Consider the following 45,105-nt stretch of genomic DNA (forward strand, 5'->3'; position numbering starts at 1 on the left):
CACCGCACGTTCACGAAGCTCGGCAGGGTAGGGGGACGGACGTGCCATGACTCGATCCTCTCAGGGAATCGAGCCTCCATCAGACCCGGAGCGGTTCACGTTGACCAGCTTGTCCGATCAAACGGGGCCCCGAGGGCGACGCTGTCACCGCTGTCCTCTAAGATTGCCTCCGGTAACGCACCGGAACGTCGGTTCGAAACCAAGATCCGGGGGCCGTGCGGACTCGCACGGGTACCCGACAGAGCGCAGCACCGGCCTTGCGGGATTTCCCGAGGTCAGCGTGGTGGAATCCTTGCCTCCACCAGCGCGTCTGTGATCTCCTGGTGCTCGTCGTACTCGGTACTTGCTGGTGTGGAGGTGCGTGCTGTGCAGGAGTCGCACTACGGCGTACCCCTGGAGCGGAGCGACTATCTGAAGCTCCCACGGCACAGGCACAGCTGCAGGCCCGAGCGGTTCGCAAAGTGGCTCGAAGGGTACGGCAAGGGGCGCCGCTTGGCCGTGGACCTCTTTTCCGGGGCAGGCGGTCTGAGCCTTGGGCTTCAGCGAGCTGGCTGGACCACGGCAGCCGCTGTCGACTTCGACGAACGTGCCCTTGAGACCCATGCGGCCAACTTCCCTGGCATGAGCCTACACATGGACCTGGGGAACCCTGCCGAGCGTGACAGGCTTGAGGAGCTGCTGGAGCCGGCGAAGGGCAAGATCGATCTGGTGGCGGGGGGTCCGCCGTGCCAGCCGTTCAGCAGGGCTGGGCGGAGCAAGATTCGCCACCTTGTCGAGCATCACGGCCGCGACCCTCACGACCTCCGCAAAGAGCTGTGGAGTGCGTACCTCGACGTTGTGAAGAGGATCAAGCCGCGCGCCGTCCTCATGGAGAACGTTCCGGACATGGGCCTCGGTGACGACTTCTTCGTGATCCGTGTGATCGAGCAGCAACTTGAGGAGCTCGGCTACGCAACCCAGGTACGCCTCGTCGATGCCTGGCGCTATGGAGTACCTCAGCACCGGAAGCGGCTCATCCTGCTGGCCAGGAACGACATTGAGAAGTTCGAGTGGCAGCAGGAGGTCGCCGAAGATAAGCGCACCACCCTGCGTCACGCCATTGGTGACCTCCCTCCCCTCACCGTGGTACCCACGGAGCGCGTGGGCGAGCGCAAGATGCCGTACGACACTCCCTCCGAGGATCAGTCCGACTTTGCCAGGGAGATGCGCAAGCGAGCGAAGCGCGAGGTCGTCTTCGACCACATGACCCGGAGGGTCAGACCGGACGACTGGGTGATCTTCAACAGCATGGACTCCAACACCCTGTACTCGGACATCGACCCGGAGCTCCAGCGGTACAGCGCCAAGCACTTCACCGACAAGTACAAGAAGCTCGACTGGGACGACCTCAGCAGGTCAATCACCGCCCACATCGCCAAGGACGGCTACTGGTATATCCATCCGGACCAGAACCGCACCCTGACCGTTCGGGAGGCGGCACGAGTGCAGACCTTCCCGGACCGGTTCAGGTTCGCTGGGACGCGTAGTGACGCCTTCCGGCAGATCGGCAACGCGGTGCCGCCGCTCCTCGGCAAGGCCGCCGCGGAAGTGCTGTTGCCTGTCGAGGGGTACCAGGCTGAGGAAGGTGGGCTCCAGCCCCGCTGGCGCATGGCCCGCGAGCACCTGACCGCTTGGGCGGAACGGCAGCGCAACGGCGAGAACTGGCACCAGCTGCCCAAGCTGTCGTCAGCGCACGCGGCGGTCGTTGCGGTGTTGGCCGGGACCCGGGTGCAGCCTGGTCAGATGCACGAGATGCTCAAGGCTATCCAGGAGAATACGACTCTGACCAAGTCCGCTCTGCGAACTCTCCTTGATGCAGCTCCCACTGCCGCCGTTCGGGCACGCCTCAACCGGCTGACCGCAGTGGCGGGCAAGTCAAGCGTCTGGGCCGAGGACGAGGAGAAGCAGAAGGAGGTGCCCAAGCGCCTAGGTATGAAGCCAGCCGAGAGTGCGCTCTATCGGCTGCTGATTGATGATGACCTTCTGTGGGTGGGACAGAGCGCGCTGCGTGTCGCTGCCCGGCTGCACAACAGTGACTCGGACCATACGAACCGACTCAGCGACGGTCGGGTGCACCTAGTGAAGCTCGTCGGCGCAGGCGAAAAGGCTCCCCTGCGCATGGCTGCGCTGCGACTGATCGGGAGCACTCTGTGTAATGCCAAGGATCCTCTCTGTGATCAATGTCCCCTGAGTCAGTACTGCGCGGGCAGGGACAGTGTTGCGAGCGACCTGGTCACGGACGCTCTGAGTGGGACGCACGGTCGGGAACCTGTCCCTGCCCAGTCACGCGGATAGGATCCGAACACCGCTCGGCAACCTTGAGCGCTGCCTCCGCGGGACTGGTCTTGACCTCGCACTCCCAGATCCGGAGCACGGTCATCCGACGGCCTCTGCTGCCTCCGTGTTGCGTCTGTCCTTGGCCTTGTTGGTCTCGATCTTGTCTGTCAAAATCCCGGCGTTCGGTTCCCGGAACACCTTTGCGCCGTGCGTTGGACAGCCGTGCCAGAAGTAACCGTCGACGAAGACAGCCATGTGGTGCCTGGGAAGCACAAAGTCGGCCGTGTACTCGGATGCCACCCTCTGTTGAAGGCGGAACCTGAGGCCCAGCCGGTGCACCGCCTTCCTGAGGGCGACCTTGGGCTTGGTGTCGCTCACCCGTCTGTCACGAAGGTGCTTCCCTTCCGCAGTGGCAACCTACTGTTGACCTGGCGTCCTGCCGCCTTCGGCCGTGATCACCGTTCAAGCCTTTCTGCGTCCGCCGAGATGGGGAGTGTCACACTCTCCTCGTGTTCCAAGACCCTGCAGAACTCGACGTAGACGAGGCAGGCCGTGTGAGGCTCCCGCTCGGACTCCTCATCGAAGCAGGCATCAACCCGGGTATCAAGCTGCTCGTGTTCAGCGGCGGGGACGGGCGCATCGTACTGAGGCGCGCAGAAGACGCGATCAACGATCTGTTGGGCGAGGGAACTCTGTAGCGGCAGCCCAGCTGTTCCGGGATTGCTGGGCTCACGTCATCTCTTGGTCGAGGCTCGTAGGCACAGGGTGGAATCCTTGCCGCAGAGCTTCTTCGTAGACCTCCATTGCCTGCCTGGCCTGGGCCCCGACGACCCGGCGCCCCTGGGCCAGACGCTGCGCGACGCGGTCGGCGAGCTGCCTGTCGACGGAGCGCAGGACGCGGCTCTCGCGGGCCCAGTCCGCGAGAGCCCGCCACTCCTCACTGGGAATGTCCTCGACAGCAGCTTCGGCCTCGTCGGACTCGGCGCTTTCCAGAGAGGCGATCTCGAAGGGCTCGGCCGTGAGCTCGGCGGCCAGCGCATCAGGGAGCGTCCACGGGACGCGGGACACCTCGTCCCAGCAGTCAGGCTTCTTCGCCCACTCCGACACGTGTCGGTCGCCGGAGACCACCGTCTTTATGATCAAGGGACAGAGTTCGTTGAGGGCGTTCCTCAGTGCATCTGTGATGCCCTGCTCGTTCCAGATTCTGTCGAGGTCGATCCGCTTCTCGGCGGCGAGAGAAAGCCGGGCGACCGTGTAGGTCGTGATCAGCCGTTTGTGGCTGCCGGCCGAGTGTGCACGGGCGATCCGGTCGGCAGCCTGGAACAGGAGGGCGGTGGCTATGGCGCGCTTGCAGTACTGCACGTCCACGACCGGATCGGACTTCTCGATCCTCTCCATGAAGTGCGCGAAGTTCTTCTGCGCGCCACGACTTACCCAGTACGGGAGCTGCTCCCAGGAGTGTATGAAGGTGGCCAGGTCAGACTTGCTGAACCTCTGCCGACTCGGCGTGATCAGCTTGAACTTGCGCTGAGCGGCGCGGGTCTCGTACTCGGCGGACTTGTCGGTGTACTGGCCCCGTGCCCTCTCGTAGAACCATCGCGTCTCCTGGCCGCTGCCGTCGGTTGCAGGAGCCCACAGGCTGCGGGAGACACGCTCAAAGGCGACGTGGAACTCGTGGTTCGAGCTGAAGTCGACCAATGTCACCTTGTTCTGGGTGTTGGAGTACTGGGAGATCTTCGGGACGATCTCGGACAGGTGCGCGGGATCGACGATCGTGAGTTTCATCTGCACATGGACCCCGTCCAAGTCCCGCTTGTCACGAGTCAGGACGTGGTGCAGTGAGGCGGTGGTCTGACCACCGTTGACGATCTGGAGACCGGTCATGCTCTTGATGGCGACGGGACTGCCGGCCTCGTCGGTCTCGAAGTCCACGTCCGAGGCGGTGGCGGTCACGCCGTTGTTGTAGGCGAGGAAGCGGCCCGGAGCGTTCAGCAGGGTGTCGCGGATGCCCTTGTTCACAGCGCCGCGGGTCTGGAGGAAGGACCGGACGTTGAGTTCGAGCAGCCGGGTCCGGTGCTCCTTGTACAGCTCGGCAAGTTGTCGGCCAGGAATGACGGCCAGGACGACCGAGTAGTTAGGCTCGTCGCTGTGCGCCGCCAGACAGGGAAGGGGACGGTCGAAGGTCACCTTGATGGGCTCGCCGATGCTCCCGGAGGTCTCATGCCTGTGGAGCCGCGCAAGGTCCCAGAGCTCGTGCGTGACAGGGATTCCCTCGAACTCCCTGGGCTCCGGGGCGCTTGTCGTGCTGACCCGGTTACTGAGAAGGAAGAGGCGGATCTTCGGAACGTTCGACAGCGCCTTCTCCACACCCACGCACATGTCGTGAACGTCGGTGTTGTCCTCCTGGTTGGGACGGATGGCCCCATGCTTGCCCAGGAACGCGAACACCCTGCGGAAGAGCCTGTCAGACTCGGCCTTGGTCAGCTTGCTGCTCAAGGGAGTCAGGCTGAAATCCGTGGTGTAGAGGTCGAGGCTGGACCCGTCCTCAGGCAGACCGTAACCGTAGATTTCCAGTCCCCGGGAAGAGTGGTACGCGAGTGCGGCGTCGCTGGCGACGCCGGCTTCCTCGAGGATCTCGAGTACGTGCTGGGTGAACGTGTTCGGGATCGAGCCGCCCTCGGCGTCCGCCAACGCCTGGATGTCGGTGACCAGCGCGTGTGAGTACTCCTGGAGATCGTGCTCAGCCATGGGTTCCTCGGATCAGATCGACGAGTGCTTCGGCGGTCACGCTGTGGGCGGCCAGGGCCGAAACGTCGATGGTGTAGGTGCAGTTACCTACCCCGGGCGGCAGTTCGGCCTCGACGATTCTGGGGAAGCCCTCCCCGACCGTCCAGAACTCGCTGCGACGCAGGGTGTAGCGATCGTGGTCGTAGAGGTCCCGCTGGTTCGGCAGGTAACCGGCTTGGACCAGTAGGCTCTCGAAGCGCTGGGAGACGGACGGTGAGGTCAGACGGGCCCGTATCTCGTCCACCAAGGCGTTCAGGCTCCTGCCGATCCCCCGCTGCCGGTCGTCGAGGACGACGTGAGCCAGCGCGAGGGGCGCCGAGTCGGCCGTGTCCAGCTGCCGCTCGCTCGCGATCTGGATCGTCCGGGGGGAGCGGGCTGTGGTCGCCTTCACCTCGACCGCGGCGCCGGGCAACTGGAAGTCCTGGTTCGTCTGCCGTGGACCGGTCCAGGAGCTGACGGCCGTGTGCTGGTCCACAACCGGAAGTACGTACTCGAGGAGGAAGTGGAGTTCACCGAAGAGGCCGCACCGAGCCTGCCGGGACAGGCCCTCGCGCGACACGGAGCGCAGCAGCTGCTGCCATCGGACGTAGCGGCGAACCGCGGCCTCTGCCGCCGTCTCGGTGGTCGGTGCGTCTCGCACCACGTCCGCGATGTCCGCAACGAGTGGAGTGAACACCTCCGTGAGTTCGTCGTCGGTGAGCACGACTTGGAGCTCGTAGTGGTTGCCGGACACCGACGACAGGTTCAGCTGCAGGCCACGGGTGGCCGGCAGCTCATGGATCTCCTGGCGTACGGTGTCGGCGGTCCTGGCGTCGGTGCCGAGCAGCAGCATCCGCCGGAGAGCGGGGTGCGTCACCGACACCTGGATGTCGTGAGGGGACTCGGGATGGAGCCGCCTGGTGGACCTGCCCGGGGTCTGTTGGTGGGCCTCCAACTCCTGCCACAGACTCTCGTCGATCACTCTTCGTCCTCGAAGTCGTCAAACTCCATGTCCTGCTTGAACCAGATGTCGTTGACCACGTACTCGGTCTTCAACTGGTGACGGGAGAACGGGAAGCTGATGGCGAACCCGACCAGAGGAGCGACAGGCTCGGGGTTCCCCGACGACTTGGCCACCTCGGCAGGGTCGAGGGGATACATCAGTAGCAATGGCTGGTCAGGGCGGCGCTGGTGGCGCAGAGGCCGACCGCGAGGGGTATCGGGATCGAGTGGTTCACCCTTCCTGTTGAGCTTCCCCTTTGCGGCCTCCTTCGTGGCCTTCAGCGCACGGTCGATCTGCTCCTTGGTCAGGTCGCAGAGCTCGTCGGCGGGGCTGAGTACACGCTTGATCGTGTAGCGGCCGGGAACAACCTCCGAGGACTTGGAGTGTCTGCGCGTGATGAGGCCGATGGAATGGCCCGCGATCTCGGCCGCCGCTCCCTCGGGCAGTCTGCTGGCGAGGCGGACCGTCCAGTTTCCCAGTTCGCCCTGCCTGGCGCACTGACGTACGTACTCTGCGATGAAGGCCGGACGAACCCGCTGGGCGTGCCGGTCGGTGAGGTAGGTGTCAAGGAAACCCTCGGTGACGTCCGAGGCTGCGACGCCACTCCAGGTGATGCTCCCGCTCCGCTTGTCCACCTCTCCGGAGGAGAGAGCATCGAGGCGTGCGACGAACGACTCGAGAAGCTCGTGGTTGTGGCGAACCACCTTCTCGGAGAGATCGAAGATAGTCGTCTCGGGAAGCTCACCGGAGTAGCTGAGGCGGACACGCGTGCCCTGCCTCATCTTGTTGGAGGCCGTGATGCCGAGGCCGAGCGACGAGGTCCTGACCTTGAGACCGTACTCGCGGGGGGTGAGCCCCACCGCGGACATCTCCTCGATGTCGCGCCGGAGCTCGTCGGTGGCTGCGGTGATCTCCGCATACTGGCGCTGCAGCGTACGTGTCGTGTATAGCCGGCACAGGTCCTCGTAGCGGGGGCGGTAGCCGAACCAGCGGCCCATCTGCAGCAGGGTGTCGTATGTCTTGGAGGCACGCAGGTAGTAGCTGACAGACAGCCCATCGAGGGTCAGGCCGCGGGAAAGCTTCTCGCCGCCGACGGCGATGACCGACAGACCGGTCTCCCGGCGCTCGTAGTACTGGAGGGCGTCCTTCGCCGCACCGTTGACGGCCATGACGGTGATCTTCGCGAGGGCGGCGTGGAGATGGGGTTCTACGTCTTCCCAGTCGAGCCTGTCCCCAGTCATGTTCTCGGTGCAGGGGACGAAGTCCTCCTCCCACAGATGCTGCAGCTCTTCCTCGAGTTCTTCACGGGCACTACTGAACCGGTCCTGGAGAATGTCGAAGAGCAGACGCACGTGGGCGTCGATCTGATCGCGGACCTGCTGTTGTACGGCGGTGAAGCGGGTCACGTGCACCAGCATGGAGTTGTGCACGGCGACCTGCCCGCGCGCTCGACGTGCCGCGCAGGTCAGGACAAAGGACCGGATGGCGCGCTGCAGCGACTTGGGCAGGAAGTCGGGAACCTGGTGGTAGGGCTTGTGCTTGTCCGGCACCCAGGGGTCTGTGTCCTTGATGTGCCTTATGAGTGGCAGCGGCTCGATGTCCTCCTCGTCGCCGTCGGTCTGTAGACCGAAGAGACGCTCGGGACCAAGGTAGTTGGACGGCGCACGCAGGGTGCGGATGAAACTCTCCGGGAAGAGGTCGGGGCCCAACTCGTCGTGGTCGGTGTCGGGGTTGATGTAGATGTTCGCGAAGGGAGTCGCGGTGTAGCCGACATAGGACGCCTTGGTGAAGCTGTTTACCAGCCGCCTGATGGCCTTGTTGATCGCCGACGGGTTGGTGTCGGGGTCCTTGGAGGTGTTCACTCCGGCGTTGTCGGCTTCGTCGTCGATCACGAACAGGGGGAGGTCGGGAACGACCATTCGGCCGGTCTCCGGATCCTCCACGCCGTGGTTGTCGATCACCCAGTCACGCAGGTTGTCGATGATCCGGCGGTTCTTCTTGACCACGAGGACCACCGGGACGCTACCCACCGGCACGTTTGCGGAGACTGCCGTCTTCCGGGCGAAGTCCCCCTTCTCGTGGCTAGTGGTGAGCGACGCGGCCTTCAGACGCTTGCCGTGCGACATCGCGCCGACACCGATATGACGGTGCGCGTCGTCGTCCGAGCGGAACTGGTACTGGGTGTCGAACCCGAGGAGCCCTTCGTCGATACGGAGCTGGGTCTGGCTGCGCAGATCGTTGTGGATCCCGGCGAACACCACGATGAGCCGGTAGCCGGCGTCGGCCGCCTTCGCGGCGAGCCCGATAAACTGCCCTGTCTTGCCGGACTGGACCTGCCCGATCACGAGCCCGGTCCGGCGCCAGGTGCCCTCCCGCTGAGGGTCTTCCAGCTCACCGAGAACGTCGTCGGTGCTCTGGTCGAGTCGGCGCACGACCTGTGTCGGAAGCTTGGAGACGTTCAGGAGGTAGCGCCGGTAGCGGTCCCAGAAGTCCCATTTCCGGTTGGCTTTCGCGTCGGCGAGCCAGGGCACATGGCCTTCGTCGTTCTTCATCGCGGAGGAATCAGCCTGGAACACGGAAGCCCGGGCCTCGAGCACCTTTCGCACTTGGTACCGCTCCACGGTGATTCCCTGGGCAGCGAGGACGCTGACTGCGGTGTTCACAGCGAAGTCCACATCGGCTGGCGTCGCTTGGCGGTTACCTGGCAGGAGCAGCACCGCGGTCTGCTCGGCCTTCTCAAGATTGTCTTCGGGAGCGGTGCTCACAGCGACCTCCAGCTGCCGGTCGGTTGGGAGTAGATAGCTACCAGGTTGGTCAGGAGTTCCAGAAACCTTGTTGCTCGTCGAAGGGAGGCATGGAGCTGAGCACTCCCCGGGCGTCCTCAGGGGAGTGGCCCTGCCCCAGGAGTGCCTCGTACACCTGGCGGGCGATGTCGACGGTCTCCGGAGTGGCCGGCCCCGGACCGCCGAAGGGCTCGGGGTCGTCGACCGTGTCGGTCTCGTGGAGCATGCGGAGTGCCGTGACCGGGACCGTTTCCTCAAGGAGGCGAATCATTGAGCGGACGACGTCCGGATTGCCGCCCTGGCCGTGCAGTGCTGCCTTCACCAGAGGGTGTTTTCTGTTGATGCGCAGGAGGATCCGACCGTCTTGACGCTTCACGTTCCAGGCGAACTTCAGCGGGTCACCGTGTGCCCGCGACACCACCTGACCACGCTGTCGTGCGGAACGGGCAGCCGCCTCGCGGGTGTACCTGGCGATTCTCTCCAGGTGACGACGCAAGGAGACGGGAGGAACCACGCTTGCCTTGCGCACGTCCACGCCCCAGTCGGCGTCGGCCTCCGCAGGGATGTCCACGGCGATCCGCGCGAGGTTGTACTTCTCCTCGCGCCGCAGGCCACGAATTCCCAACCAGTCCCCAGCCAGGATTAGGCGGTCACGGCGGTAGACGTAGAACCCCTGCTGTCCCAGCCATCCCCTGGGCCCGGCAGCCGACTCGTACTCGGCCTCCGAGAGACGCTGTGCTGTCGGGAGGACGAAGGGCTCCACGCGCACCGACTCCGATCCCAGTGGCAGAGGCTCCCAGGGGATCCGCTGTACCGAGGGGTGCGTGGACAGGAACGGGTCCCACGGGGAGAGATCGGAGCCGCGAACCCGGATCCGGCGCCGGGCCGGGGGCTGTAGGAAACGGGCGAAAACCATCGAGAGGTGGGCTTCGGTACGCTCCGCCTCCGCATAGAACTGGGCCTGTGTCTTTTCGTCGTCGTTAGTCACGGCGGTGTTGTGGTAGCCGGAGAGCTGTTCCCACAGGACGACTGTCCCGTGCTGCATGCTCCCCGCGATCCGACGCAGGAGGGTCGTGGTCGTGCCGCCGGGGTCACGGAGAAGCCGCCACTCCTTGTAGTGCTCCACGACACTGAGGTCCCACGTCCGGACGTGCCAGATCCCGGCCCTGACTGTGGCGACGGTGAGTTTGCGGCATTGGGAGAAGGAAGCGGACTTCAGTCCCACGCCGAAACGACCGAGATCCGTGGCGCTCCGCTCGGCGGACGGGCCACGGGCAGCCACCGTCATGGCGGTCACCAGCTCGGGCTCCGTCATCCCCTTACCGTCGTCCGTCACCGCGATCCAGGAACTCTGCCCGTCCCACGTGAAGTCGACGTCGATGTTCTTGGCCTCTGCCGAGACGCTGTTGTCCACTAGATCTGCGACGGCGGCGGGAAGCGAGTAGCCGAGCGAGCTGAGCGACGCCACCATGCCAGCAGGGTCGGGAGCGGCGACATCGAAGTCCATCTTCACGCTCCGTACCCGGTGCACCCGGTCAGTCCTGTGCGGTTGATTCGTCTGTGTGCTCCGGTGGAGCCGCATGTGGCAGGACTTCTCGGGCTTCGTGTGGTGAGCGCGCTGCTACTCGTCCCACACCAGCCGGAATCCCCCCGGTTTGGAGCATGGTACCGAAAGGGGCTTGTCGGGCGTAGGTGATCTCTGTGAAGAGCTGTCCGTCAGCTTCACAGGGCATGACACGTACGCCGTTGGGTCACGGGTGTGTACAGCGTGGCCAGGAAGCCTTTGGGGAGAGGAAGTGCGACATGGGCGATCCGACTGTGAAGTGGGCGACGCAGGTAGCGGAAGCCTAACTCAGCACCGCGCTTCCACGACGGTGGGCACATACGCAAGGGGTGGTCGAACACGGGGTCGAAGTAAGTCAGGTCCTCGGCAAGGGGGCATCCCTGCTCGTTGCTGCCGCCACTCTGCACGACGTCGGGTACGCGCCCCGGCTGGCCGTGACTGGTTTTCATCCGCTGGACGGGGCCCGGTTCCTCCGTGACGAGCACGGTGCGGACGAGCGGTTGGTGCGGTTGGTGGCGAATCACTCGTTCGCGCTGCTGGAGGCCGAGGAGCGCGGGCTGCGGGAGGCGCTGGAGGCCGAGTTCCCTTTGCTGGAGGACCAGTTGTTGGTGGACGCGCTGGTCTACTGCGACATGACGACGACGCCCGACGGTGAGCGGACCACCGCCGGGGAACGGGTGGCCGAGATTCGGGGCCGCTACGGGGATGACAGCGTGGTGGGGCGGTTCATCCGCCGGGCGGCGCCGGAGATCTTCGTCGCGGTGGGGCGGGTGGAGGGTACGTTGGCGGCTCAGCCCAGGGGAGGGTAGGTGCCGGCGAGATAGTCGCCGATCTGCCGGCGCATGCTGGGGTGGATGCCGTACCGGTCCAGGTCGGCCGGGGAGACGAAGCGGACGTCGTCGGCCTCGTCGTTGACCGTGGGTGCGCCGCCGACGGGGCGGCCGATGTAGGTGGTCTCTTACTGCTGGCGGATCTCGCCGTCGGTGTAGGCCACGATGTGGTGCGGGTTGGTGTAGACCCCGAGAAAGCCGGTGATCTCGGCGACGATGCCGGTCTCCTCCCGACACTCGCGCACCGCGCACTGCGCGGCCGTCTCGCCGATGTCCTGGGCGCCGCCGGGCAGGGCCCACTGGCCGGTGTCGCGGCGGCGCTGGAGCAGGATGGCGCCGTCCGCGTCGACGACGAGCAGGTTGCCGGCGGGGATGAGGGTGTTCGCCTGGGGGCGTTGGGGTCGTGGTAGTACTCAGTTCTGCCCACGGGCGGCCATCCCCTCCTGGTCGGGTGTCCAGGGCCGTGCGCCGGCCCAAACGGCGTCGAAGCTCTGAGCGTAGTTGTCGAACCACCCGGAGGCGTCGACTCTTCGGAGGTGGAGCAGGGGGTTGGCGCTGGCCGGCTGCCCCAGATGTGCGGGTTGATCAGCAGGTTGTCGTCGTAGTGGAACATCGACGTGTAGAGCGTGGTGTCGTGCAGTCGCACCTCGCGCCCGTGGGGTAGTGGATTACCACCTGGTCAGTGTTCGTCCAAGGCGGCGAGGTGGTCGGCGAAGCTCTTCGTGAGGCTGTCGAGGAGGGCTTTGCCCTTCTCTGCTGTGGCGTGGGAGGGGTGGCCGATGACGCCCGACGCGGTGTACTCGGTCATGCCCAAGGTGAGCAGGAAGCGGCGTTCGCTGCCGTCGTGGTCGGCTTCCTCGTAGCCGGGGCGTACCAGTTCGGGTGCGGCGTGCAGCAGGATGGAGGTCTCGTATTCCCCCGCGTGCATGTCGCCGTGCTTGTCCGAGACGAGGCCGGCGTCGTCGCGGGCGCGGTCCACGTCGCCGCTCAGGGGGAAGAGGCTCATGCGCGGCCCGTCGACGTTCGCCTCCTGGACGATGTTCGACAGGACGTAGTTGCCTCCGTGGCCGTTGACGACAACCAGCTTCTGGATGCCGGATCGGTCCAGGGAGGCTCTGATGTCGTCGATCACCGCGTAGAGGGTTCTGGCGCTGATGCTGACCGTGCCCGGCCAGGAGCCGTGCTCGTGGCTGCACGCCATCGTGATGGGCGGCAGCAGGTGGACCGGGTAGGCGTCCGCGATGCACCGTCCGTAGATGGCCGCGATGGCGGTGTCGGTGATCAGGGGAAGGTAAGGCCCGTGCTGCTCGAAGGAGCCGACCGGGAGCACGGCGACCCGGGGCCGCTGCTCCTGGACGTCGGTGCTCGTGGCTGTCGGCAGTAGGTTCACGGGGCTCCTTCGGCTCGCTGGAGGGCGGCGCCGTCCATCCTGTCCAGCGCCGCGTTCAGTTCTGAAATCTCCACCAGCTTCCGCCATGGTGCAAGGCGCTGCCGCACGCGGGACAGCTCGGTTCGGATGCGTGCCGATCCTGTCCGCTCCGCTATGTCCAGAGCCTGCCGTGCTGCATCGTAGGCGCCCTCCACGTCCTCCAAGGCGGCGTTCGCTGTGGCGAGGCGGGCGAGGCACAGTCCTCGGTCCCGCTCCTGCACGGCGGGCCAGTGGCTCAGGCTCTTGTGGAAGGTCGGCACGGCCTCGTCCGGCTGTTCCAGGTGTAGGGCGCAGTTGGCTCCTTCCATCTCGATGTACGCCGCCGAGCAGTATCCGGCCAAGGGGTCGGAATCGTCTCCCGCGTCGGCTGCCGCCATGGCGTGCTCGATGGCGCGAGCGGTCTCGCTTCGCTCTCCGAGGTGTGCCTTGCTGTTGGCGAGCTGCCGTAGAACGACCGCGTGCACGCGGGGGGAGAGGCTGGTGGTGTGCCGCAGCGCGGCGTTGGCGAGACCTGCCCCATGCCCGGCGTGGCCGGCTTCGGTGGCGATGTTGCCGCGTCGCTGGAGGATGTACGCGATGAGCATCGGATCGCCCAGTTCCTGTGCGTAGTCCATCGCCGTGCTGGTCCAGCGCACGGCTTCGTCCGTGTGGCCGGTGTCCTGGTACAGCCATCCGAGGAACTCGGCGTACCGGGCGCCGATCCGCAGCACGTCCGCGCGCAGCAGACCGTGGGACTCCTGGCACATCTGCTCGATCAGGGGCATCTGGCTCTGCACCGGCGCGACCAGGAACCGAGGGCCCACCAGCGGTTCGGCTTGGGCATGCTGCCGAAGGACGGACGCCAGGTAGCCGAGCATCTCCGTGCTGACCGGGGCGGGCAGCTTGCTCCGCGGCGAAGGCGCGGACGATGGGTCCCGTGGCTCTGTCTCCTCCGGGTGAGAGGGGAAGTCGAGCTCGGCGTCGGTCGCCTGGTACGCCTCGCGGAACAGCGGCCTGTGATCACGACTGACCGGTCGCCGTCCGTTCTCGTACATCGAGACCAAGGTCTTCAGACTGGCACGTGTCGGCGACTCCACCCCGAGCCGCTCCGCCGCGGCCGTGAGCGCGTCAATCAGGTCCGCCTGAGTCCATCCACGTGCGTGTCTGGCTTCCTGCAGCTTCGTCCTGGCCTTCATCGCACCCTCGCAGCCCGTGGTTGCCCGGTCACCGCATGATGATGGCAAGACCGCCTCGCGTGTGGGGAGTTAACGGTTAACGAGGGCGTCCGTTAACCCTGTCCACTGCGAAACGGCTCCCGTCAGGGCTTACTTGCCGTTGTGCGAGGCGGCCAGGGAAGCGGATCTTGTGCAGCCTCACCACGCAGCCCAAGGGACTCCGGGCCGGGATGCGGTGTGACGCCATCCCTCAGCCGAGTGCCTCGGGTCGGTGGCGGCATCCGGAGAACCCGCGATGCGCCACTTCAGAGCACCGTCCGGGGCGATGCCGTACGACTCCCCTTCGCTGCCGGGTGGTCCAGGTGGCCCGCCCCTCTCCCACGCGCGGGCGGGCCACCACCTACGGCCGAGGATCGCTGGAGGTCCGATGACGAACAGCGGCACGCACCACCGGGTTCCCACCACGCCGACCACCGGCCGACGCGGCACGGGAGCCGACGCGTCCGACCTCGCACCGCTGCCCGACTGGCTGACCACCGGGGCCCTTGTCCTGGACACCCGCACCGGGCGGAGGGGCGAGGTGCAGGACTGGCCCTACCCCGCCTCAGCGACGCCCACCCGGGCGTGGCTGCGCCCGGTGGGCGGTGGCCGGGAGTGGACGCCACGCATCGCCGACCTCCGTCCCGTCGAGGCCGGGGAGCGGCCGTGAAGCCGCTCGCGCTGTGGGAGCGGTTCGAGTGGGCGGCCGGGACGTGCTTCCGCTGCGACCGCACCGGCACGGAGGTCGCACCGATCGGCACGATCAGAGCACGCGGCATCGACGTCGAGATCCGAGCGTGCCGGGCGTGCGTGTTCCACCTGGAGCAGCTGCACTGGAGCCTGGTGATGCGACAGCAGGACGGTGGGCGGCATTCCGCCGCCGGAGGGCCCGGGCCCGATCCCGTGCGGTCTCCCGAGGCCGGGGCCGGACCGGCCGCCGGCATACCGCGTGCGGGGCCTCGCCACCCCCACGACCGCGGTCCGGCGCCTCCCTCTCCCCAACGGGTGCTGCGGTGGCCGGGCACCGGTTACCGGCCCGTGGGCCGACATCGGCGGGCGTAGCGGCCAAGGCCCCTCCGTGTCTCGGCGGTTGCTCCAGCCTTGGCTCCGCGGAGCGCCGACGGCTGTGCGAGGCCCCCACACCGATAGCGGCTCCGTACACAAGCACCATGCCTGCCGAAAGGATCACGCCCGGCCCGATCACAGTCCGAAAGGGCTGCTTCGCCGCCGCGCCGGACCGTCTACTCTGCGGTGCATGATTCGTGCGGTGGTGTTCGATGTCGGCGAGTGCCTTGTTGACGAGACCCGGGAGTACGGGACGTGGGCTGACTGGCTGGGGGTGCCGCGGCACACCTTCGCGGCGATGTTCGGGGCGGTCATCGCGCAGGGGAGGGACTACCGGGAGACGTTCCAGGAGTTCCGGCCCGGTTTCGACCTGACCGAGGAGCGGGAGAAGCGCGCGGCTGCCGGGCAGCCGGAGTGGTTCGGTGAAGGTGACCTGTACCCGGACGTCCGCCCTACGCTGGCGGCTCTGCGCGAGGCCGGGCTGTGGGTGGGCATCGCGGGGAACCAGACCGTCAGGGCCGGCGGCCTGCTGCGGGGGCTGGACCTTCCGGCCGACATGATCGCCACCAGTGACGACTGGGGTGCCTCCAAGCCGGACGTGAAGTTCTTCGAGCGCGTCATCGAGGCCACGCCCGCCGCGCCGGGCGAGATCCTGTACGTCGGTGACCGGCTCGACAACGACATCCGCCCGGCCGTGCAGGCGGGCCTGCTGACGGCCCTGATCCGGCGTGGCCCCTGGGGCACGATCCAGCAGCGCGATCCGGACGCGGACGCGATCACGACGATGCGCATCGACTCGCTCGCGGAGTTGCCGGAGAAGATCGCCAAGTTCAACGCTGAAGCGCGCTGACCGTCGTACCCCAGTCGTAGAGACGGTCGTCGAGGTCCCGCACGCACTGCTCGTTCTGCCAGGGGGCGAGCGTGCGGCGGACCTCGCGGACGCGGTCCATGCCGGTCGCGTACCAGGTGACCGCCAACTGGTCGAGGGCCTGGGTGGCGTATCCGCACGCCTCCCGCGGCCTTCCGTCGGCGGCTTCGACCGCGGCGAGGTCACCGAGGACGACGGTGCGCTGCTTGTCCGACTCGGGCGGCAAAGCGTCGAGCACCTCGTGGAGTGTCTTGCGCGCCTGCGGTATGTGGCCGGCCTTCAACTGCGTGTTCCCTTTGAACGCGGACAGGCGGACAGGACTGAACCAGTCCAGCCACTCGGGAGTGGCGTGCTCGCCTCCCGTGGCAAGGATGTCCTCGGCACGACGGATCAACCGCAGCGCCGCGTGGGGGTCTCCGCAACGGGTCTCGCATTCCGCCTCGACGGCGTCCAGCCATGCCCAGAGCTCGGCGGACGCCTCTCCGCGGCGGGCGTAGGTACGGGCGGCCAGCATGCGCTCCATCGCTGCCTCCCGGTCGTCCGCCCAGCCCGGGATGAAGGCCATGTGCGCGAGGATGGCTGCTCCGAGCAGGGGATCGTTCGCTTCGCCTGCCGCCTGCAGAGCCAGGAGGAGGGTCTCCGAGGCCCGCTCCGGCTGCCGCAGGTCGAAGAACTCGATCCGGCCGGCCAGCAGGTAGGACTCCGCCAGGGAGGCGGCGAGGGCCCGGCGGGCCGGGTTCGCCGTTTCCGGGAGAAGGGCGCAGCCGAGACGGGCGTGCTCCAGGACCGCGGGGTGCAGTACGGCAGGCGCCACGGACCAGTAGAAGTGCCGGTGTGAGCGTGTGACGGCCGCGAAGTCCCTGCCGATGGTCGCCGGTTGTGTCGCGGCTTCGGTCCGAGCGGGCACGGCGGCCAGACGTGTTCCGGACAGGGGCACGCGGGGGGCGTTGTCGATCGCTGTGCCGGGCCGGGACCGCGAGCTTCCCCAGGGAGGGACGAATCCGAGGTCCTCCATGCTCTGCCCCAGGAGGTGCGTCAGCACTCGGTGCACGTCGGGCTGCGGCCAGGGTGGTGTGGCCGACTCCCAGCGCCGGACCTGCCGGACGCCGACAGCCAGACCTCTGATGCCAAGCTTCCGCGCCGCCTCGGTGATGGCGTCGGCCAAGGCCTGCTGGGAGTTGTATCCGGCAGCCAGGCGAGCGGCCTTGAGCCTGGTGTTGCCTGCGGGACGGGACATGGATCTCCTCCGGGGCGAGCTCCTGCCAGAGAGTGACGGGTAGTGCCGCTGCGGCGGCGGAAAATCGTCCACCGAGCGCCGACTAAGTCCTCTGCAAGCCCTGCTAATGACCTATCAGAGTCCTCGAACAGGACTTCGCGAGACAGCATGATGTCACCTCGTCGCTGCGAAGTCAGGTCCCGTCACGCGGCACCGCGCACCACAGCGGGACCGGCGAAGAAAGCCGGCGTCATCGACCCCGGACGCCGCAGGACCGCCAGGTGCCGCCTCGCCCACACTCCCCGGGCGGGGCGGCACCCAGAGGGCTCCGGTGGGCGCAAGGGGATGTTCCAGCACCATCCGGCGCAGAGAGAGGAACAGCCGTGCCTCAAGCCAGACGAGAGAAGAAGGACCACCTCATCTACGCGGACGTCGTGGACTCCAAGTCCAAGGCGGGCGTGTGGATGGGAGAGCGCGCCTCCTTCCAAGAGAAGCAGAACCGCATCATCGAGGCGCTCAAGGAGCAGACCGACTGGGTCGAACTGAAGAACGCGATCATGGTCATCGGCACCGAACCGGCCGGCATCACGGTCATCGCGCCGAACCCGACGCTGCCCGGTGTGATCGTCCTCGCCGACGGCGGTTCCCCGGTCACCTCCGCGAAGCTCCAGGCCGCTGCCGAGGAGAGGGTCCGCGCAGTCATGGGTGAACTCGGGATCGCCGAAGAGGAAACGGCGGCCTGACCACCATGGCCGTCCCTCAGATGCTGTGGGGGAAGTACTTCCGGTACGAGCGGGCCGGGGAAGCAGTCCTCCTCGACCCGGTTGGGCTGGACAGTGTGTTCATCGGCCCCGGCGAGGTCCAAGACCTCGCCGGGGTCCCCCCGACCGCGACCCACGAAGCCCTTGCCGGGCTCGGCTTCACACCCGGCGGTCCCGTGGCCGACCGGCGCGAAGCGCTCCATAACCGTCTCCGACACCTCGGCCTGGACGCCGTCCCTCACCGCATCAGCGGCCTACGCGTGGTTCTCACCGACCGCTGCAACATGGCCTGCACCTACTGCTTCGTCGATACGAACACCGGCAAGCCGGATATGACGAAGGACGAGCTCTCGGACGGGCTGGAGTTCCTGTTCGAGCAGAACGCCGGGCAGGACGAGGTGTCCATCCAGTGGTTCGGCGGCGAGCCGACCATCCGCTTTGACCTGATGCGATACGGCGACCAGCTCGCCGACACCCTCGCCGACCGCTACGACGTGGCCAGGGTGCGGCGCACGGTCGTCACCAACGGCGCCCGTCTGACCGACGAAGCCCTCGACCACCTCGTCGCGTACGAGTACGGGGTCGGCATCTCCATTGACGGCCCTCCAGGCATCAACTCCGCGAACCGCCTCCTGCTCGGCGGGCAGCCCGCGGACGACCGGATCCGCCGCAACGTCGCCCGGCTCATCGAGGCCGAAGGGCTTCACGTGGGCTGCAATCTCACTCCGACGGCCGCGAACATCGGACGCCTCGCCGAGACCGTCCGGTGGATCGTCGACGACCTCGGGCTGAAGTTCGTCTACGTCAACACGCCCATCCCGACGGCGGGCCGCTGGCAGGTCAAAGGCGCCGATCTGGCCAAGGAGCTGTACGAGGCGCGCCTGGCCGCGCTGGGACGGGGCGGGATGCTGTTCTCCGTCCTGGACCGCGCCTTCCAGGCCCTCGACACCCGCCGGCCGATGCTGTTCGACCACATGCAGGGCGACCGCAGTCTGAACGCAGCCCTCCTACCCGGCAGCCGGGTCAGCCTGTGCGATATCAACTTCACCGAGCCGTCGTTCCTGCACACTCTCGACGAGCTGCGGGCCGCCCCCGGCCTCCTGGCCGGCGTGGCGAAGAAAGTCGCACCGATCCCCAAGTGCGGTGACTGCCCGGCGCTCGCCATCTGCGGCGGCCCGTCCCGCAACGAGCAGGCCCTCGTCGGGGGCGACGCCCCGGACCCCGAGATGTGCGCGTTCTACACGAGCACCGTGGAGATCGCCGTCTGGGACGGCACGGGGGTGCAATGAGCACTCATGTCCGTACAGCACTGATCTCCACGGCCGGGCACTGCAAGGTGGCCTGCGGGTTCTGCTTCCGGGCCGACCGCGCCCACGGCTTCCTGGATACCGCGACCTACACCCGCACCCTGTCGCGGCTGAAGGAGGTGGGCGTGGAAGGGGTGTGTCTGAGCGGTGGGGAACCGACCCACCACCCGCAGCTCCGGCAGCTGGCACGGCTGGCCCGCCAGTTCGGCATGGCGGTATCGATGGTGACCTCGGCCCGCACCGCGGCCGAAATCGTCACCCTCTCCCAGGTGGCGCATCTGCTGGCCAACGTGACTGTCTCCGCCGACTCGCAGGGTGCGATGGTGCTGGGACGCACCACCCGTACCGCGGCCTCAGGGATCGACACGCTGCGCGCCCTCAGTACCGGGACGAAGATTCTGCACGTCACCTGCTGGGACCTGAACGACGAGGAGTGCCGGGACCTGGCCGGCCTTGTCTCCGAGGCCGGGATAGAGGTCCAGTTCAGTCCCGTCGTCCTCGACGAGCGCGCTCTGCGCCGTGAGGGCAGGTCGGCCCAGGACTACCTGGTGCAGCAGCAGCTCGACGCCGAGCTGCTGGGCCGCCACTTCGACCTGTCCGACCGCTACCGGGCCTACCTCGGCGAACTGCGGGAGCTGCAACTCGCAGGTGGGGGCGAGCGGTGGCCGTGCCGCTCGGCGACCGCGTACGTTTCCGCCGATGGCCGCATCCGGCGCTGCCCTTACGGCCAGGCGTCGGTCAGCGCCCATGCTCCCCGGGCCGCGATCAGACAGTTCCTGACCGCTCCGGCGCAGGACCGGGTGACCCCGGACTGCGCCGCCATCTGTCGCCACCCCTCTGCCACGCCCGACGACCGCAGTGCGTCGTGCGCTGCGGCGTGAGGGCGTCCCGATGCATCCCGACTCCATGGACCGCTCTATGGCGATCACGACACCCGATGACTTCACCTTCCGCTGGCGGCGACCGCCGAACTTCCCGTTGGAGGTCTCCTTCGACCACACGTTCCTGCCCGCCGTCGACATCCTCGACCACATCCGTAGGGACGAGGAGGTCCGGTTCACGGTCCTCGGGGACGACGACTGGCAGGTGCGCATGGACCGCACAGCCGCCTTCCGCACCGCGCCGATCGAGGAGATCGTCACCTGGACGTTCCGGCTGGTGCACTTCAACCTCAGCCGCTTCTACGACGACCTCCTGGACGGCTTCCAGGACGAGATCATGATCCCCTGGCGCACGCATCTGTCCGCCCGGGGATTCACCTGGCAGCGTCTGGCGCCCATCCTGTTTCTGTCCACCGAGGGCGCGTCCTCGACCTACCACAACGACAACTCGCACGGCCTGGTCTGGCAGGTGCACGGCACCAAGACCTTCCACAGCTACCTCGACCCCGACAAGCACCTGACGGCCGACGCGGCGGTCATCGGCGAGACCACCGGCGAGGACCCGCCCGCACACGATCCGGACGACCGCCAGTCCGTCACCATGCAGCCCGGCGACCAGCTGTGGAGCCACGCGCTGACACCCCACTGGGTCACCACCGAGTCGGGGCTCGCCATGAGCGTCACCCTCTCCCACGGCGGCCTGTGCCACCAGGGCCGCTTCTCCGAGCGGGAGCTGGCACTACGGGCCTACTGGGACAAGAACCCGGGTGAGGCATGGACGCATGACCTGCGCAACGTCCGCTACTGAGACCGCGTCCCACGACACGGGCGAGTGCCTCGTGCCGTGGGACGCGGCGCGCGGTCGGCTACGGCGTGAGCCGGTTCGGTCCGCGGAAGAGGAAGGTGGCCTCGCGGATCGAGTCCAGGCCGAGCATGACCATCAGCACTCGACCGAGACCCATGCCGAGTCCGCCGTGCGGCGGGCACCCGTACCGGAACGCGTTCAGGTAGTCCTGCAACGGCTCGGGGCTCATGCCCTTCTCCGCGGCCTGCTCCAGCAGCACGTCGTACCGGTGCTCACGCTGCGCTCCGGTGGTGACCTCCAGTCCCTTCCACAGCAGGTCGAAGCTCAAGGTCACGCTCGGGTCGTCGGCGGGCCGCATGTGGTAGAAGGGCCGGATGCCGACCGGGTAGTGCGTGATGAACACGAACTCGTGCCCGGTGGCCTCCTTGATGTGAGCTGAGATGCTCCGCTCGCCCTCCGGATCCAGGTCCTCCTTGACCTTCTCCGGGTCCCAGCCGCCCTTGCGCAGGATCTCGTGGGCTTCAGCCATGGTGATGCGCGGGAAGGGCGTCGTGGGGACGGTGACCTCGACGCCGAGGTGCTCGGCGATCGCATCACCGTGAGCGTCGGCGACCTTGGCGATCGCGTGAGCGAGCATCCGCTCCTCGAACGCCATCACGTCCTCGACGCCGTCAATCCAGGCCAGCTCTACGTCGACGCCGGTGAACTCGGTCGCGTGCCGAGAGGTGAACGACGGCTCCGCGCGGAAGACCGGCCCGATCTCGAAGACCTTGTCGATCCCGGCCGCGATGGCCATCTGCTTGTAGAACTGCGGCGACTGCGCCAGGTAGGCGCTGCGGCCGAAGTAGCCGAGCTTGAAGACCTCCGCGCCGGACTCCGAGGCGGTGCCCATGAGCTTGGGGGTGTGCATCTCGGTGGCGCCCTGCTCGTAGGCGTACTCGCGCATCCCCTGTTCCAGGGTGGTCTGCACGGCGAACATCAGTTGGGTGGCGGGACGGCGGCGTACGTCCAGGAAGCGCCAGTCCAGGCGTTGCTCCAACCCGGTGTGCTCGTCGATCGGAAGCGGTGTGGCGGCCAGGTTCAGGACCTCGACCGTTTCAGGGACGATCTCCAGGCCGCCGAGCTTGACCTGGGCGGCGTCGACGACACGGCCGGTGATACGGACGGCGGATTCGGGGGTGAGGGCTTCGAGCTGGGCCTCAAGCGGCCCGTCGTCTCGCTTGTGGGTCACCTGCACCATGCCGGTGCTGTCTCGCACGATGACGAACTGCATCTTGCGCTGCAGGCGAAGCGTGTTCACCCACCCGCAGACGGAAACGGTACGGCCGACGTGTTCTCGCAGGTCGGAGACGTGTACGCGGCTGTGGATCATTGCGGTCCTCCGAAGGACGTCGTCATGATCCCTTGGGAGTGCGGGCGAGAAGGGCAACTCGCGGTGCCACCGCACTTTCGCCGCCAGATGATGGCGGCCTCGTTCGGGCCCGGTGACGGGGGCCGGCCGGCGGGGCATTGGACCCCCAGGCGAGGCCGTTCCTCCCCGCGCTCGGGAGGGTCTTCACCTCGGGGCGCGAGGCCGCCTTCCCAGCTCCCGGCGGCTCTCTCTGCTCGCGTGATCCCTGGCTACTCGTCTCCGTCAACGCGTTGCTCAGCAGGATACGGACCCCACGAGCATCGCCGCAATCATGAACGTACTTGTGAACGGGAGGAGCTGTTGTGAGTGTGCTCGTGCGACGGGCGGTGGCCGCCGACGCCAGGGAGCTGGCGCGTATGCGCCAGCTTTCGCTGACCTGCCCGGAGGAGCCTTGGACCAAGCCGAGAGACTTGCGGGGCGGCCCATGGGTCGAGGAATGCCAGGAGACGTTCGCCGCAATGCTCGGTGACCAGGACACGGTCGCTGCCTTTGTGGTGGATGCCGCTCCAGGCTGCGTGGCGGCTTGTGCCGTGGGATTTCTTCTGCCCCGGCTTCCGGGCCCCGACAGCAGCAAGCCGTTCAACGGTGACATCAGTACCGTCGCCACAGATCCGGCGTTCCGCAGACGCGGCTACGCGCGGGCGGTGGTGACAGCGCTCATTGATTGGATGACCGTACGCGGCTGCAAACGCATCAGCCTGACCGCCAGCTCAGAGGGCGAGCCGCTGTACACGTCCCTCGGGTTCGTGACCGACAACCCACGGATGTCCCGGCTGGCCGGGTGAGGGAACGACACGGCTACGACCGGAACACCTCACTCGACTGGCACCCAGCTCGCGATTACGTCGCGTCGCGACAGGTGGTGGAGGGGGTGGCGGTGGGTCGACGGAAGAGTGCCCGGGATCTGCTGGCCGCGACGGGAAAGGGCTGGGACCGCCGGGTCTTCCGCCTGCAGGGCCTCGCCAAGCCGGAGCGCGCCTGCGGTCCGTCGACACGTGCGCCAGGACCGAGCTCCGCTCCCCGTACGCGCTCGCCAGGAGGGTGAGCGCGTACGGGGAGCTTCAAGCAGGCCAGCGCCTCCGTGTGCCGTCTGGTGTCAGCGACGTGGCAGGCGGAACACGGGAGCGTGGGGAGGCGCCGGAGGCGGTGCGACGTTGGCAGATTGCCGACGAGTGCCTTGGGGCTGGGGATGTCCGGGCATTTCGACGTGTGCGGGCAGGTCGGCGAGGTGGAGCAGGCGCCAGATGAGGACATCGCTGATGGAGTCGGCGGTGTCCAGTTCCCGGTGGGTGGTGGCTTCGGTCAGCAGGGCTCGGGGGTTGTGTCCGGCCTGGTAGGCACGGGTGAGGGTAGCGGCCAGGGCGAGCCAGCTCGGCTCGCGCAGTACCTGCTCGGCGATCTGTGGTGTGGTGGCGTGCAGGAGGGCGGCGGACCAGTCGCGGACGGGCTGGGCCAAGCGCTGCCCCTGCTCCCGGAGGCGGGCGATCGGCTCCTCGGCGGCCAGCGTGTAGGCGGCGCGCAGGTGGGCGGCGGCCTGGCGGGCGGCTTCGGCCTGCAGGGCGTGGCGGCGTCTTGCATGCCAGTGCGCGGCGGCGGTGGCCAGGAAGAACAGGGTGTCGATCAGCATGGCTGTGGCCGCGCCGTCCTCGCCGCGTCCCGGGGCCGGGCCGCTGTAGCGGAGGTCGCGGGCGGCGCGGCGCAGGGCCTGGGCGTGGCGGTACTCCTCCCGGGTGTGGGAGCGGCTGGCGCGTTCGAAGGATCTGGCGGCGTCACGGAGCTGTCGGCGGGTGGGGGCCGCGCTGGTCTGGGCGAGGCTGTCGAGGATCTCGCCGGTGGCCGCGATGCGGGCCGCTGCGACGCCGTCGCCGTCCTGGTCGAGGACGAGCAGGGCTGCCCAGGTGCCGTGGGTGGCCGAGCGCCGGGCGGCGGCCGGAGCCGACACCGGCCTGCGCGCCCGCGCGGCGTCCTGGCGCGAGGGCTGCGCCTGCACTGCTTCCGGGCCGGTGGTGAAGCGGGCGCGGATGCGGGGCAGGGACAGGTCGGGGGCGAGGGTGGAGCCCGCGTAGAAGATGGGTTCATTGTCCTGGTGGTGGTCGCCGGGCAGGGCGACGGTGTAGCCGTTGATGTCGCCGGAGGGCAGGGTGCGGGTGCGGACGAGGAGCCCGGCGGCCTGGAGGCAGGCGAAGAATTCCGCCTCGTCGGTGGCGCCGGCCACGGCCTGGCGGACGGTCTCGCGCAGTTCCTCCCGCGCGGTGCGCTCCCGTCCCTGGCGTTGGGCCTTGTGGCGTTCGGCGCTGGTGGGGCGCTTGGCGGCGGTGCCGTCGCCCGGGGCGACGCGGTGCAGGCCGTAGTCGGCTTCGATGCGGCGGGCCTCGGCCTGGGCGCGTGTGCCGGAGCGGTGATGGTCGGGGCGGCGGCCGTCCTCGCGGACGAGGGTGGCGATGATGTGGATGTGGTCGTCGGCGTGGCGGACGGCGGCCCAGCGGCAGCCGGCGCCGTCGCCGGGGTCGATGCCGGTGGCCGCCACCATGTGGCGGGCGATGGCGGCCCACTGCTCGTCGGTGAGGATCGGGTCGTCGGGGGCGGCGCGCACCGAGCAGTGCCACACGTGCTTATCGGGGCGCTGGTCGGCGTCGAGCAGGTGCAGGGGCTGGTCGAGGAGGCGCTGGAGGTCCTTCTTCGTCACCGACGGGTCGCGGCCCGGGTCGGGGGCCAGGTGGTCGAAGGAGGCGACCAGGTGGGGGTCGATGTGCTCCTCGTGGGTGCCCTTGCCGTACAGGTAGTACAGGAGGCCAAGGGTGTTGCTGCCCTGCTGGTGGACCCGGGGGATCACGCCGCCTGCTCCTCCTGCCGGCTGGTGATCCTGTCGGCCGCATGCTGGACGGCCTGCGCGGCGCGCTGCAGGTCGGCGAGAGCGGCGACGAGTTCCGGCGGATGGGCCCCGGCGTTGATTGCGCGGGCGATCTGGTTGAGGTTGTTGCCGACGTGGCCGAGGTGTCGTCGCGCGGCGAACGGTTCGGCGACGAGTTCGCGGCGTCCGGCGATGGCGGCGGCGGTGGTGTCGAGGTCGCGGGCGGCGGCGAGGCCGCTGCGGGCGAGGAAGGCGGGCAGGGTCGTACGGGCGGTGGTCGCAGCAGTGGCGAGCAGCCTCTTCTCGTCGTCGTTCAGGCGGACACTGCACACGTAGGCGCGCTTGTGCGTGGATGGCTTCGGAGAGCGCTTACGCGAGGTCTTCGCGTCGCGGCGTTTACGCGGCGACGGCTGCTTCTCCGGCTGCGATCCGCCCTCGGGCGCCGCCTCGCGGACCAGCACCCCCCTGTGCTGGTCCGCTCCCGCCACCTCCGGGGCGGGCATGGCCGGAGACGCCTTCCCCATGGGGAAGAGTGTCTTGGCCGATAGCTTGCTTCCCCGAGGTCGGCCGTGGGTGCCTCCTGCTGTGATCGGTTGGCGTGTGGGTCGTGCATGAGCGGTGTCTCCGTGGTGTTGTGGGTGGTGGGCGCCAGATGAAGGCGAATCAGAGGTCCGGGGCGTGGTGGGCTCGTGATGCCGTTGCCGTCTCCTGTTCGCGGCCGGTTTTTGTCCGACGGCCTTCGCCGGGAGCTCTGCAGCGGCTTGGTGGGGCCGCGTCTGGGTCCCGTCTTCGCTGGCTTTGTCCCTGCGGTCCTCGGTCCCCAGGGCGGTCCCCGGCCCCCGGGATGGTCCCGGTCCCGGCTCGGTCCCCGCGGCCTTGTTCCCACACGTGGGGACGGTCCCCGCGCGGGGTTTGCTGTCGGTTTGCGGGGGACCGTCTTGTGGTCGGCGGGCAGGCAGTGGTCCCGAGACCGAGCCTCGGTCCCCGGTTCTTGCTGCGGGGACCGAGGTTGCGCAGGATCGGGCCGTGGGCGGCTGACTTGCGGTGATGTTGGTCCAGCAAGCCGTGGTCGGTCCCCTGCGCGTGGGCCTCAACCCCGGTCCCGGTGTGCGCGGTCCCCGAACGTGGTTCCCGGTCCCGGACGCGGCTCGGTCCCCGGTCCCCAGGGCCCTGCGGGGACCGCGGTCCCCAATGGGTCCCCGTCCCCGGTCCCAGAGTGCTGCCGGCCCCCAATGCGGTCTCGGTCCGGTCCCCGGTCTCCGAGGGGACCGGGGTTTGTGGGGACCGTGGTTTCGGATGGTCCGCGGTCCCCGTTTCTGTTCGTCTGGGGTTCGGCTGGGCCGACGTGTCTGGTCGCCTTCTTCAGCGGTGGGCCGGTCCGTCGCCGTTCCGCTCGGGTGCGGGGTTGCTCAGCGGGTGCGTCCTGGGACCGGAGCCGGCGGAGGGGTGGCCACGGTGGTTGGCACCGGGGCGTGCGCGGGCGTCCGGCGGCGGTCGGGGCCGGTGAGGATGACGCGTTCGGTCATCTCGGCGAGGCGGGAAGCGACGCGGTCGCCGAGTGCGGTGCGCAGCTCGACGATGGGGAGATTGGTGGTGATCAGGGTGGGGCGCAGGTGCTCGTACCGGTGGTTGATGAGCCGGTAGGTGAGCTCCTCGGTCCAGTCGCTGGCCTTGGCGGCGCCGAGGTCGTCCAGGAGCAGCAGTGGGCAGCGGGCCAAGGCCTGCAGGTCGCGTTCGCCGTCGTGGCCGGAGCGGGGGCGCAGGCGGGCGTAGAGATCGGCGGCGGTGACGGCCTCCCAGCGCAGGCGGACCCCGGCGGCGAGGAGGGTGCGGATGGCGCCGTACGCCTGGTGGGTCTTGCCGGTGCCGGTGGGTCCGGCGATCAGCAGGGATGGGCCCTCGGCGATGCCCGAGGCGCCGCCCGGTCCGGGACGCCCGGTGCGGGTGATGGTGTCGGCCCAGGCGGTGACCTTTGGGTGGTCGGCCAGGGCGCGGCGGTAGCGGGCGGGGATGCGGGCGTCGGCCAGCTCCAGGGCGGTGACCGGCTCGTTCGCCGGTTCGTCCAGGGGAGCGTCGGGGTCGATGCCGCGGGCGGTGAGGATCGCGCTGAGCCGGTCGGCCAGCAGGCCGGCGTGCTGCGGTGCGCGGGCGTGGGTGGTGGTCACAGCTCGCCTCCGTAGGCCGCCTTGACGTCGGTCGGGTTCGTCCACGGGCGGTGGGCGGCGGGTGCGGGCCGGACGGCGTTCATCGCCTCGTGCACCAGGCTGGGCAGGGTGCTGGGGTGCAGGCCCTTGGCCCGGTGGCGTTCCAGCCCGGACCGGATGTGGGCAGGATCGATGCCCTCGGCCAGCAGCTTGCCGACCTCCCGGCCCAGGTGCCCCAGGACGTCCTTCGGGGGGCGGTGGGCGCAGGCGGCGGCGTAGTCGCCGATGAGCTGCCAGGCCGAGACGGTGTCGGGCGCGGGGGCGCTCGCGCCCCCCGACGGGGTACTTCCTAGGTCCTAGATCCGGACGGTGAGATGTCACCGCCGCTGCGGGGAGTCCTCCATGCTCTCTCATGGAGGGTTCCGTGAAACCGGCCTCACCTGCGGCTTCGTCAGCAGGGCCAGGATTCGATGTGGGTTCGCGTATCTCGCGGGAGCCTTCACGAAGGGCTCCGTGAGGCGGTGCTGCGGGCTCCGTGACACCGGTCCGTGCGGCAGGCGCGGTGGTGCCCGCCGCGGCACCGGCCGGAGCGTCGTGGTGCGGGCAGCCGGGGAGGCGGCTCTTGCTGGGCCGGTTGATCTTCTGGTGTTCGTGCCAGGTGACGATGTGCAGGTAGCACTTGTCGTCCGGGCCCTTGTAGCGGCAGATCAGGCCGGCGTCCGCGAGCTGGGCGAGGTCCTTCTCGACCTCGGCGGGCGTGTGCTCCGGGCGCAGGACCCACAGCTGTCCGGCGATGATCGCGGCGTGGTCGCGGTGGCGACCCTGGTCGTCGGCCTGGGTGAGCAGGCCGAAGAAGGTCCGCTCGGCGGTCAGGCTGACCGAGGCGAGGGACTCGGAGACGAAGGCTTCGGGCTTGATGGTGCGGATTCGTGCCAAGAGGGGGCGGTCCTCACTCGGTTGCCGGTGGGCGGGCGCCCACGGCTCACCGTCGATCGCGGCGGTTCGGACGGGAAGGGCAAGGAGTTGGCCGGCCACGGGCGCGGGGTGCGCTGATGGCCGGTCGCGTTTTCCGGGGGTGTCGTCAACATAGCCACACCCAGGCCATGCAAGTCCAGCCCAATACAGCCGAATCTCTGACGGCAGAAAGGCCGCCGAAAGACAGGCTGCGAAGGGCGGTGCGAAAACGGTAGGGCACGATCGGCGGCCGACCAAATAGTTGCCCTGGACGCCGAGCCAGAAGGATCACATCGCCAAGCCGTTGACGGGCTTCCGGCGGGGAAGCTACAACACAACACCCCACGTCAGAGCCCCTTCCGGACGCCGCGCAGCATCGCGGTCCCGGCCTCCCGGCTGCGGAAAGCCCCTCCGAGTGTGTGCCGAGCGAGGCGGAACATAGACCACGATCGCCGGTTAACCAAACCGGCGAGTGAACGCTAGTAATGGAGATATGGCAGCACGATCACTGGGAATAGGTCCCGCGGGAATAAGGGCCGCCCGGACCATCGAAATCATCCGCACCGAACGCGGCCTTTCCCAGCGCCGGGTGGCCGACCGCGTGACCGCCCTCGGCCACCCGATGTCCAACACGATGCTGTCCCGCATCGAACGCGCCCAGCGCCGCTGCGACGTCGACGACCTCGCCGCGATCGCCGAGGCCCTCCTCGTCTCGCCCCTCGTGCTGCTGCAGGGCCCGACCGCCCCGTGACGAGGCCCGTCCGTACCGCTGACCGAGCACGCCCACCACCGAGCCAGGACCAGCCGCTCTTGCACCGACCTTTGCCCACGCCCGCGACCGCACACCTCCCGCACACCCCGAGCGACGCCCCTCTGCCGCGCCTCTACCGACCCGAGGAGATCGCCGAAGCACTCGGCTGCTCTGCCTGGTGGGTCAAGGACCGGGCCCGGCGGAGCCTCATCCCGCACACCCGCGTCGGCCGCGCCTACCGCTTCACCGCAGGCCACCTCGCCGCGATCATCCGCCTCCACGAGGAGACACCGGTACGACCCGCCCAGCCGGCCGGGAACGTGGCCGCTCCATCCTCCACGACTGCCTCGCGGGACGGATCCCCACAGCCGCGCCGCCACCCCACCGCTCCGGCGAACCGACTGCGGGCCCGGCCACCGCGCCGGGCCCAGTACAGCGCCACCGCGTAGACGCACCCCGACACGCAGCAAACAGAAGCGAAGGAGCCGCCGGAAGTTGGGTTTCGCGGAGAAGCGCGGAAACTACTGGCGCGGCCGGTACAAGACCGCGCCCGGCAAGCACCTCACGGTCGTCGACGAGCGCGGCAAGGCGGTCAGGTTCGCCACCAAGGGCGAGGCCCAGCGTGCCGCGAGCGAGGCCGAGAACAAGTACCGGCGCGGCGACTGGCGCGACCCGGCGCTCGGCTAGGAGACGTTCGGCGAGTACGCGAACCGCTGGTATGAAGCCCAGGACCTGGCCGCCTCGACCATGCAGAATTACAAGCGCCACATCGAGGAGCACCTGCTCCCCGCATTCGAGGACAAGGCGCTCGCCGGGATCCTGCGCGCGGACGTCGACCTGTGGGAGAAGAAGGAGAAGGCCCTCTACGCGGCCTCCAGCGTCAAGACCTGGCGCTCGACGCTCCACCTGATCCTCGAGGACGCGATCGACGAGGGCCTGATCACCTCCAACCCGGCGGCCAGACGACGCGGGCGTGGCAAGCGCGCCGGCCGCTCCCGCGACCGCGGCCCCGAGAAGGTCATCACCGATCCTCTCGGCGCCCTGCTGATCGCTGAGGGGGCTGCGCTGCTCTCCGGCCGCGACGACGAGTTCGTCGCCGTGGTCCTGATGGCGTACACCGGGATGCGGTGGGGCGAGATCGTCGGTCTGGAGACCGAGTTCACCCGCCCCGGCGCCGTCCGCATCGAGCATCAGCTGTACGAGCTGGACTCCGGGAGGCTGATTCGCTGCCCGCCCAAGGACGACAGCTACCGCACCATCGACGCCCCCGACTTCCTGTCCGCCCTGGTCGCCGACCACATCGCCCGCACCAAACCGGCCCCGTGCCCCTGCCACGGCAAGCGGTACGTCTTCCGCGGTCAGGGCACGGCGCGCACCGGCGGACACCGGGGCGCCAAGCTGGTGGACGTCGCCCGCCGCGCCGGTGTCTCCACCGGGACGGTCTCCAACGTCCTCAACCACCCCGAGCGCGTCCGCGACGACACCCGCGCCCGCGTGGAGACGGCCATCACCGAACTCGGCTTCATACGTGGCAGTGTACCGATGGAGAACGCGGCCCACTGGCGCCGCAACGGCTTCGCCACGTGGCTGTTCACCCCGGCCGCCTCAGGCTGGTACCCGAAGAAGGCACCCCAGGAGGCACGACCCGTCCCCCTGCTCGGCGAGCCGTGGCCGGGCATCCCAGCACGGGGGCGCGGCGCCCAAGGAAGGGCCGACGCCTGCTGGCTGCCGATCGCCAAGGGCCTCACCCCGCACGGCCTGCGCCACTCCCACCGCACCCACATGGAGGACCTGGGCACCGAAAAGGTCCTCATGGACGAACGCATGGGCCACATCGACGGCTCCGTCTCCGCCCGCTACGCCCACGTCACCCCCGGCATGCGCCAGCGCCTCAAGCTCGGGCTGACCGAGCAGTGGGAGACGGCGCTGGATGCCCGGTTGGCCATGTCCCCCACCTCACCGGTTCGCGTGCTCGACGGCATCCTGCGCGCCCGCAGAGAAACTGCCGGTCCGGTACAGACGGGTCGTTGATTGATGCCCCCACACCGCCGGAAGGGGCGCACGATTGACGAGCCCTGGCTCCCGCAACGTGTTCTGACTACGGCGCCCAAGGTGCGGCACTGATCGACCGGCTCCTGCACCCGGGACCATCGGCTGGACTGCGGCTGGGGACCCGTCCGCGCCCTGTCCGAGGAGCGTCCGGTGTAGCCGGGACTCGCTCAGAACCCAAACAGCGTGCTTCTCTTCAAACGGCCCTATGCGTGCTCTCTTCCCTTGGGAAATCCCAAACGGCGTGCTCTGGGTGGCACTTGCCCCTAAGGCTCTACAGTTCTTGTGGCTCGGCAGACAGGAAGCGGGCCGGACACACCGCGCACGGGCCTCGGTTGGGCTTGCGCGCATAACGCGAGGGGGAGTCACACGTGAAGTGGACACTGATGCTCGGCCTCACGGCGTTCCTGGTGGCACTGGCCACAGCGCTGCTGGGTGCGATCGTGAAGACATACAGCGGGGCCGGTGCGGCGGAGGCGATCCAGGCGGGTGGTAAGACCTTCGCCGCCGCGCTGACCCTGGCCCTCCTGTTCGTGTCCACCTTCGGGCTGGTGTGAGCATGAGCGGCGAGCAGCGCGTACGCCGGGGGAACCCGGAGGTGGGGACGACAGCAGACGGACCGGACGCGGTGTCGCGTCGAGTGCGGCGGCTGACGCGTGACCTCGGCGGTCTGCTGAACCTCTACGACGCCGGCCGGGTTGTCGTCGGTCTCATCTACATGAAGAGCCGGGCGAGCCGGGCACAGGACGGCCCGGACGGACGGCGGGAGGCCGAGAAGCCCTCCTGGCCGTCGCTTGTCCGCCGAGCGGAGGACCAGCAGCCCCTGAGCCCTTATGTGCGGTACTGCCTGAGCCAGTGGCTGCCGCGGACGGACGAATCAGATGGCGCCGATGCGGGTGGGGAATCCGTGCCGTACCTTCCCCGAACGGCCGACACGGTTCTCCGGTATCTGGTCAAAGCCATCGACCAGGCCGTTCGGCGGGGCGAGCTGCTGGAGCAGTGCCTCCAGGATCTGTCCTCCGCGCAGGCGAAGGGCGGCCACTACTTCACACCGCCCGACATCGTGCGGCTGATGGTGGCGGCAGCAGCCCCGCAGGACGGGCAGAGTGTGCTCGACCCGGCGTGCGGCTCGGCCGGACTGCTGATCGAGGCCGCTCGCCAGGTCAGTGAGAGTCTGGGTGGACTGCATCCGAGCCTGGCACTGACAGGGCAGGACCTCCATGCCGGCACACTCCAGATCGCACGGATGAACCTCAGTGCGCACGGCCTCGACGGGCACATCGGCCCGGCGGTGAACAGCCTTGAGAAGCCGTCGGACTCGTTCTACGACATCGTGCTGGCGAATCCTCCCTTCAACATGTCCTTCCAGGGAGCGGAGACGCCACGCAGAGGCGACCCGAGGTGGCCGGATGACGCGCTCCCGCCGCGGGACAACGCGAATTTCGCATGGATCCTGCACATCGCGCATGCCCTCGACTCCGAGGGCAGGGCCGCGATCCTCATGGCCGACGGCGCCGCCACGGGAGTCCGGCCGGTCGAGCAGAAGATCCGCAAGCGGCTGGTCCGCGGCGACCTCGTCGAATGCGTGATCGCACTGCCGCCCGGTCTGTTCCCCCACACGCGTATCTCTTCCTGCCTGTGGCTACTGAACCGGGACAAGGGTCCCCAACGGGGACAGGGACGGAGCGACCGGCGTAGTCAGGTTCTCCTCATCGACGCCCGGGGCGCGTATGAGACGGTGCCCGGCACCCGGCAGCGGCGCCTTGGGAGCGACGGTACGGAGAGGATCCTGCGCACCCTCGCCGCGTGGAGAGGCGCGCCACCGGCCACCGGACAGACACAGGCCTCCTACCAGGACGAGTCCGGCTGGTGCCGCTCCCTCTCCCGCCAGGAGATCGCCGACCACCAGTACGACCTGCTGCCTCCGCTGTACACGAGTGAGTCGGCCGACGAGGCGATCACGGAGGATGGACGTGTCGCGGCACTCGTGGAGGAGCTCCAGGCCAGGTTCGAAGAGTCCCACAGACTGGAGACCGACCTGCTGCGTGTTCTGGGGGAGCTGTGATGCGTGACTTCGTCGCCGCCATCCACCCGGGGAGGTTCGGTCCCTGGAAGGAGACGACAGTGGGTGAGCTCGCCGATGACCTGCTCACCTACGGAGTTCACGACCGGGACCTTCCCGACCACCAGGGCGTCATCCGGGCGGGTGACATCCGTGACGGGCGTGTCATGGCGAACCGGCCCGACGGTGTCGCCACGGCCATCACCAGGAAAACACGAGCAGTCCTCAAAGAGGGGGACTTGGTCGTCGTCCTAGTCCGCCGAGTCGGCGATGCCGCGTTGGTCACCAGGCAGCATGCGGGATGGATCGCGACCCGGTCCGTCGGCATCGTCAGAGCGAAAGATCCGCGCATCACACCATGGCTGAGGATCTGGTTCCGGACTCCCTTTGCCCAGTCATGGATTGGCCGGCATGTCTCCGCCCATGTCGAGCCGACGCTCAGTCTTGACGCGCTGAAGAAGATGCAGGTGTGGGTTCCGCCACGCGAGCAGATCGACAAGCTCTGCGAGCTGGTCGCCCTGATCGAGGCGAAGACGGGCCTCAACCGGCAGATCGCCGCCGGTGCGGTCGCCGTGGCGGACGCCTGCCACGCGTCCTGGGCGCGGCATCGGGCATCGTGGACGTCCTGCACGTTTGGCACGGTCGCCCGCGCGGTGACCGGGAAATCCTCCCCCGGCACCTCTCCGGAAGACAGCGAAACGGACATCACCTGGGTGGCTCCGGCCGACGTCTTGGGCACCACCATGCCGTATGTCGGCCATGCGGAACACCAGGGCCCCGCCGAGCCGAGTGCGGTCTGTGAGCCGGGAACACTTCTGGTTGCCTCGCGACCAGACGGAGCACGTACGGCGATCACACTGGTACCCGCGGCACCTCGCCGAGGCGTCCTCGCGGTCCGGCCCGCCGACCCCGAGGACCGCTGGTGGCTTCTGCACGAACTCCGCTCACGAAGTGATGAGATCCCGGGAATCGCCCAGGGACGGAGCGCACGTGAGATTACCGGCCGGGCCTTCGCGCGGCTGGGCGTCGCCTGGCCCGGTCCGGACGTGCGCCGGCAGTTTCATACCGTGGCGGAACCCCTGCACGCGAGAGCGCGGGCAGCGCTCGACGAGAACCGGACCCTGGCGGAACTTCTCGATGTGCTCTTGCGCGGCATCTCCTCCAGCACGAGGAGTTGAACCGAATGCCTCACATCGCGTTACCTTGAGACCGCTCCGGAAAGCGCCGTCCGGGTACCTGAGGCCCGGACGGCACGCGGTTCAGGCCAAGTCCGCCACGAGCAGGTTGCGAATGGCTCCTTGTGGAGGGTGGCGCCGAAGGTGGCCATGACAGGAGCGGTCGGGCTGCCCGCTCCGAAGACTGGAGGTTCTGCCCCGGGGCAACCTCCGGAGATGGTCATCGCTCCAAGGAACCCGATTCCGGGAAACGCTGCGGAGGGCCCGATCGGCCTGGCTCAATAAGCGCATGGAGATCGGGGAGCACTGGGCCTACCGGGCCAGGCCGAAGGAGCTGGGCAGCGCCGTCCACCACGTGGAAATCGTCCGGGTGAACGGGTCGGGAAGGACAGGACGGGTTCATATCCGGTTCCTGGAGGGGGACGAGGCCGGTCTGCAGGAGTGGGTGAGTCTCGGATGCCTGGTCGCACGCTGGGATGAGGTCGAGGCGTTCCGCGCGGATGACGTGAGTGAGCTGTCCCTGGCCGAGGCGTCGAGGGATATGCGGGGCAGCGCCGAGTTCGAGGCGGCGCGAATGATCCTCGGGTTCGTCCGGCCGAAGAACAGGCTGCGGCTGCGCCGCGGCGTGGCCGACGCGGGCGTCCTGGAACTCGGTCGCCTCGACGACACAGCACCTTTGATCGGCATGGACCCCACCGAGTTGCGGGCGCACCCGATGCTCCATGAGGACCGCAACGGCCTGTGCTTGGCCGGCTGGCAGATTACCGAATGCGTTGCACGCCATGTCGCCGCCCGCCTCGCCGATGAGATCCTCCCGGAGGTGGACCGCAAGCAGCAGGACATCGAGCAGGAGCGTACCCAGTCATCCTGGTACTCGTACGGCCGTCGGGACGACCGCAAACTGGACGCCGAGGCGGCCGCCCTGCGGACCGTCCGGGAGTGGTGTGGTGAGGACAAGGCGGAGCGTTACGACGAGCTGGTCGCCCTGCGCGCCGAGGTCCTACGGCTCGGTGAGCTCGTCGAGCGTGCCGTGAAGGCCCTGCGCGAACGCGGCCACGGTGTCATCGCCTCCACCATTGAGCGCGACCTTGGCGTCCATATCTCCAGCCTTGGTCCCGAAGTGCGTCGCTAACACCGCGCCACGCCGCCACGTCGGGTTTGGGCGGGGAGGGTTCCGCGGGCGGCTTCTCCTTCTCGGGGCGGTGAGGACTCCAGCCGTCGAGGAAGGGGCGCAGCTCCTCTCCCGTCGGCTCCGCGTGGAAGTTTCGCCCGGCGAGACCCCGGCCGTTCAGTGTGGGGTCGAGGCGGTCGGCCTCCGCCTTCCCCCACGCCGACCACTGCAGCAGCCTCTCGGCTTCATCGGGTTCGCCCGCGTGGGCGGCGGCCTCATCCAATGCTGCGCAGAAGGCCCGGATCTCCCCGGCGGTTCGCCACTGCTCCAAGGCGGTTCCGAAATGCTCGGCCCGTGCGGCGTCCACGGCCTTGATCGAGGCCACGCTGATGGCGGCCTCCCAATCCCGCCGGGTGCGTTCCCGCTCCTCGGCCTCCAACCGCCGGCGCTCGGCCTCCTGCCGCTTCCGCTCCTCCTCCTGTCGGCGCCGCTCCGCCTCGCGTGCCAGTCGCTCCCGCTCTTGCTCCTCGGCGTGCTTCTTCAGCGCTCGGAGGACGGAACCGATCTGATCCTCAAGCCGCTTCTTGGGAGTATCCGCCCACTCCTTCTGCCAGAGACGCCCGTACCCCTGCTGCTGACTGAGGTGCAACTCCAGCTCCCCGGACGGCTCCATGCGATGCGCGGGGATGACCCGTTGCCAGTCATACACCCTGCGCCTGCCGTTCTGGGCCGGTACGTACTGGACCCGCTTCTCCCGCTCACGGAAGCCGACCTCGTACGTCCTTCCGTGGACGGTGAGCATCGGCCTCGGCTGCCTGCGCTTCTTGGAGACCGTGATGTCCCCGTGGCGGAGGAGAGCCTCCTCGCCCAGGAGCCGGAGCAGGGACAGCACGCGGGGAAGCACCTCATCCGAGACCTCGAAGGCGCTGTGGTCGGTCTTGACCAGGGCGAGGACCTCGTCGATGTCGGTGATCACCCGGCTCCGTTGCAACCGGATCCGGTTCCACCCCGTGTCGTCCTCGCCGGTCACTCTGAGCAGGCCGAGGAAGAAGTCGCCCTTGGCCCGCCCGCTGTACTTCAAGTGGTACCCGGCCGGGGCGCACTTGCGAGCCGCGTCGAACGCCCTGCGATAGCGGGCCCGTTCTGCGTCGTCCGGGTTGGGGATGCGCAGGAAGCGCCCGGCCTTCTGAACCTCCTCGATCAGGGCGGGACCGATGTCCGCCGGCGAGGGGTTGGACGGTTGTGCGGAGGGCCGAGGAGACATGGCGGTGCGCTGCGCGGAGGGCTCCCGGGTCTCTGCCGTGCTCTGTTGGACATGGTCGGAGTCCGAAGCCTCGCGATCGGTGGCTGAGATCCGCTGTCTCCGGGGTACACGCGGGGGTTTGTCCGGATGGTGCCCGTGCCGCAGGTAGAAGCGCCCGGCGTCGGTGATCTCCGCCCGCCACCTCTTGCCGTCCTTCGGCATGGCGATGAGCCCCCGCTCCTTCAGGGCCCGAGCAGTGAGGGCAAGTTCCGGGCTGTCCGAGGTGACGGGATCGGTGCCTTCGCCGATGCGGGTGAGTAAGGCCAGCTGGCGATCGTTGAGACGCGACCAACGGTGCATGGTGACGGTCGTACCGTCAGTGACCGGCCCAACACAAGTCGTACGGAGAATCTCTCACCGCTTGGTGTCACCTTTCGCGGTTGCGGTCGAGGGCCGCCCTTCGAGACTCCTCCTTCTCGCGCGCATGGAGTAGCTTCCACCGCCGCTTCCCCAGCCTCTGGTGGTGGCGATGTCCCAGCCTCGCTGCTCGCGCATCTGCTTGGCGAAGACGTTCAGATCACGCACTTCACAGCCGCAGTCGAGCCATACTTCGATCGAGATGTAGGTGCCATCGGGCTTGTCCTCCCACGACGCCACCTCCCACCGGACGTCGTGATGGTGGTCCGCCAGACCGGTCCGCTCCTCGTCGTGGACGATGCCGAAGGCTTTGGCATATTCGTCCAGATCGTCGATGACGAACAGATGGCTGGACCACTCACCGGGCCACACGGCGTACAACCGGGACTCACCTGCCCGTGCCCGCCGATAAGTCTCGGCGTCCCGGCCGTGGGTCACGGAGCCATCTCCGTGCACCTCGATGTAGCACATGGTGCTGAGCCGATACGGGAAGTCCTTCCCGACCGCTTTGGCGCTGCGTGGCTGCAACAACGCGTCCCCCTCCCATCGCGGTGGCAACGCAACATCCAGAGCCTACGGCCCGTTCGGCACGCCATGGCCTGGGAGCCGGAAACCGAGGTCGGCTCCCAAGCGGACCAGGGAACGGGTCAGGGGCCCGGTCCGCTCTCGCGGATCGGGCCCCTGACCTGGTGTTTCCTGCGTCGGGGTGGCGGGATTTGAACCCACGACCTCTTCGTCCCGAACGAAGCGCGCTGCCAAGCTGCGCCACACCCCGTTGCAACGAGGACTACTTTAACCCACGCTCGCGCTGAGGAGAAATCCGGTTTCCCGGGGCGGTGGGGGGTGGCGGGGCGAGGTCAGGGGCGTTCGATCAGGGTGAGGAGGGTGGCCTCCGGGGGGCATGCGAAGCGGAACGGGGTGTAGCGGTTGGTGCCGCAACCCGCCGAGACGTGGAGGTAGGAGCGGTGGCCGTCCACCTCGTGGTGGGACAGGCCGCGGGCGCGGCCGGTGTCCAGGTCGCAGTTGGTGACCAGGGCGCCGTAGAAGGGGACGCGGAGCTGACCGCCGTGGGTGTGACCGGCCAGGATCAGCGGGTAGCGGTCGGCCGTGAAGGCGTCCAGGGCGCGCAGGTACGGGGCGTGGACCACGGCGAGCGAGAGGTCCGCGTCGGGCTCCGGACCACCCGCCACCTCCTCGTAGCGGTCGCGCTTGATGTGCGGGTCGTCCAGGCCGGTGAGGGCGATCTCCCGATTGCCGCTGAGCTTGAGACGGCCGCGCGTGTTGGACAGGCCGACCCAGCCCGCCGCGTCGAAGGCGTCGCGCATGTCCTCCCAGGGGTTGTGGATGGCGCCGACGGCCGGCGGGTTGCCGTTGAGACCGTGGCGGCCGGTGGCCTTCTCCACCAGGTAGCGGGCGGGGTTGCGCAGTCGGGGGCCGTAGTAGTCGTTGGAGCCGAAGACGTACGCGCCGGGGTACTCCATCAACGGGCCGAGGGCGCCCAGGAGCTCGGGAACGGCCTCGGGGTCGGAGAGGTTGTCACCGGTGTTGATCACGAAGTCCGGACGCAGCCCGGCCAACGACTGGAGCCAGCGCTGCTTCTTGCGCTGGCCGCCGACCATGTGGATGTCGGAGACCTGGAGCACGCGCAGCGGCCTCATCCCGTGCGGCAGTACGGGGACGCTGACACGCCGGAGGCGGAACGAGCGGGCCTCGATGCCCGCCGAGTAGGCGACGCAGGCGGCGCCGACCGCCGTGATGCCGAGGGGAATTCCGAGGGAGAGCGGGTATCGCGCACGCATGGGGACATGGTCGCAGATGCGCGGACCGCGTGTGGACGGCCATCGGGCCGCAATGCAGTGGGCGTTCGGCCGTACGTCCTGGCACACTTCGGACATGACCACGCTCAAGACCCGGCTCCAGGACGATCTCACCGCGGCGATCAAGGCGCGCGACGAGCTGCGCTCCTCCACCCTCCGTCTCACGCTGACCGCGATCCAGAAGGAAGAGGTGGCGGGCGAGAGCGCCCGCGCGCTGTCCGACGCCGAGGTCGAGAAGATCGTCGCCCGTGAGGCCAAGAAGCGGCGCGAGGCGGCGGACGCCTTCGCCAAGGGCGGGCGCGCCGAGCAGGCCGAGCGCGAGAGGGCCGAGGGCGAGGTGCTCGCCGAGTACCTGCCCAAGCAGCTCACCGACGAGGAGTTGGACGCGCTGGTGGCCGAGGCCGTGGCGGAGGCGAAGGCCGCCGGTGCCGAGGGTCCGAAGGCCATGGGTGCCGTGATGAAGATCGTGAACCCGAAGGTGGCGGGTCGGGCGGAGGGCGGCCGGGTGGCCGCCGCCGTCAAGAAGCGCCTGGCGGGCTGACCGCGGCGCGAGGCCGCGGGGACGGAAGCCACGGAAACGCGGAAGGGGCGCCCGGCCGACATCGGCCGGGCGCCCCTTCCGCGCTCGTCGGGGGCGGTTACCTCGGACTCCAGCCGCCGTCCTGCCCCTCGGACTGCCAACCTCCGTTGCCGTTCCCGTTGTTGGCCCCGCCGCTGTTCCACCCTCCGGTGGTGCCGCCATCGGTGGTGCCGCCGTCGGTGGTGGTCCCGCCGTTGGTGGTGGCGCCGCCGGGGCCCCCGTTGGTGCCTCCGCCGATCAGGTTGGGCGGAAGGGTGATGTCCGGCAGATCCGGCAGGGAGGGCCCGGGCCTGCTGTCACCCGGCTTGTCGTCACCGCCGTTCCCGCCACGGTCCCGGTCCCGGCCCTTGTCCCCGCCTTCGCCTTCGCCCTCGCCGCTGTCACCGCGCGGCACCTGGACGTCGTTGAAGGACTCGACGGGCTCGCCCGCCAGGGCGCCGGTCATCGCCTTCTTCCAGATGGGACCGGGCAGACAGCCACCGCAGACCTTGTCGTAGTACCGGCCGCCGATGGTGATGTTGTACATGCCGTCCCGTTGGCCGACGTCGTCGCCGACCCAGACCGCGGTGGAGAGGTTCGGGGTGTAGCCGACGAACCAGGCGTCCTTGCGGTCGTTCGTCGTACCGGTCTTGCCCGCGTTGTCGCGGTCGGAGAGGCCGGCGCGGGTGCCGGTGCCGTCCTCGACCACGCCCTTGAGCATCTTGTTGATGCTGTCCGCCGTGTGTTCGCTCATGGCCCGCTCGCACGTGGAGCCGGGCACCTGGAAGCTCTTGCCGCCCGAGTCCGTGACCTTCTCGATCGCGATCGGGGAGCAGTAGGTGCCGCGGTTGGCGAAGGTGGCGTAGGCGGCGGCCATGCTCAACGGGCTGCTCTCCTCACCGCCCAGGGTCACCGAGGGGTTCTGGCCCAGGGGTTTGTCGTCGCCGCGATCGACGCCCATCTTCTTGGCCATGGTCAGGGTCTCGCAGAGACCGGCCTTGCGCTCCAACTCGGCGAAGTAGGTGTTGATCGACATGGCGAGCGCCTTGGTCATGTCCCAAGTGCCCTTCTCCGACTTCAGTTCGTTCTGGACCGGCCAGAGGCCGTTGCCGGAGGGCTTTCCTTCGCAGGTCTTGAAGTCCTCTTTCCGGAACGTGGCCTTCCAGTCGCTCCCGTAGGAGAACGAGGGGTTGATGCCCTTCTCCAGCGCGGCGGCGGCCGTGATCGGTTTGAAGGTGGAGCCGACCTGGAAGCCGTGGGCGCTGCCGCCCATGCTGTTGTTGACCGCGAGGTTGATGAGCGTCTCGTGATTGTTGCCGTCCAGGCCGTACGGACGGCTCTGGGCCATCGAGAGGATCTTCCCGGTGCCGGGCTCCACCTGAACGACGGTCGCGGCGACCGGGTCGTCCTCGTTGACCAGGCTGGTCGCGGCTTCGGCGGCGGCCTTCTGCGCCTTGGGCGAGAGGGTGGTGTGGATCGTCAGGCCGCCCTGCTTCCAGCGCTCCCTGCGCTCCTCCTCGGTCTTGCCGAAGACCGGATCGGTCAGGAGTATCCGACGGACGTAGTCGCAGAAGAAGCCGGCCTTGTCGGTGGCGGTGATGCAGCCGCTCTTGGGGCGGCTGACCTTCAGACCGAGCTCCTGCTTCTTGGCCGCCGCAACGTCCTCCTTGGAGGCGGCGCCCGTCTCGGCCATGCGGTTGAGCACGATGTTGCGGCGCTTGACGGCCCGGTCGGGGTTGTTGACGGGGTCGTAGTAGGTCGGGGACTGGACGAGGCCGGCGAGCATCGCGGCCTCGTGGAGTTCGAGCTCGGCGGAGGGTTTGGAGAAGTAGCGCTGGGCGGCGGCCTCGATGCCGTACGCCTGCTGCCCGAAGAACGTGATGTTGAGGTAGTTCTCCAGGATCTGGTCCTTGCTCAGCTCCTCCTCGACCTTGATCGCGTACTTCAGTTCCTGGATCTTGCGGCCGATGGTCTGCTGAGTGGCCTCGGCGACCTTCTCCTGGTCGTCGCCGGCCTGCTCGACGAAGACGTTCTTGACGTACTGCTGGGTGAGAGTGGAGCCGCCCTCGGCGACCTCGCCCTGCTGGGCGTTCTTGTTGAGGGCCCGCAGCACGCTCTTGAGGTCGATCGCGCCGTGCTCGTAGAACCGGGAGTCCTCGATCGCCACGATCGCCTTCCGCATGACCGGGGCGATCTTGTCCAGCGGCACGACGGTGCGGTCGCGGTAGTAGTCGATGGCGATCAGGTTGCCCTCGGAGTCGAGGATGCGGTTCTTCTGACTGAGCGGAGGACGCTTGAAGTCGATGGGTATCTCGTCGAAGCTCTCGACCGTTCCCTTGGCGGCGAGGCCGATGCCCCCGGCGACGGGCAGCGCGATGCCCGCCAGCACGGCTCCCGCGAGCACGCTGACGCCGAGGAATTTGGCGGCCTGCTGGGGGCCGGTCAGCCCGCCACCCGAGCGCTTGTTAGCCATGAGGGCAGCCTACGTTCTTATTCGCCGGACAGGTGAGCATGTGTTCGCCTACGCTGTAACACGTCTGGCACGGTTGTGCGGTTCCTTGTCAACTCTCAGGTCACTCCATTAGGTGTTGAGATGTGACCGAATTGCACCTCTATGTCGGAAATACTCCGTTCGAGGAGCGCCGAATCGGGAGTGAAATCTACCTCTGTGGGCGGTGAGTCCGCTTTATCCATCGGTCACTCCGTCGAGTGACCTGTGACGTACCCATAGTCCGTTCGGACCATTCAAGATTGGGCCCGTCGGGGGTGTTGTGCCCTGCCCGCCTTCCGTAACGTCCTGCACTGGCAGCGGTGAATATGCCGCTGCCGCCGTGGGGGAGCCTCGATTCGGGAGAGGACGGCGCCGGCATGAGCTGGGTAACCGACTGGAGTGCGCAGGCGGCCTGCCGCACTACCGATCCGGATGAACTGTTCGTACAAGGGGCGGCCCAGAACCGCGCCAAGGCGGTCTGCACCGGGTGCCCGGTGCGCACCGAGTGCCTGGCCGACGCCCTCGACAACCGCGTGGAGTTCGGAGTCTGGGGCGGGATGACCGAGCGGGAGCGGAGGGCGCTGCTGCGCCGCCGCCCGACGGTCACCTCCTGGCGACGCCTCCTGGAGACCGCGCGCACCGAGTACGAGCGCAGCGCGGGCCTGCTGCCCGTGGAGGTCGACGGGCAGCGCTACGCGGCCCGGCGGTACGACGACTACGCCGCGGCGGGCTGATCGACGGTCCCGGCCCCGGTCCGGTTCCGCGACGGTCCGTCGCGGCGCGGGGCCCGTCGGCCGTGGGCGGTGCGTGACGTGCCGACGGTCACAGGGCCGCCGGACGTGCCGTCAGCCGTGCTCGCGCGTGGGTTGCGTCGCGAGCCGCTCGCCGATCGCCCGCAACCCGTCCAGGTCGTGGACGTCACCGGGCAGCGCGGCGACCTCCGCCACCGGCACTTCGGGGTGCAGCGAGGCGAAACGATCCCGCGTGCGTCGTTCGCGCGCGAGCACGTGCATGCGCTCGGCGTGCAGCCTCAGCATGCCCGCGGCGAGCCACTCGGTTGTGGTGGGGGCGGCGGGGGAGCCGTTCCCGGAGTCTTCGCGGAGTTCCTCGGGAGGGTCGTCGGCGGGGGAGCCGTCGTCGGAAGCGGACCGCGAAGTGTTCCGCCCTTCACCACCCTTCCCGGTGTGATGATCGACAATGCCCTCGTCCTCAAGATTCTCCGCGGCGGCCAACGCCCGTTCCGCGCTGAGGTGGGCGGCCTCGCTGCCGTGCATCCGGTTCAGCACCAGCCCGGCCAGCGGCATCCGGTCCGCGGCCAACCGCTCGACGAAGTACGCCGCCTCGCGCAGCGCGTCGCGCTCCGGCGACGCCACCACCAGGAACGCCGTCCCCGGGGCCTGGAGCAGCCGGTAGGTGGCGTCGGCGCGGGTGCGGAAGCCGCCGAACATCGTGTCCATCGCCGCCACGAAGGTCTGCATGTCGCGCAGCAGCCCCGTGCCCAGCAGCTTGTTGAGCAGACCGGTGAAGATCGACAGCCCGGAGACCCCCAGGTTCACGAACTTCAGCCCCGCCCGGCCGCCGACCTTCGCGGGGGCCGTCAGCAGTCTGATGAACCTCCCGTCCAGGAACGACCCCAGGCGCTTGGGCGCGTCCAGGAAGTCCAGCGCGGACCGGCTCGGCGGGGTGTCGACGACGATGAGGTCCCACTCGTCGTCGGCGCGGAGCTGGCCGAGCTTCTCCATCGCCATGTACTCCTGCGTCCCCGCGAAACCGGCCGACAGCGACTGGTAGAAGGGGTTCTCCAGGATGGCGCGGGCCTTGTCCGGGGCGGCGTGGGACTCGACGATCTCGTCGAAGGTCCGCTTCATGTCCAGCATCATCGCGTGGAGTTCGCCGCCCGCCGCCTCGCCGACGCCGTCCACCCGGCGCGGCGTGTTGTCCAGCTCGGTGAGCCCCATCGACTGGGCCAGCCGACGGGCCGGGTCGATGGTGAGGACGACGACCTTCCGGCCGCGCTCGGCGGCCCGCACGCCCAGGGCCGCGGCCGTCGTCGTCTTGCCGACGCCGCCCGCGCCGCAGCAGACCACGATCCGGGTCTCGGGGTCGTCGATCAGCGGGTCGACGTCCAGCACCGGCAGGTCGCCGAGCACCGTCCCCGATTCGGTCGCCCTGGCCGTTCGCGTCGTCTGCACTGTCCGCGTCGTCACTTCGGCACCCCCTGTTCGCGCAGCTCCCCGGCGAGTCGGTAGACGCCCGGCAGGTCGGCGCCCTCGGGCAGGAGTTCCAGCTCGTACGTGGGCAGGTCCAGCTCCGCCAGCTCCGCGCGCAACTCGCCCTCCAACGCGACCCGCTCGGCGTGCTCGTGGGCCTGGCGGAGCAGCGGGTCGACGAGCTGCTCGGCCTTCCCGCCGCGCCGCGCGCCGCCCAGGCCCGCCCGGGACAGCGCCTTGGCTATCTCGGTGCGGGACTCCTCGGCGGCCAGGACGGACTCCCGGTCCAACAGCGCCGGGCGCGTCATGTTGACGAAGACGCAGCCCACCGGCAGGTCGGCCGCGCGCAGTTCGGCGACGCCGTCCACGGTCTCCTGGACCGGCATCTCCTCCAGCAGGCTCACCAGGTGCACGGCGGTCTCGGGCGACTTGATGACCCGCATCACGGCCTGGGCCTGGTTGTGGATCGGGCCGACCCTGGCCAGCCCGGCCACCTGGTCGTTGACGGCGAGGAAGCGGGTTATCCGGCCGGTGGGCGGCGCGTCCATGACGACCGCGTCGTAGACGAAGGCACCGCTGCGGGTGCGGCGGCGCACCGCCTCGCAGACCTTTCCGGTGAGCAGGACGTCGCGCACGCCGGGCGCGATGGTGGTGGCGAAGTCGATCGCGCCCATCTTCTTCAGGGCGCGTCCCGCGCCGCCGAGTTTGTAGAACATCTGCAGGTAGTCCAGCAGGGCCTTCTCCGCGTCGATGGCCAGCGCGTACACCTCACCGCCGCCCGGCCCGACCGCGATCTTGCGTTCTTCGTAGGGCAGGGCCTCGGTCTCGAAGAGCTGGGCGATGCCCTGCCGTCCCTCGACCTCGACCAGGAGCGTTCGCTTCCCCTCCTCGGCCAGCGCGAGTGCGAGTGCGGCGGCGACCGTCGTCTTGCCGGTCCCGCCCTTGCCGGTCACCACATGGAGCCTGCTCACCCTTCGGAGCCTAACCACCGGGCCGGTGGTCTACTCGTGGGGATGGGGCCATGGAGGTGGCCGGGAGGCTGTCTCTTATACACATCTGACGCTGCCGACGAT

General features: G+C 68.6%; 35 protein-coding genes, 1 tRNA gene and 5 pseudogenes. 19 read left to right on the plus strand and 22 right to left on the minus strand.

Annotated features, from left to right (window positions below; translation table 11 throughout):
• The first annotated feature begins 366 nt into the window (after positions 1 to 366).
• Positions 367 to 2,334 carry a DNA (cytosine-5-)-methyltransferase gene (gene dcm, locus IF47_RS0123225; protein ID WP_031510924.1) on the plus strand — a complete coding sequence of 656 codons (1,968 nt, stop codon included), beginning with the start codon at positions 367 to 369 and terminating at the stop codon, positions 2,332 to 2,334.
• Positions 2,335 to 2,415: 81 nt separating this feature from the next.
• Here dcm and IF47_RS28145 read toward each other — a convergent pair whose 3' ends face one another.
• Positions 2,416 to 2,694: a very short patch repair endonuclease gene (locus IF47_RS28145; protein ID WP_245641208.1), complete on the minus strand. Its 279-nt coding sequence runs from the start codon at positions 2,692 to 2,694 to the stop codon at positions 2,416 to 2,418.
• Between the two features lie 131 nt (positions 2,695 to 2,825).
• Between IF47_RS28145 and IF47_RS0123235 the strand changes: the two genes are divergently transcribed.
• Positions 2,826 to 3,014, plus strand: a complete 189-nt coding sequence (locus IF47_RS0123235; protein ID WP_031510925.1) for an AbrB/MazE/SpoVT family DNA-binding domain-containing protein — start codon at positions 2,826 to 2,828, stop codon at positions 3,012 to 3,014.
• A gap of 31 nt (positions 3,015 to 3,045) precedes the next feature.
• On the opposite strand, the gene IF47_RS0123240 is transcribed toward IF47_RS0123235, so the two are convergent.
• The 4 genes from IF47_RS0123240 to IF47_RS0123255 are packed head-to-tail and all read right to left on the minus strand — an operon-like array spanning position 3,046 to position 10,375.
• Positions 3,046 to 5,064: an AIPR family protein gene (locus tag IF47_RS0123240; RefSeq protein ID WP_031510926.1), complete on the minus strand. Its 2,019-nt coding sequence runs from the start codon at positions 5,062 to 5,064 to the stop codon at positions 3,046 to 3,048.
• A complete protein-coding gene (locus IF47_RS0123245; protein ID WP_031510927.1) occupies positions 5,057 to 6,064 on the minus strand; it encodes a PD-(D/E)XK motif protein in 1,008 nt (335 codons plus the stop codon). Before IF47_RS0123245 ends, IF47_RS0123240 begins: the two co-directional genes overlap by 8 nt.
• Entirely contained in the window at positions 6,061 to 8,850 is a 2,790-nt protein-coding gene (locus IF47_RS0123250) for a Z1 domain-containing protein (RefSeq protein WP_031510928.1), read from the minus strand. Before IF47_RS0123250 ends, IF47_RS0123245 begins: the two co-directional genes overlap by 4 nt.
• Before the next feature lie 49 nt (positions 8,851 to 8,899).
• A complete protein-coding gene (locus IF47_RS0123255) occupies positions 8,900 to 10,375 on the minus strand; it encodes an ATP-binding protein (protein WP_031510929.1) in 1,476 nt (491 codons plus the stop codon).
• A gap of 296 nt (positions 10,376 to 10,671) precedes the next feature.
• Here IF47_RS0123255 and IF47_RS28150 point away from each other — a divergent pair.
• A pseudogene (locus IF47_RS28150) lies at positions 10,672 to 11,241 on the plus strand (HD domain-containing protein).
• Here IF47_RS28150 and IF47_RS28155 read toward each other — a convergent pair.
• From IF47_RS28155 to IF47_RS0123275, 4 genes and pseudogenes are all read right to left on the minus strand, one after another.
• Positions 11,223 to 11,689 (minus strand): annotated as a pseudogene (locus IF47_RS28155) (NUDIX hydrolase). The pseudogenes IF47_RS28150 and IF47_RS28155 overlap by 19 nt on opposite strands.
• Positions 11,676 to 11,917, minus strand: a pseudogene (locus IF47_RS31680) (XRE family transcriptional regulator); the annotation flags it as partial. The pseudogenes IF47_RS31680 and IF47_RS28155, both read right to left, overlap by 14 nt.
• A gap of 24 nt (positions 11,918 to 11,941) precedes the next feature.
• Positions 11,942 to 12,643 carry a creatininase family protein gene (locus IF47_RS0123270; RefSeq protein WP_425423641.1) on the minus strand — a complete coding sequence of 234 codons (702 nt, stop codon included), beginning with the start codon at positions 12,641 to 12,643 and terminating at the stop codon, positions 11,942 to 11,944.
• Between the two features lie 5 nt (positions 12,644 to 12,648).
• Entirely contained in the window at positions 12,649 to 13,767 is a 1,119-nt protein-coding gene (locus IF47_RS0123275; RefSeq protein ID WP_157840029.1) for an NsdA family TPR-like regulatory protein, read from the minus strand.
• Between the two features lie 505 nt (positions 13,768 to 14,272).
• Here IF47_RS0123275 and IF47_RS31685 point away from each other — a divergent pair.
• Positions 14,273 to 14,554, plus strand: coding sequence for a hypothetical protein (locus tag IF47_RS31685; RefSeq protein ID WP_031510932.1), 282 nt, complete (start codon positions 14,273 to 14,275; stop codon positions 14,552 to 14,554).
• 585 nt (positions 14,555 to 15,139) lie between these two features.
• On the plus strand, positions 15,140 to 15,799 hold the full coding sequence (locus tag IF47_RS0123290; protein ID WP_031510934.1) for an HAD family hydrolase: 660 nt from the start codon (positions 15,140 to 15,142) through the stop codon (positions 15,797 to 15,799).
• Here the strand turns inward: IF47_RS0123290 and IF47_RS0123295 are convergent.
• Positions 15,780 to 17,054, minus strand: a complete 1,275-nt coding sequence (locus IF47_RS0123295) for an NsdA family TPR-like regulatory protein (protein ID WP_031510935.1) — start codon at positions 17,052 to 17,054, stop codon at positions 15,780 to 15,782. The two genes, IF47_RS0123290 and IF47_RS0123295, sit on opposite strands and share 20 nt — an antisense overlap.
• 362 nt (positions 17,055 to 17,416) lie before the next feature.
• Here IF47_RS0123295 and IF47_RS0123300 point away from each other — a divergent pair, with 362 nt between their 5' ends.
• The 4 genes from IF47_RS0123300 to IF47_RS28160 are packed head-to-tail and all read left to right on the plus strand — an operon-like array spanning position 17,417 to position 20,790.
• Positions 17,417 to 17,776 (plus strand): hypothetical protein, encoded by a 360-nt coding sequence (locus tag IF47_RS0123300; RefSeq protein WP_031510936.1) that lies wholly within the window; start codon positions 17,417 to 17,419, stop codon positions 17,774 to 17,776.
• Positions 17,777 to 17,781: 5 nt separating this feature from the next.
• Positions 17,782 to 19,083 carry a radical SAM protein gene (locus IF47_RS0123305; protein WP_031510937.1) on the plus strand — a complete coding sequence of 434 codons (1,302 nt, stop codon included), beginning with the start codon at positions 17,782 to 17,784 and terminating at the stop codon, positions 19,081 to 19,083.
• Positions 19,080 to 19,982, plus strand: a complete 903-nt coding sequence (locus IF47_RS0123310; protein WP_031510938.1) for a radical SAM protein — start codon at positions 19,080 to 19,082, stop codon at positions 19,980 to 19,982. The genes IF47_RS0123305 and IF47_RS0123310 overlap by 4 nt, the downstream gene beginning before the upstream one ends.
• Positions 19,983 to 20,019: 37 nt before the next feature.
• A complete protein-coding gene (locus IF47_RS28160) occupies positions 20,020 to 20,790 on the plus strand; it encodes a cupin domain-containing protein (protein ID WP_037733218.1) in 771 nt (256 codons plus the stop codon).
• 58 nt (positions 20,791 to 20,848) lie between these two features.
• On the opposite strand, the gene aspS is transcribed toward IF47_RS28160, so the two are convergent.
• The gene (gene aspS / locus IF47_RS0123320; RefSeq protein WP_031510939.1) at positions 20,849 to 22,159 is read right to left on the minus strand and encodes an aspartate--tRNA(Asn) ligase; all 1,311 of its coding nucleotides are present in this window, start codon (positions 22,157 to 22,159) and stop codon (positions 20,849 to 20,851) included.
• Between the two features lie 341 nt (positions 22,160 to 22,500).
• Between aspS and IF47_RS0123325 the strand changes: the two genes are divergently transcribed.
• Positions 22,501 to 22,983 (plus strand): GNAT family N-acetyltransferase, encoded by a 483-nt coding sequence (locus IF47_RS0123325; RefSeq protein WP_211257258.1) that lies wholly within the window; start codon positions 22,501 to 22,503, stop codon positions 22,981 to 22,983.
• A gap of 311 nt (positions 22,984 to 23,294) precedes the next feature.
• Here IF47_RS0123325 and IF47_RS0123330 read toward each other — a convergent pair whose 3' ends face one another.
• The 4 genes and pseudogenes from IF47_RS0123330 to IF47_RS28165 all read right to left on the minus strand — a co-directional run bounded on the left by IF47_RS0123330 (position 23,295) and on the right by IF47_RS28165 (position 28,129).
• The gene (locus IF47_RS0123330) at positions 23,295 to 25,031 is read right to left on the minus strand and encodes a relaxase/mobilization nuclease domain-containing protein (RefSeq protein WP_078592058.1); all 1,737 of its coding nucleotides are present in this window, start codon (positions 25,029 to 25,031) and stop codon (positions 23,295 to 23,297) included.
• The gene (gene mobC / locus IF47_RS0123335) at positions 25,028 to 25,573 is read right to left on the minus strand and encodes a plasmid mobilization relaxosome protein MobC (protein ID WP_245641210.1); all 546 of its coding nucleotides are present in this window, start codon (positions 25,571 to 25,573) and stop codon (positions 25,028 to 25,030) included. Before mobC ends, IF47_RS0123330 begins: the two co-directional genes overlap by 4 nt.
• 885 nt (positions 25,574 to 26,458) lie before the next feature.
• A complete protein-coding gene (locus tag IF47_RS0123340; protein WP_051718153.1) occupies positions 26,459 to 27,214 on the minus strand; it encodes an ATP-binding protein in 756 nt (251 codons plus the stop codon).
• Positions 27,211 to 28,129 (minus strand): annotated as a pseudogene (locus tag IF47_RS28165) (hypothetical protein). Before IF47_RS28165 ends, IF47_RS0123340 begins: the two are co-directional and overlap by 4 nt.
• Before the next feature lie 511 nt (positions 28,130 to 28,640).
• On the opposite strand from IF47_RS28165, the gene IF47_RS0123350 reads away from it, so the two are divergent.
• The 7 genes and pseudogenes from IF47_RS0123350 (at position 28,641) to IF47_RS0123375 (ending at position 35,316) form a co-directional block, all read left to right on the plus strand.
• Positions 28,641 to 28,898, plus strand: coding sequence for a helix-turn-helix domain-containing protein (locus IF47_RS0123350; RefSeq protein ID WP_031510944.1), 258 nt, complete (start codon positions 28,641 to 28,643; stop codon positions 28,896 to 28,898).
• A 71-nt stretch (positions 28,899 to 28,969) separates the two neighbouring features.
• On the plus strand, positions 28,970 to 29,347 hold the full coding sequence (locus tag IF47_RS29735; RefSeq protein WP_078592059.1) for a helix-turn-helix domain-containing protein: 378 nt from the start codon (positions 28,970 to 28,972) through the stop codon (positions 29,345 to 29,347).
• Positions 29,348 to 29,393: 46 nt separating this feature from the next.
• Positions 29,394 to 30,929 (plus strand): annotated as a pseudogene (locus IF47_RS28170) (tyrosine-type recombinase/integrase).
• 389 nt (positions 30,930 to 31,318) lie between these two features.
• Positions 31,319 to 31,504 carry a hypothetical protein gene (locus IF47_RS0123360; RefSeq protein WP_031510945.1) on the plus strand — a complete coding sequence of 62 codons (186 nt, stop codon included), beginning with the start codon at positions 31,319 to 31,321 and terminating at the stop codon, positions 31,502 to 31,504.
• Positions 31,505 to 31,545: 41 nt separating this feature from the next.
• Positions 31,546 to 33,012 (plus strand): N-6 DNA methylase, encoded by a 1,467-nt coding sequence (locus IF47_RS28175; protein WP_157840030.1) that lies wholly within the window; start codon positions 31,546 to 31,548, stop codon positions 33,010 to 33,012.
• On the plus strand, positions 33,012 to 34,187 hold the full coding sequence (locus IF47_RS0123370) for a restriction endonuclease subunit S domain-containing protein (protein WP_051718155.1): 1,176 nt from the start codon (positions 33,012 to 33,014) through the stop codon (positions 34,185 to 34,187). Before IF47_RS28175 ends, IF47_RS0123370 begins: the two co-directional genes overlap by 1 nt.
• Positions 34,188 to 34,473: 286 nt before the next feature.
• Positions 34,474 to 35,316, plus strand: a complete 843-nt coding sequence (locus tag IF47_RS0123375; protein WP_031510948.1) for a hypothetical protein — start codon at positions 34,474 to 34,476, stop codon at positions 35,314 to 35,316.
• On the opposite strand, the gene IF47_RS0123380 is transcribed toward IF47_RS0123375, so the two are convergent.
• From IF47_RS0123380 to IF47_RS0123395, 4 genes are all read right to left on the minus strand, one after another.
• A complete protein-coding gene (locus IF47_RS0123380; protein ID WP_031510949.1) occupies positions 35,246 to 36,898 on the minus strand; it encodes a hypothetical protein in 1,653 nt (550 codons plus the stop codon). The genes IF47_RS0123375 and IF47_RS0123380 overlap by 71 nt on opposite strands.
• Before the next feature lie 54 nt (positions 36,899 to 36,952).
• Positions 36,953 to 37,483, minus strand: coding sequence for a hypothetical protein (locus IF47_RS0123385; protein WP_051718157.1), 531 nt, complete (start codon positions 37,481 to 37,483; stop codon positions 36,953 to 36,955).
• A 173-nt stretch (positions 37,484 to 37,656) separates the two neighbouring features.
• Positions 37,657 to 37,730: transfer RNA gene (locus IF47_RS0123390), tRNA-Pro, on the minus strand.
• A gap of 82 nt (positions 37,731 to 37,812) precedes the next feature.
• Entirely contained in the window at positions 37,813 to 38,754 is a 942-nt protein-coding gene (locus IF47_RS0123395; protein WP_031510951.1) for a metallophosphoesterase, read from the minus strand.
• A gap of 94 nt (positions 38,755 to 38,848) precedes the next feature.
• Between IF47_RS0123395 and IF47_RS0123400 the strand changes: the two genes are divergently transcribed.
• A complete protein-coding gene (locus IF47_RS0123400; protein WP_031510952.1) occupies positions 38,849 to 39,313 on the plus strand; it encodes a GatB/YqeY domain-containing protein in 465 nt (154 codons plus the stop codon).
• Positions 39,314 to 39,410: 97 nt separating this feature from the next.
• Here the strand turns inward: IF47_RS0123400 and IF47_RS0123405 are convergent, their stop codons facing one another.
• A complete protein-coding gene (locus IF47_RS0123405) occupies positions 39,411 to 41,804 on the minus strand; it encodes a transglycosylase domain-containing protein (protein ID WP_078592060.1) in 2,394 nt (797 codons plus the stop codon).
• Positions 41,805 to 42,199: 395 nt separating this feature from the next.
• On the opposite strand from IF47_RS0123405, the gene IF47_RS0123410 reads away from it, so the two are divergent.
• A complete protein-coding gene (locus IF47_RS0123410; RefSeq protein WP_037733219.1) occupies positions 42,200 to 42,556 on the plus strand; it encodes a WhiB family transcriptional regulator in 357 nt (118 codons plus the stop codon).
• Between the two features lie 111 nt (positions 42,557 to 42,667).
• On the opposite strand, the gene bagB is transcribed toward IF47_RS0123410, so the two are convergent.
• Together bagB and bagA are read right to left on the minus strand one after the other, a co-directional pair.
• The gene (gene bagB, locus IF47_RS0123415) at positions 42,668 to 43,972 is read right to left on the minus strand and encodes an ATPase BagB (protein ID WP_031510955.1); all 1,305 of its coding nucleotides are present in this window, start codon (positions 43,970 to 43,972) and stop codon (positions 42,668 to 42,670) included.
• A gap of 53 nt (positions 43,973 to 44,025) precedes the next feature.
• Positions 44,026 to 45,003 (minus strand): ATPase BagA, encoded by a 978-nt coding sequence (bagA, locus tag IF47_RS0123420; RefSeq protein WP_031510956.1) that lies wholly within the window; start codon positions 45,001 to 45,003, stop codon positions 44,026 to 44,028.
• Between the last annotated feature and the right edge of the window lie 102 nt (positions 45,004 to 45,105).

The organism is Streptomyces megasporus (assembly GCF_000718985.1).
GTDB classification, from domain to species: Bacteria; Actinomycetota; Actinomycetes; order Streptomycetales; family Streptomycetaceae; genus Streptomyces; species Streptomyces megasporus.

Excerpts from the sequence above, each read along its gene's own strand:
- IF47_RS0123370 (WP_051718155.1), top strand. The coding sequence starts at position 33,012 with ATGCGTGACTTCGTCGCCGCCATCCACCCGGGGAGGTTCGGTCCCTGG.
- mobC (WP_245641210.1), bottom strand. The coding sequence starts at position 25,573 with ATGGGGAAGGCGTCTCCGGCCATGCCCGCCCCGGAGGTGGCGGGAGCG.
- IF47_RS31685 (WP_031510932.1), top strand. The coding sequence starts at position 14,273 with ATGACGAACAGCGGCACGCACCACCGGGTTCCCACCACGCCGACCACC.
- IF47_RS0123310 (WP_031510938.1), top strand. The coding sequence starts at position 19,080 with ATGAGCACTCATGTCCGTACAGCACTGATCTCCACGGCCGGGCACTGC.
- aspS (WP_031510939.1), bottom strand. The coding sequence starts at position 22,159 with ATGATCCACAGCCGCGTACACGTCTCCGACCTGCGAGAACACGTCGGC.
- IF47_RS0123395 (WP_031510951.1), bottom strand. The coding sequence starts at position 38,754 with ATGCGTGCGCGATACCCGCTCTCCCTCGGAATTCCCCTCGGCATCACG.
- IF47_RS0123405 (WP_078592060.1), bottom strand. The coding sequence starts at position 41,804 with ATGGCTAACAAGCGCTCGGGTGGCGGGCTGACCGGCCCCCAGCAGGCC.
- IF47_RS0123410 (WP_037733219.1), top strand. The coding sequence starts at position 42,200 with ATGAGCTGGGTAACCGACTGGAGTGCGCAGGCGGCCTGCCGCACTACC.
- IF47_RS0123305 (WP_031510937.1), top strand. The coding sequence starts at position 17,782 with ATGGCCGTCCCTCAGATGCTGTGGGGGAAGTACTTCCGGTACGAGCGG.
- IF47_RS28160 (WP_037733218.1), top strand. The coding sequence starts at position 20,020 with ATGGCGATCACGACACCCGATGACTTCACCTTCCGCTGGCGGCGACCG.
- IF47_RS0123375 (WP_031510948.1), top strand. The coding sequence starts at position 34,474 with ATGGAGATCGGGGAGCACTGGGCCTACCGGGCCAGGCCGAAGGAGCTG.
- IF47_RS0123295 (WP_031510935.1), bottom strand. The coding sequence starts at position 17,054 with ATGTCCCGTCCCGCAGGCAACACCAGGCTCAAGGCCGCTCGCCTGGCT.
- IF47_RS0123400 (WP_031510952.1), top strand. The coding sequence starts at position 38,849 with ATGACCACGCTCAAGACCCGGCTCCAGGACGATCTCACCGCGGCGATC.
- IF47_RS0123255 (WP_031510929.1), bottom strand. The coding sequence starts at position 10,375 with ATGGACTTCGATGTCGCCGCTCCCGACCCTGCTGGCATGGTGGCGTCG.
- IF47_RS0123240 (WP_031510926.1), bottom strand. The coding sequence starts at position 5,064 with ATGGCTGAGCACGATCTCCAGGAGTACTCACACGCGCTGGTCACCGAC.
- IF47_RS0123380 (WP_031510949.1), bottom strand. The coding sequence starts at position 36,898 with ATGCACCGTTGGTCGCGTCTCAACGATCGCCAGCTGGCCTTACTCACC.
- IF47_RS0123350 (WP_031510944.1), top strand. The coding sequence starts at position 28,641 with ATGGCAGCACGATCACTGGGAATAGGTCCCGCGGGAATAAGGGCCGCC.
- IF47_RS0123290 (WP_031510934.1), top strand. The coding sequence starts at position 15,140 with ATGATTCGTGCGGTGGTGTTCGATGTCGGCGAGTGCCTTGTTGACGAG.